This is a genomic window from Virgibacillus sp. MG-45 (assembly GCF_036409425.1).
In the GTDB taxonomy this organism is placed as follows: Bacteria; Bacillota; Bacilli; order Bacillales; family Amphibacillaceae; genus LDC-1.
The window spans coordinates 57672-115342 of the sequence record NZ_JAXOFU010000005.1; the positions used below are offsets into that span (position 1 = coordinate 57672).

The 57671-nt window shown below is 37.0% G+C and carries 55 protein-coding genes (2 of these 55 cut by a window edge); 5 read left to right on the forward strand and 50 right to left on the reverse strand.

All coding sequences use genetic code 11. The features are described 5' to 3' along the window. From tlp to SPK86_RS07075, 4 genes are all read right to left on the reverse strand, one after another. A protein-coding gene (gene tlp, locus SPK86_RS07060) for a small acid-soluble spore protein Tlp (protein WP_284140055.1) crosses the window boundary here: on the reverse strand, positions 1-140 show its 5' portion. It extends 94 nt beyond the left edge of the window; the window shows 140 of its 234 coding nt (coding positions 1-140); it begins with the start codon at positions 138-140; the stop codon falls past the left edge of the window. A gap of 135 nt (positions 141-275) precedes the next feature. Next, a complete protein-coding gene (locus SPK86_RS07065; RefSeq protein WP_284140054.1) occupies positions 276-425 on the reverse strand; it encodes an FbpB family small basic protein in 150 nt (49 codons plus the stop codon). Between the two features lie 212 nt (positions 426-637). Continuing rightward, positions 638-3352, reverse strand: coding sequence for an aconitate hydratase AcnA (acnA, locus tag SPK86_RS07070; RefSeq protein WP_284140053.1), 2715 nt, complete (start codon positions 3350-3352; stop codon positions 638-640). Positions 3353-3604: 252 nt separating this feature from the next. Continuing rightward, complete coding sequence (locus tag SPK86_RS07075) at positions 3605-4741, reverse strand: ATP-binding protein (protein ID WP_284140052.1); 1137 nt, start codon at positions 4739-4741, stop codon at positions 3605-3607. Positions 4742-5038: 297 nt separating this feature from the next. On the opposite strand from SPK86_RS07075, the gene SPK86_RS07080 reads away from it, so the two are divergent. Then, positions 5039-5515 carry a DUF2621 family protein gene (locus tag SPK86_RS07080; protein ID WP_284140051.1) on the forward strand — a complete coding sequence of 159 codons (477 nt, stop codon included), beginning with the start codon at positions 5039-5041 and terminating at the stop codon, positions 5513-5515. A gap of 59 nt (positions 5516-5574) precedes the next feature. Here the strand turns inward: SPK86_RS07080 and SPK86_RS07085 are convergent, their stop codons facing one another. The 8 genes from SPK86_RS07085 to SPK86_RS07120 all read right to left on the reverse strand — a co-directional run bounded on the left by SPK86_RS07085 (position 5575) and on the right by SPK86_RS07120 (position 11570). Then, positions 5575-6054, reverse strand: coding sequence for a CcdC family protein (locus SPK86_RS07085; RefSeq protein WP_330948988.1), 480 nt, complete (start codon positions 6052-6054; stop codon positions 5575-5577). A gap of 73 nt (positions 6055-6127) precedes the next feature. Further along, the gene (locus tag SPK86_RS07090) at positions 6128-6553 is read right to left on the reverse strand and encodes a Na(+)/H(+) antiporter subunit B (RefSeq protein ID WP_330948989.1); all 426 of its coding nucleotides are present in this window, start codon (positions 6551-6553) and stop codon (positions 6128-6130) included. 65 nt (positions 6554-6618) lie between these two features. Beyond that, on the reverse strand, positions 6619-7323 hold the full coding sequence (locus tag SPK86_RS07095; RefSeq protein ID WP_330948990.1) for a cytochrome c biogenesis CcdA family protein: 705 nt from the start codon (positions 7321-7323) through the stop codon (positions 6619-6621). Positions 7324-7498: 175 nt separating this feature from the next. Next, positions 7499-7720 carry a YneF family protein gene (locus SPK86_RS07100; protein WP_284140047.1) on the reverse strand — a complete coding sequence of 74 codons (222 nt, stop codon included), beginning with the start codon at positions 7718-7720 and terminating at the stop codon, positions 7499-7501. Between the two features lie 45 nt (positions 7721-7765). Continuing rightward, on the reverse strand, positions 7766-8212 hold the full coding sequence (sirA, locus tag SPK86_RS07105; protein ID WP_284140046.1) for a sporulation inhibitor of replication protein SirA: 447 nt from the start codon (positions 8210-8212) through the stop codon (positions 7766-7768). A 201-nt stretch (positions 8213-8413) separates the two neighbouring features. Beyond that, entirely contained in the window at positions 8414-10417 is a 2004-nt protein-coding gene (gene tkt / locus SPK86_RS07110) for a transketolase (RefSeq protein WP_330948991.1), read from the reverse strand. A 154-nt stretch (positions 10418-10571) separates the two neighbouring features. After that, positions 10572-10805 carry a DUF896 domain-containing protein gene (locus SPK86_RS07115; protein WP_284140044.1) on the reverse strand — a complete coding sequence of 78 codons (234 nt, stop codon included), beginning with the start codon at positions 10803-10805 and terminating at the stop codon, positions 10572-10574. A 126-nt stretch (positions 10806-10931) separates the two neighbouring features. Next, entirely contained in the window at positions 10932-11570 is a 639-nt protein-coding gene (locus SPK86_RS07120) for a YneB family resolvase-like protein (RefSeq protein WP_284140043.1), read from the reverse strand. Between the two features lie 274 nt (positions 11571-11844). Between SPK86_RS07120 and lexA the strand changes: the two genes are divergently transcribed. The 3 genes from lexA to SPK86_RS07135 all read left to right on the forward strand — a co-directional run bounded on the left by lexA (position 11845) and on the right by SPK86_RS07135 (position 13699). Continuing rightward, positions 11845-12468, forward strand: a complete 624-nt coding sequence (gene lexA / locus SPK86_RS07125) for a transcriptional repressor LexA (protein WP_284140042.1) — start codon at positions 11845-11847, stop codon at positions 12466-12468. 183 nt (positions 12469-12651) lie between these two features. Further along, on the forward strand, positions 12652-13380 hold the full coding sequence (locus SPK86_RS07130; RefSeq protein WP_284140041.1) for a polysaccharide deacetylase family protein: 729 nt from the start codon (positions 12652-12654) through the stop codon (positions 13378-13380). A gap of 28 nt (positions 13381-13408) precedes the next feature. Then, positions 13409-13699, forward strand: coding sequence for a hypothetical protein (locus SPK86_RS07135; protein WP_284140040.1), 291 nt, complete (start codon positions 13409-13411; stop codon positions 13697-13699). A 177-nt stretch (positions 13700-13876) separates the two neighbouring features. Here the strand turns inward: SPK86_RS07135 and SPK86_RS07140 are convergent, their stop codons facing one another. Both SPK86_RS07140 and SPK86_RS07145 read right to left on the reverse strand, forming a co-directional pair. Beyond that, complete coding sequence (locus SPK86_RS07140) at positions 13877-15385, reverse strand: multicopper oxidase family protein (protein WP_330948992.1); 1509 nt, start codon at positions 15383-15385, stop codon at positions 13877-13879. A gap of 545 nt (positions 15386-15930) precedes the next feature. After that, positions 15931-16659, reverse strand: coding sequence for an urease accessory protein UreH domain-containing protein (locus SPK86_RS07145; protein WP_330948993.1), 729 nt, complete (start codon positions 16657-16659; stop codon positions 15931-15933). Positions 16660-17177: 518 nt separating this feature from the next. On the opposite strand from SPK86_RS07145, the gene SPK86_RS07150 reads away from it, so the two are divergent. Further along, complete coding sequence (locus SPK86_RS07150) at positions 17178-17753, forward strand: hypothetical protein (protein WP_330948994.1); 576 nt, start codon at positions 17178-17180, stop codon at positions 17751-17753. Between the two features lie 207 nt (positions 17754-17960). Here the strand turns inward: SPK86_RS07150 and SPK86_RS07155 are convergent, their stop codons facing one another. From SPK86_RS07155 to asd, 36 genes are all read right to left on the reverse strand, one after another. After that, positions 17961-18287: a four-helix bundle copper-binding protein gene (locus tag SPK86_RS07155; protein ID WP_284140036.1), complete on the reverse strand. Its 327-nt coding sequence runs from the start codon at positions 18285-18287 to the stop codon at positions 17961-17963. A gap of 273 nt (positions 18288-18560) precedes the next feature. After that, positions 18561-19898 carry a type I glutamate--ammonia ligase gene (gene glnA, locus SPK86_RS07160; RefSeq protein ID WP_284140035.1) on the reverse strand — a complete coding sequence of 446 codons (1338 nt, stop codon included), beginning with the start codon at positions 19896-19898 and terminating at the stop codon, positions 18561-18563. Between the two features lie 33 nt (positions 19899-19931). After that, positions 19932-21188, reverse strand: coding sequence for a methionine gamma-lyase family protein (locus SPK86_RS07165; protein ID WP_330948995.1), 1257 nt, complete (start codon positions 21186-21188; stop codon positions 19932-19934). A 6-nt stretch (positions 21189-21194) separates the two neighbouring features. After that, entirely contained in the window at positions 21195-22433 is a 1239-nt protein-coding gene (hflX, locus tag SPK86_RS07170; protein ID WP_330948996.1) for a GTPase HflX, read from the reverse strand. Between the two features lie 85 nt (positions 22434-22518). Next, positions 22519-23442: a stage V sporulation protein K gene (gene spoVK / locus SPK86_RS07175; protein ID WP_284140032.1), complete on the reverse strand. Its 924-nt coding sequence runs from the start codon at positions 23440-23442 to the stop codon at positions 22519-22521. A gap of 131 nt (positions 23443-23573) precedes the next feature. Then, positions 23574-23798 carry an RNA chaperone Hfq gene (gene hfq / locus SPK86_RS07180; RefSeq protein WP_284140031.1) on the reverse strand — a complete coding sequence of 75 codons (225 nt, stop codon included), beginning with the start codon at positions 23796-23798 and terminating at the stop codon, positions 23574-23576. Between the two features lie 37 nt (positions 23799-23835). Further along, complete coding sequence (miaA, locus tag SPK86_RS07185) at positions 23836-24771, reverse strand: tRNA (adenosine(37)-N6)-dimethylallyltransferase MiaA (protein WP_330948997.1); 936 nt, start codon at positions 24769-24771, stop codon at positions 23836-23838. Between the two features lie 76 nt (positions 24772-24847). Then, positions 24848-25294 (reverse strand): Dps family protein, encoded by a 447-nt coding sequence (locus SPK86_RS07190; protein ID WP_284140029.1) that lies wholly within the window; start codon positions 25292-25294, stop codon positions 24848-24850. A gap of 60 nt (positions 25295-25354) precedes the next feature. Next, complete coding sequence (mutL, locus tag SPK86_RS07195) at positions 25355-27193, reverse strand: DNA mismatch repair endonuclease MutL (protein WP_330948998.1); 1839 nt, start codon at positions 27191-27193, stop codon at positions 25355-25357. 39 nt (positions 27194-27232) lie between these two features. After that, the gene (mutS, locus tag SPK86_RS07200) at positions 27233-29818 is read right to left on the reverse strand and encodes a DNA mismatch repair protein MutS (protein ID WP_284140027.1); all 2586 of its coding nucleotides are present in this window, start codon (positions 29816-29818) and stop codon (positions 27233-27235) included. Between the two features lie 138 nt (positions 29819-29956). Continuing rightward, a complete protein-coding gene (gene cotE, locus SPK86_RS07205; protein WP_284140026.1) occupies positions 29957-30526 on the reverse strand; it encodes an outer spore coat protein CotE in 570 nt (189 codons plus the stop codon). Between the two features lie 189 nt (positions 30527-30715). Next, positions 30716-31144, reverse strand: a complete 429-nt coding sequence (locus SPK86_RS07210) for a RicAFT regulatory complex protein RicA family protein (RefSeq protein ID WP_284140025.1) — start codon at positions 31142-31144, stop codon at positions 30716-30718. Next, the gene (gene miaB, locus SPK86_RS07215) at positions 31145-32644 is read right to left on the reverse strand and encodes a tRNA (N6-isopentenyl adenosine(37)-C2)-methylthiotransferase MiaB (RefSeq protein WP_443089764.1); all 1500 of its coding nucleotides are present in this window, start codon (positions 32642-32644) and stop codon (positions 31145-31147) included. A 321-nt stretch (positions 32645-32965) separates the two neighbouring features. Next, positions 32966-33226 carry a stage V sporulation protein S gene (locus SPK86_RS07220; protein WP_284140023.1) on the reverse strand — a complete coding sequence of 87 codons (261 nt, stop codon included), beginning with the start codon at positions 33224-33226 and terminating at the stop codon, positions 32966-32968. Positions 33227-33332: 106 nt separating this feature from the next. After that, positions 33333-34127 carry a TIGR00282 family metallophosphoesterase gene (locus tag SPK86_RS07225; RefSeq protein WP_330949001.1) on the reverse strand — a complete coding sequence of 265 codons (795 nt, stop codon included), beginning with the start codon at positions 34125-34127 and terminating at the stop codon, positions 33333-33335. A 146-nt stretch (positions 34128-34273) separates the two neighbouring features. Next, entirely contained in the window at positions 34274-35878 is a 1605-nt protein-coding gene (rny, locus tag SPK86_RS07230; RefSeq protein ID WP_284140118.1) for a ribonuclease Y, read from the reverse strand. Positions 35879-36104: 226 nt separating this feature from the next. After that, positions 36105-37142 (reverse strand): recombinase RecA, encoded by a 1038-nt coding sequence (recA, locus tag SPK86_RS07235; protein ID WP_284140021.1) that lies wholly within the window; start codon positions 37140-37142, stop codon positions 36105-36107. Positions 37143-37333: 191 nt separating this feature from the next. Then, a complete protein-coding gene (locus SPK86_RS07240; protein ID WP_284140020.1) occupies positions 37334-38593 on the reverse strand; it encodes a competence/damage-inducible protein A in 1260 nt (419 codons plus the stop codon). Further along, on the reverse strand, positions 38593-39171 hold the full coding sequence (gene pgsA / locus SPK86_RS07245) for a CDP-diacylglycerol--glycerol-3-phosphate 3-phosphatidyltransferase (protein ID WP_330949002.1): 579 nt from the start codon (positions 39169-39171) through the stop codon (positions 38593-38595). The genes SPK86_RS07240 and pgsA overlap by 1 nt, the downstream gene beginning before the upstream one ends. 72 nt (positions 39172-39243) lie before the next feature. Then, positions 39244-40155, reverse strand: coding sequence for a helix-turn-helix domain-containing protein (locus SPK86_RS07250; RefSeq protein ID WP_284140018.1), 912 nt, complete (start codon positions 40153-40155; stop codon positions 39244-39246). Positions 40156-40172: 17 nt separating this feature from the next. Continuing rightward, the gene (locus tag SPK86_RS07255; RefSeq protein WP_330949003.1) at positions 40173-40967 is read right to left on the reverse strand and encodes a DUF3388 domain-containing protein; all 795 of its coding nucleotides are present in this window, start codon (positions 40965-40967) and stop codon (positions 40173-40175) included. A 177-nt stretch (positions 40968-41144) separates the two neighbouring features. After that, the gene (locus SPK86_RS07260; RefSeq protein WP_284140016.1) at positions 41145-41393 is read right to left on the reverse strand and encodes a DUF3243 domain-containing protein; all 249 of its coding nucleotides are present in this window, start codon (positions 41391-41393) and stop codon (positions 41145-41147) included. A gap of 110 nt (positions 41394-41503) precedes the next feature. Further along, the gene (gene ymfI, locus SPK86_RS07265) at positions 41504-42223 is read right to left on the reverse strand and encodes an elongation factor P 5-aminopentanone reductase (protein WP_330949004.1); all 720 of its coding nucleotides are present in this window, start codon (positions 42221-42223) and stop codon (positions 41504-41506) included. 5 nt (positions 42224-42228) lie between these two features. Then, complete coding sequence (gene yfmH, locus SPK86_RS07270) at positions 42229-43512, reverse strand: EF-P 5-aminopentanol modification-associated protein YfmH (RefSeq protein WP_330949005.1); 1284 nt, start codon at positions 43510-43512, stop codon at positions 42229-42231. After that, entirely contained in the window at positions 43505-44812 is a 1308-nt protein-coding gene (yfmF, locus tag SPK86_RS07275; RefSeq protein ID WP_330949006.1) for an EF-P 5-aminopentanol modification-associated protein YfmF, read from the reverse strand. Before yfmF ends, yfmH begins: the two co-directional genes overlap by 8 nt. A gap of 244 nt (positions 44813-45056) precedes the next feature. Continuing rightward, positions 45057-46010 (reverse strand): ABC transporter permease, encoded by a 954-nt coding sequence (locus SPK86_RS07280; protein WP_284140013.1) that lies wholly within the window; start codon positions 46008-46010, stop codon positions 45057-45059. Beyond that, the gene (locus SPK86_RS07285; protein WP_284140012.1) at positions 46011-47060 is read right to left on the reverse strand and encodes an ABC transporter permease; all 1050 of its coding nucleotides are present in this window, start codon (positions 47058-47060) and stop codon (positions 46011-46013) included. Then, positions 47057-48589 (reverse strand): ABC transporter ATP-binding protein, encoded by a 1533-nt coding sequence (locus SPK86_RS07290; RefSeq protein ID WP_330949007.1) that lies wholly within the window; start codon positions 48587-48589, stop codon positions 47057-47059. Before SPK86_RS07290 ends, SPK86_RS07285 begins: the two co-directional genes overlap by 4 nt. A gap of 144 nt (positions 48590-48733) precedes the next feature. Further along, entirely contained in the window at positions 48734-49840 is a 1107-nt protein-coding gene (locus SPK86_RS07295) for a BMP family lipoprotein (RefSeq protein WP_284140010.1), read from the reverse strand. 102 nt (positions 49841-49942) lie between these two features. Next, a complete protein-coding gene (locus SPK86_RS07300) occupies positions 49943-50668 on the reverse strand; it encodes a GntR family transcriptional regulator (protein ID WP_284140009.1) in 726 nt (241 codons plus the stop codon). 423 nt (positions 50669-51091) lie between these two features. After that, positions 51092-53353, reverse strand: coding sequence for an FtsK/SpoIIIE family DNA translocase (locus SPK86_RS07305; protein WP_330949008.1), 2262 nt, complete (start codon positions 53351-53353; stop codon positions 51092-51094). Positions 53354-53474: 121 nt separating this feature from the next. Continuing rightward, positions 53475-53681, reverse strand: coding sequence for a YlzJ-like family protein (locus tag SPK86_RS07310; protein ID WP_284140007.1), 207 nt, complete (start codon positions 53679-53681; stop codon positions 53475-53477). Continuing rightward, positions 53678-54409 (reverse strand): ClpP family protease, encoded by a 732-nt coding sequence (locus SPK86_RS07315; protein WP_284140006.1) that lies wholly within the window; start codon positions 54407-54409, stop codon positions 53678-53680. Before SPK86_RS07315 ends, SPK86_RS07310 begins: the two co-directional genes overlap by 4 nt. 158 nt (positions 54410-54567) lie before the next feature. After that, a complete protein-coding gene (gene dapA, locus SPK86_RS07320; protein ID WP_284140005.1) occupies positions 54568-55437 on the reverse strand; it encodes a 4-hydroxy-tetrahydrodipicolinate synthase in 870 nt (289 codons plus the stop codon). A gap of 19 nt (positions 55438-55456) precedes the next feature. Then, the gene (dapG, locus tag SPK86_RS07325; protein ID WP_284140004.1) at positions 55457-56680 is read right to left on the reverse strand and encodes an aspartate kinase; all 1224 of its coding nucleotides are present in this window, start codon (positions 56678-56680) and stop codon (positions 55457-55459) included. 28 nt (positions 56681-56708) lie between these two features. Further along, positions 56709-57671 carry the 3' portion of an aspartate-semialdehyde dehydrogenase gene (asd, locus tag SPK86_RS07330; RefSeq protein ID WP_284140003.1) on the reverse strand. 93 nt of this gene lie beyond the right edge of the window, so the window shows 963 of its 1056 coding nt (coding positions 94-1056); the start codon falls outside the window, past its right edge — the gene reads right to left on this strand; the stop codon is at positions 56709-56711.

Below are 57671 nucleotides of genomic sequence, written 5' to 3' on the forward strand. Positions count from 1 at the left end.
TCACGACCTTCTTCTGATGTGAATTCCATCGTTTCTTCTGCTTTCTCCATATTTTGAATCGTATCCTCTACCATTTCTTGAAGCTTTTCTACATTATCACTGCGATCATCAGGTTTAGGCGTATATTTATTATCCGTCATAGTCATTCTCCTTTGTTTATTGTAATCGAGATCAGCTTTAGTTTTTTCGTTTACATACTTTCTATACAAAATAATGGCAAATAAAAATCCCTTATTTCATTCATCGAGATGGAGAATGGCATAAGGGGCAAGTTTTTACGCTTCCTTATCGGTGATATTTAGTGAATCCTGAATTCTTTGTTCGATGTTTTCTTCAATCCGATCCATAATTTCTTTATCTTTTAATATTTGCTGACGATTTGCTTTGACTAAATCATCAAAGCTTAATTTTCTCTTAAGTGACATGACAATACACCCTTTCATTGATTGTTATGAAGAAGTATTGCCATGCTCTCAACAATTTATAATAAATAATGCGAAAATTAATTTTTTTATCCTAGCAGGTTAGTTCGTCCTTTTTTAAAACCACAATTCTTTTGGAAATAATGTCGCATCGCTCAAGTTAAAGTAAAAAAAACTCCTACACCGAAGTGTAAGAGTTTTCAAGTCTATAACTTTTATGCGTTTCGTAGTTTATCACGAAGTACCATTTGCAGGATTCCTCCATGACGGTAATAATCAATTTCAACTTCACTATCAAAGCGTGCAATTGCTTTAAACTTCGTTTCTTTACCAGCTTCATCTACAGCAGTAACAGAAACAAGATCATGTGGCTTCACGCTTTCATCAACCTCTACCGTAAAGCTTTCTTTTCCTGTTAATCCGAGCTTATCGGCATTTTGACCTTTTTCAAACTGAAGTGGAAGCACACCCATCATAACTAAATTGGAACGATGAATACGTTCAAAGCTTTCCGCAATAACTGTCTTAATACCAAGAAGGTTTGTGCCTTTTGCTGCCCAGTCACGCGATGATCCCATTCCATAATCCTTCCCAGCAATGACCATTAAGCCAGTTTGATCTGCTTGATACTTCATTGCAGCATCATAAATCGGCATAATTTCTCCAGTTGGCCAATATGTCGTATAGCCTCCCTCAGTTCCAGGAGCTAAGAGATTACGAATACGAATATTTGCAAACGTTCCGCGCATCATCACTTCATGGTTCCCACGGCGTGAACCATAGGAATTAAAGTTTCGTGGTGAAACCCCTTTTTCCTGCAAGTATTTTCCAGCAGGCATATCTTTTGCAATCGCCCCAGCAGGAGAAATATGGTCAGTTGTTACCGAATCACCAAATTTTCCAATTGCTCGGAGTTGATGCAATGTTTCTACCTTACCTGCATCTTTCGCTAGGCCTTCAAAGAATGGTGGATTCTGAATATACGTAGAGTCTCCATCCCATTCAAATAGTGGCTCGTCTGTTGTTTCAATTTCATTCCACTTTTCATTTGATTGGAATACATTTTCGTACTCTTTACGGAATATTTCAGGATTAACTACCTTTTGAATCTCTGCTTTAATTTCTTCCATTGATGGCCATATATCATTTAAGAAGATCGGCTTGCCATTTTCATCTTTTCCTAGTGCATCTTTTGTTAAATCGATATCAACTGATCCTGCTAATGCATACGCAACTACTAATGGTGGTGAAGCAAGATAGTTTGCTTTAACAAGTGGGTGGATACGTCCTTCAAAGTTTCTATTACCTGAGAGTACTGAAGCAACTGTTAAATCATTTTCAGCAATCGCCTTTTCAATTTCAGGACGTAAAGGACCTGAGTTTCCAATACATGTTGTACATCCATAACCAACTAGATTAAAGCCTAATTTATCTAGATAAGGCATTAATCCTGCATCTTCTAAATAACGTGTAACAACTTTTGAACCTGGAGCCAATGACGTTTTTACATATTCAGGTACTGTCAATCCTTTTTCAATTGCTTTTTTTGCAAGCAATCCAGCTCCAAGCATTACATAAGGGTTTGATGTATTTGTACAGGATGTGATTGCCGCAATAGCTAATGATCCTGTTTTCATCACAGATGTTTTACCATTTGGATGCGCAATCGTTACTTCTTTATTGAACTCTGACTTATCTAAACCAAAGCCTTGGTTTCCTGATGGAGCAGTAATCGCTTTATTAAATTCCTTTTTCATGTTTGATAAAGCAATTAAATCCTGTGGACGTTTTGGTCCAGATAGATTCGGCTCCAATTGAGAAAGATCTATTTCGACAACTTCTGTATATGCTGGATCTGGTTGATCTGGTGCGTACCATAAATTATTTTCCTTACAATACGTCTCAACCAACTTAATTTGTGCTTCATCTCTTCCTGTTAGACGAAGATAGTTTAGAGACTCTTCATCTACAGGGAAAAAGCCACAAGTTGCCCCATATTCAGGAGCCATATTCGAAATTGTAGCACGGTCTGCGAGCGGCATATCCTGTAACCCTGGTCCAAAATATTCCACAAATTTACCTACTACATTTTTTTCACGCAATACTTGTGTTACTTTTAATGCAAGGTCCGTTGCCGTTGTTCCTTGTGGAAAGCTACCAGTAAATTTCACACCAATTACTTCTGGTGCTGGGAAGTATGAAGGCTGCCCTAGCATACCTGCTTCTGCTTCAATTCCACCGACTCCCCAACCAAGCACTCCTAATCCGTTAATCATTGTGGTATGCGAGTCCGTTCCGACAAGTGTATCAGGAAATGCATCATATTCGCCATTGTCATTTTCGATTCCATGAACAACGTTCGCAATATACTCTAAGTTCACTTGGTGTACAATTCCAGTCGCAGGCGGTACAGCGCGATAATTTTCAAACGCTTTTTGCGCCCAATGTAAAAACTCATATCTTTCTCCATTGCGCTCAAACTCTAGATCCATATTTGCTTTTAATGCGGTTGGTGTTCCATATTGATCCACTTGTACAGAATGATCAATAACCAAATCAACCGGAACCTCTGGATTAATCTTGTTTGGCTCACCACCTAAATCAACCATCGCCTTACGTAGTGATGCAAGGTCGACAACAGCTGGCACTCCAGTAAAGTCCTGTAAAATAACACGAGAAGGTTTAAATGGTACATCGACACCTTTTCCTTCAGCAGTTCCCCATTTTGCTAATCCTTTTACATGCTCATCCTTAATCACTTTTCCGTCATACTGACGGAGAATAGATTCAAGCAGCACACGTACCGAAAAAGGCAGACGTGTAATTTCCCCAAAGCCAGCACTCTCTAACGCTTTTAGTTGATAGTAGTTGTAAGTTCTACCATCTAATGTGAATTGTTTTTTTGCATGAAACTTATTTTGTTCTCCCATATAGGTTTCCCCTTTCCATCTTGCTTTTTCATAGCTCGAGATAGAATGTAGCTCAACCATCTGCTACTGATAAACATTTATTATCTCCCGAGTGTGAGAATTAAAAATATAATGGCGCTAAACCCTTTCGTTCTCTATATTAAATGAAAAACAAGCATAAAACAAATGTTTCATGCTTGTTACTATATAGTAAAATCTTATGAAGAATGATAATAATTACTTATACAATTGTTTGCTTTATTAAACTTAAATTTATATTCCTTGTAATTCAGTAAATGTAATTCGAAATGTACTACCTTTATCCTCGTTTTGCATAATATTTAATGTAGCATCATGTCGTTCTAATATTTGCTTCGTAATCATTAAACCTAATCCTGTTCCGGTTTTCTTTGTCGTGAAAAACGGCTCACCAAGCTTGTGAATAATCTTCTCATCTATTCCTGGACCTTCATCAATGACATCGATTTGAAGATAGGATCCGTTGCGACGCATGATCACATTGATTTTTCCGCTTTCTTCCATTGCTTCAATCGCATTTTTGACGATATTAATTAATACTTGCTTTATTTGCGAACGATCACAATAAACCGAGCAATCTTCTTCTTTATCGAATATAATCATTATATTTTTTAATTTTGCTTGTGGTTTCAATAATTCAATTACATCCTCAATCATTTGCTCAACCGATTCTTGCTGCTTATAATCCGTCAAAGGCTTGGAAATAAACAGCAATTCGGAAGTGATTGTTTCCATCTTTTCTATTTCATCAATCATAATCTTATAATAAACGTCCTTCCGCTTTACACCTGCCTCAAGAAGCTGTAAAAATCCTTTTAGAGATGTTAGCGGATTACGGATTTCATGTGCGATTCCTGCTGCTAACTGCCCAGCAATTGACATCTTCTCAGACCGAATCATCATTTCCTCTGCTTCTTTTTTATCGGTAATGTCACGTATAATCGAGATAAAATAGCCTGCTTCATTGTTGTTATCCAAAAGCTTTGCAATTTTACATTCACACCATATATAGCGTTCATCATAATTTTTAACTTGAATATTAAAAATGTTTTCTTTATCCACGGTTTGATCTAGATTGTTTTTAATATATGTAATATCTTCGGGTGCGACAAAATCTAACCATTGAACTCCTTTTAGCTCGGAAAGCTTGTAGCCTAACGCATGTTCAATTGAATTCGAAATATAAAGCAGGTTCCCTTCTAAATCCCAAAGTGAAACAACATCATTGCTTTTTTGTTCAATCCAATTCAACATAAACGATGGAAGTGAAGCCAAGCTTTTTATCGGGCTATTGTCGTGGGTTGTTTCCATAATGGCGGGATTAGCAAGATATTCGCCATTTTTGTCATATTTGTTCGAATTATTCACCATCACATTCGCCCCTTTTATACAAAATCCAACAATCAAGATCGCTCGCTTAATCTATTATATGTCCTACCCTAAGTAAATATGAAACTTGTTTCTATGTAGCAATCCACTTATAATAATACTAGCATATAATGTAAATTGATGTTACATCATTTACCAATTTAAATATACCATTAGAAGTGATTTTATGATATAAAAGTTACCATATTTTTTATTTTTTTCTATGGTATGCTTAATAAGCTAGATTCATTTTTTCTCTATTGGCAAGGTATTGATAGTATATAATATGAAGGTGATAAAATGTCAATATTTGTAGATTATTTCATTATTTTGTGGGGATTTTTCCTTATAGGTTCGATGGCAATCGGCGGCTATTTTATGTTTCGAAAATTTCTTAAACAGCTACCAAAAGATGATGGCAAAAGTGTAATGGATTGGGAAAATTACTATTTCGATAAAACAAAGCATATGTGGCAAGAAAAAGAAAAAGCACTCTTAGAAGAATTAGTTGCGCCAGTACCAGAATTGTTTAGAGATGTAGCACGTCATAAAATTGCAAGTAAAATCGGAGAAATTGCCTTGCAACGAAACAACATACATATAACCGAAGATATTGTGATTGAAGGCTATATTATTGCTACCCCAAAACGTGATCACAAATTCCTTCGTAAAAAGCTAAAGGAAAAAAACATTAATATTGCTGATTACGAGCATCTCTTTCAATTATCAAAATCAAACTACCGTGATAACTGGCAAAAGCAATACAATCGAAAATAGTTATAAAGCTAGTTGCTTGAAACGTACTAATAGTAAAAAAAAATGCGCCGACTTTATTTTTACAGCGCATTTTTTGTATGTAATTGATTTTCTAGCTTTTTAAATTTATAAAGCATCGCAATACGCCAAGACAGAATCATACCAAAAGCAAGCAAGAAAAACATACCGCTCGTCTCTCCTAGAGAAATCGTCTTGCCAAGATAAAGCTTTAATACGATACGAACTACTAATAATCCAAATAAGATAAAGATAAATGATTTAGATGGAATTAAATAAATCGCATTTCCCCTTATCTCGAATTTAGACGATTTTATCAAGAAAAAAGAAAAAACAACGCCTACAGACATCGCTTCTATCACTTGTAGTAGACTAACCTGAAACGGTGGAAATACAAACATGAGAGCCCCTGTACTCATGAATAACGGAGGAAGTAATATTTTTTTTACCGATGCTGGTTTTTTGGCAGCTTTTAAACGAACAAAAATCATCGTCACAGCCATAAATGCTGCCGCAATTGTACTAGCTATGAGCCAAAACATAGATTATCACTTCTTTCTAAAAGTCCAGGAATGCACCCATTTTCGGATTCATTCCTGGACCTCCCCCTATTAATTATTGATCGTTGGCGATATTTAATATAATCGTAATTGTTACGCCAAGAACTGTGAGATAAACCCCTATATCAAAAAGCATCGCGGTCGCAAGCTCAATTTTCCCGAATATCGGTACATTAAAGTAACCAAATGTATGAGAGAGAAATGGCACATCAAATACAAAAGAACCTAAGCCCGTACCCACAGCTATTAACAGGCCTATTGGAATTACTGTTCGAAAATTAACAGGTATTATTTTCGCGATTGTTTCCATCCCATACGCCATATACATCAGGATTACTGCTGCAGAAGTAACTAGCCCACCAACAAATCCACCACCAGGAGAATTATGTCCAGCTAATAATAAATACACAGCAAATCCAAGTAATATAAACGCAATAAGGGATGTGGTTGTACGTAAAATTAAATCATTCGGTTTGTACATAAGTAAGTTCCCCTTTTACCAATTCAATTATTTAATATGATAATACAAAGCGATTGGAGATTCTACTAAAAACCACTCCAACCAAACCAGCTTGCCAAAAATGAAGTTAGCTTTGTCGTCCAATTAAAAAAGAGTGCAATTCCCATAAAGATCATGAAATATCCACCAATTTTGACTAGCAGTGCACTATGGCGTTTAATCCACGACAGCTTGCCAACGAAAAAGGAAAGCACGAAAAACGGAATCGAAAAACCTAACACATAACTGATCATCATTACCATTCCGACTTGTGGATCTGACGCGGCAAGCGAAAATACAACCATCAAGATCGGTCCTGTGCATGGCTGCCAGCCTAATGAAAATGCTAACCCAATAATATACGATCCAATGTATCCAGATGGACGATTTCGAAAGGTAACTCGTTTATCCTTCATCAAAAAATTAAAATTAAAGATCCCCACAATCACTAAGCCAAAGAAGATAATTAAAATACCGCCGATTTGGCGAATCAATTCATTATATGTAGTTAAAAAAGTCGCAAAAAAAGTGGAAGAATATCCAATGATGATAAAAATACTTGAAAATCCAAGTAAAAAGAAGATGGTATGTAGCATACTCTTTTTATTAAATCCTTTTTGATCCTGCTGCAGCTCATTCACACTCATACCTGTTATGTAGGATAAAAAAGCAGGGAACAATGGTAATACACAAGGTGAGATAAATGATAGAAAACCTGCTCCAAACGCAATAAAAATATTAATTTCTGACATGCTAACCCCTCCCAATCCATTAACCTTCATTCTAACAAAAATGTGTGAGATAAAAAGAATTAGATTTTGACAATATTGCAACAATTAAAGCACAGAAATCAAAAAACCCTATACTTCTATTTTGTACAGGGCATTTGCAAATGGAAATTACCTCATAATAGAGATGATTGCATGATTATTTATCCATTTGAGTATTCATTGCACGCATCATTTGATTGATTTTTTTCTGGGATGGTTTTTGTCCCATTTGCATCATTAATGTGCGAAGCATTTGCTCATTAATTGGTGGATTCTTTTTCATATAGCTCATCATATATTTTCTCGCAATAAAAAAACCCAGAGCAACACCAGCAATTAATGCTCCAATTGCTATTAATACTACCCATATAGTTCCCATGTAAAGCTTTCCTCCTTCGTGTTGTCTCTTATACAGTATAGTAAATCAGAGATAGGAATACAATACTTCTTCCGCAATATGTTTTGAATTAAGTAATGATGGAGAAATCCATCCATAACGAACCGGATTGTTCCCTATTACAAATAAATAGGGATGTACTTGTCGTAAAAACGGAAACAACATATTTTCAGCTTCATGTATTGTTTGACATTGAAATTTTATCTGTTTTTTGCGCATATGTAAAGTAAGACATCGTGAATCGGTGGAAAGCTGATGTGCGTTGCTTCGCTTTTGCACTTCTATATTATCTCTTAAATGAGAAAGAATAAGATCTGCATCGAATTCATTCGTTATAAATTCATATTGAAGCGCATAATCCTCTCTCTCCTTATCTTGTTCATAAGCTTTAAGAAAGCGATATAACAAGTCACTTTTATAAAAATAGTGAACAGCAAATTCTTCTTTAATCCAATAAATTGAATAGCTTTGCATCCAGCATTTCCTCCTATATGCGTATTTATGTCTATTATAAGCATGTCTAACAGGAAAAAATGTCATACTGTGTTAAAAAACAACACTAGTTTTGTCAAAAGCTTGATTAAATAGAGCATTTATACGTTATAAAGGAACGAATAATACGAAGAAAGCACCCCTATCGTATTCAATACAATAGAGATGCTTTTGCTATCTATGTTATTTCAATAAACGTTCTACATTTTGCACAACATTTTCTACAGAGAATCCATATTCCTTCATTACTTTATCGCCATTTGCAGAGGCACCAAACGTATCAATGCCTAGTACGATTCCTTCATCACCGGTATAACGCTCCCAACCGAAAGAAGCACCCATTTCAATGGCAACACGTTTTTTAACACTTTTCGGTAGAACTGAATGCTTATACGTTTCATCTTGCTCATTGAAACGATCCCATGATGGCATGCTCACGACGCGAACATCAATTTCCTTCGCTGCTAATTGCTCCTGCGCTTTAATTGCAAGCTGCACTTCGGATCCTGTTGCGAGTAATAACGCATCTGGCGTTTCTTTCTTACTATCAGAAACGATATAAGCGCCTTTTTTAACGCCTTCATATGCATGCTCTTTAGTTCCTGCTAACGTTGGCAAATCTTGTCTTGTTAACACAAGGGCAGTTGGCTTGTTTTTAGACTCTAATGCTAAACGCCAAGCTGCTTGTGTTTCATTTGCATCTGCTGGACGAATAAGCGACACATTCGGCATTGCTCTTAGAGCTGCTAAATGCTCAACCGGTTCGTGTGTAGGACCGTCCTCTCCAACCGCGATGGAGTCGTGTGTGAACACGTACGTAACAGGTGTATTCATAATGGCAGACAAACGAACTGCTGGTCGTAAGTAATCACTAAATACGAAGAATGTACCACCGTAGACCTTTAAGCCTCCATGAAGTGCCATTCCATTTAAAGCAGCTCCCATTGCATGCTCACGAACACCAAACCAAATGTTTCTACCAGCATAATTGTTGCGTGAAAAATCAGCTTCATCGTTCATCATTGTTTTGTTAGAGCCCGCTAAATCTGCACTTCCTCCAAAGAAGAACGGTACATGCTTCGCAATGGCATTTAACACTTTTCCTGACGATGCCCTTGTAGCCAATGTATCTTTTCCTGATTCAAAGGATGGCAGCTCTTTTTCCCAACCTGCTGGAAGTTCACCTTTAATGGCTAACTCCAATTCCTTTGCTTCTGTCGGATATTTTTCTTTATATGCATCAAAAAGAGAATTCCAAGCGTTTTCTGCTTCTGCTCCTGGGTTCACAATTTTATCGCGAAAATCATGATAAACTTCTTCTGGAACATGAAATTCTTCATGTGCCCAATTATAATATTCTTTTGTTAGTTTTACTTCATCTCCCCCTAATGGAGAACCATGAGAAGCAGCTGAAGCAGATTTATTTGGTGAACCGTATCCAATTACTGTTTTAATTTCAATCAATGTTGGCTGCGCTGTATTTTCCTTTGCAGCTTTTATTGCTTTTCTCAGCTGGGCGATATCATTTCCATCCTCTACACGTAATACCTGCCAGCCGTATGCTTTAAAACGTTCCTCTGTATTATCAGAGAATGATTGATTTAAATCACCATCAAGGGAAATGTCATTTGAATCATACAATGCAATTAATTTTCCTAAACGTAAATGACCTGCTAAAGAAGCGGCTTCATGTGAAATACCTTCCATTAAATCGCCGTCACTTACAAGTGCATATGTAAAGTGATCGATAATGGAAATATCCGTTTTATTATATTTTGCAGCAAGATGTGCCTCAGCCATCGCCATTCCAACAGACATCGCAATCCCTTGTCCTAATGGTCCAGTAGTAGCTTCAACTCCATCTGTATGATGTACTTCGGGATGACCTGGTGTTCTAGACTCCCATTGGCGGAAATTCTTCAAGTCCTCCATTGTCACATCATAGCCTGCTAAGTGTAACAAGCTATACAACAGCATGGAACCATGACCTGCAGACAAAACAAACCGATCTCGGTTAAACCATTTTGAGTTTTTAGGGTTATGCTTCATAAAGTCTGTCCACAACGTATAAGCCATTGGCGCGGCTCCCATTGGAAGACCAGGATGACCGGAATTTGCTTTTTCAATAGCGTCAATTGATAGTGTTCGAATTGTATTAATAGATAGTTGTTCAACATTATTTCCCAAGGTATATACCCCTTTCCGTGTAAAAGCTTCTAGTATCTACTTCATCTTATAACGAAACATAGGACATAACAAGCGAAAACACGATGCAAAAGAATTTGCAGCTCCAAATCGTGTCTTTTTCTTGATAAATTATAAAGAATAAAAAAAGCTTACATCAATTCTTTTTATTTCTCTCCTGTAAATCTCGAACCTTTTGAGGTGTAACATCATTTCCAGCAGGATCAATTACAGTCATTGTTTTAAATTGGTTTTTAAAGGATTTTCGAACATTTTTTAGGTACTCTTGCCTTAATTCCGCTTGTTCCTCTTTTTCGGCATTTGTGAGTCCCTCATTCTTTGCCTTCTTAGCAAGAAAATTGATGCGTTCTAACTTTTGTTTACTTATCATGTGGTCTATCCTCCTGTTAAGGCAGATTGACTCCAACGTTAACATGGGTGGAGTCGTCAAATTTAAAAAAGCACGAACGATAAATATGTTCCTGCTTTTTTATCATAACTTCCTACTTATTTATATTCAAGTTTTTTGAAACTCTTGATATCGGCGATGTACCGTTGCCTTGGAAACATCAAAGCCCATCCCCTGTAATATAGTAGTAATTTCCTCGAAGGTCATCTTTTGTGCTCGTAAACGCACAACTTCTTGAATCGGAAAATCCTTTCTCTCCCGTCCTGGAGCTTGATTCCGATTCGTAAGATTTTTTGCAGGATTAAATCCTTTGTCCATCGCCCTTTTTATGCCACGTTTAATTTTTTCGTTATGAAGCTTTCGTTGATATTCCTCTACAATACCGACGATTTTGAGCACCATAGAATCCGACTCGGAAATTTCCAATTGTCCATCGTGATAAATAGAAAATATTGGTATGTTCAGCTTTTGTAACTGATGAAAAAGTGCAATTTTAGTATTTCCTCTTCCAAGCCTTGTCTCGTCCTGAATCAATAAACAATCTGCTTCTCCATCTGCAAAATCATCAAGCATATCAAAGATGCCATCTCTCCCAATTTCATATCCACTTGCTCGTTCTTCAATAATTCGAACGATTTTAAAGCCTTGCCTTAAAGCAAGCTGCATTAATTCTTCTTTTTGCCTAATTAAAGAACTTTCCTGTGTTTGTTTATCTGTGCTTACTCTACAATATATGATTGCTCGCAATTTAATAATCTCCTAGTTGCATTATGCTGTGATGAGTGAAAAATACAAAAATCCTAACGTTAATCCAAACGTTACGAAATATAGCAAATCAGTTCTTGTCCATTTTCCAAACATATTATCAGCCCTTTCATCAAAATAGAACCTTTGTTCTGTTACTTGTAATTATAAACAGAACATATGGTCTTGTCAATAGATTTTTAGAACGAATGTTTGCATTTTGAGATGTGAAATGGTAAACTATCAATAGTAAATATATGTGCGAGGTGTTCCTTACATGATAAAATTATCAAAAAGACAGCAAGCCATTCTCGACTTTATTAAAAGTGAAGTTCATCTAAAGGGATATCCACCTTCTGTTCGAGAAATTGCCGAAGCTGTTGGCTTAGCATCTAGCTCTACAGTTCATGGGCATTTATCCAGATTAGAAAGTAAAGGATTTATTCGACGAGATCCTACAAAACCAAGAGCAATTGAAATTCTTGATTTTTCTTCAGAACCGAGTATTCCAAAAGAAGATACATTATATGCCCCATTAATTGGAAAAGTAACAGCAGGGATTCCTATTACTGCAGTCGAAAACATTGAAGAGTATATTCCGATTCCACGATCTAGCGCTAGCCCAGAAGATAATATATACGTGCTAGTCATTGATGGTGAAAGTATGATAGAGGCTGGTATTCTTGATGGTGATATGGTAATCGTAAAACAACAAAACACGGCTCAAAATGGAGAAATTGTAGTTGCGATGACAGAGGATGATGAAGCAACGGTGAAACGTTTCTTTAAAGAGAAAAATCACATCCGCCTTCAACCGGAAAACGCAACAATGGAACCACTCATTTATCAAAATGTTTCTATTTTAGGGAAGGTTATTGGACTATATCGAAATATCCATTAATAAAAACGAGTTAGGTATTTTATATACCAGCTCGTTTTTATGTTTGGCTCATTTTAACACTTTATATGATTCTTCACTTACATACTTACCATTTTTATATCCATTTAATTCCTAACATGAAACATTCCTAATTAGCACAATTTAATTGTATGTTCTTATTAAAATGGGCTTAGGAGTGGACAGATGAAAACGTTTATTTACTTCCTTTGTGTTTTAATTATATATATTACCTTTCCTTTTATATCATATGCTGACACAAAGGATCGTTTCGATTATGAAAAAACAGGAAAGGTTTTTTGGGAGGTGGATACCGATGATAAAATTGTGGCGATTACCTTTGATGACGGACCCCACCCTGTATACACACCTCAGATTTTAGATTTACTTAACGAATACAATGCGAAAGCCACATTTTTTGTTACAGGTGAACAAGCAAAGACACACCCGCAACTTATTTATCGTGAGCATATAGAAGGACATGAGGTTGCAAATCATACCTATCATCATCTTTCAATTCCTAAGGATAGCAAAAAATTACAAGACGAATTATATAATACTTCATATACCATACGAGAAATTACTGGTAAAGAACCAGCGCTCTATCGGCCTGTTGGGGGCAATTATAATGACTTAATTATTAACACAGCTATTGATAGTGGTTACTTAGTTGTTTTCTGGTCATGGCACCAGGATCCAGAAGATTGGAAGAAACCCGGTACAGATAAAATTGTAAACCATATTAAGAAAAATATTACTCCTGGTGACATCATTTTATTACATGATTCAGGAGGAGATCGTCGGCAAACGGTCGCAGCATTAGAAAAAGTATTAGCATTTTTTAAAGAAGAGGGGTACGAATGCTTAACTGTGTCTGAAATGCTAAAAAGAACAAATGCGATTCCCTTTGAATAATCAATTAATGAAAAAAGGATGTGGCTTTATGGAGTTTCCTGTTATTCATACAAATATATGGGATGGCCTTATCGCTGTCCCTCTCATCGTGATTATTACACAGCTATTTAAATTTTTCTCTATCCCCCGGCAGTACTTCCCAACTATTGCCGGCGCGCTAGGGTTTATCATTTCCATATTTTTTAGCCACCGACACAACTTATGGGCAGGAATTTTTATGGGCGCGTTTTATGGGGCTGCTGCTGTTGGAACGTATGCTTCATTAAAAACAACATGGCAAGCATTTAAAAGAAAACGAAAGGATAAACATTCATATTAGTATTATTGATATGGATGTAGTTAACAATAAATTGCTACTACGCATAGCGAGATTTGTAAGATACACAAAAAACCCCCAAAGGAAAACAGATTTTGAGTTATCATCTGTCTACCTTCAGAGGAATTTAACTAATACTGAACAGTTCATTTTTCATTTTTTATTCCGTGAAACAAAATATTAGTATACTTCTACCTGCCCCATCATACCATTATCTTCGTGTTCGAGAATATGACAATGATACATATATTTCCCCTCTTCTGGGAAAGTGACGAGCAATTTTACTCGTTCGCCTGGCTCTATAAGAACACTGTCTTTCAAGCCTCTTTCATTTGGATTCACTTCTCTTCCATCACGCGATATAATTTTAAACTGGGTACCATGAATATGGAATGGATGGATCATTCCTCCCATATTGTCAGGCTTATTATAGACTTCCCAAACTTCCGAGACGCCTTTCTTCTGTCGCAGATCAATTCGATTAGGATCAAATTTCTTTCCATTAATAGTAACCCTATCCATCATTCCAAACAATTCGATCTCCTTGGTGACTGGTAAGGATTTTTCTTCTTCTGAAAGGACAGAAGTATCATCAGTCCAAGATATAGATTCTTTCTCTCCTTTTCCTTTATCAATATCCAAATTAAAAGGCAACAGAGCATTATCTTTTTCATCAGTAATGGCGATTGGCTTATCTGTGTCCATTGCTGAAAAATCAATTAAAATTTCAGCGCGCTCGGATGGAGCCAGTGTAATCTCCTCTGTTTTTACTGGCTCATACAATAATCCACCATCTGAAGCTATTTGAGTAAATGCGGCATTATTACTTAAACGAAACGTGTAATTTCGTGCATTCGAACCATTAAGAATTCGAAAACGCATCAGTGGTTGTGTTACAGTTAATCTTGGATTGTATGTACCGTTTACGAGCGATACATCCCCAATCGTACCATCACTGTTCATGAGCTTCTCAAAGTCAAGTTGTTGATGCTCATCAAAGAGACGATCCTGAAATATGAGCGGAATATCATCTACTCCATAATTATGAGGCAATCCAGTAGCTACACGATCTTTCTCTTCCACGTAGAGCATTCCCGCAAGCCCTTTGAAAACTTGTTCTGCGGTTGATTTATGTGGATGTGGATGATACCACAGCGTCGCTGCTGATTGATCGGCTTTTAAGGTGACGATTTTACTTTCACCTGGCTGGATTAGATCGCTCGGACCACCATCTTCAGTTCCTGGTACTTCAAGACCATGCCAGTGAAATGTTGTTGGTTCATTTAACGCATTCCTGACTTTCACTTTAACAGTTTCTCCCTCTTTAAGCTGTAAAGTCTTCCCCAAAAAATTTCCATTATATCCGTAAGTTTTAGTTTGTGAACCATCAAAAAATTGCATCGCTCCCTCTTGAGCGACCACCTCATAATCGAATTCTGCGTCCTTCTGTTTTTCTAACAGAGGTGGTATTACTAACTCCTTAGTTCCTTCTGATGCTTGAAGAGAAGGGACATTGTTATGATCCATGTGACCTTCCATACCTTCCACGTCTCCATTATCCATTCTTTCTTCATGTTGCATTTCTCCGCGCTCCGTGCCTTGTTCATCTAATTGCTGGTTTGTTGGAGTGTTTGTGCAGCCCACTAATACTAACAAAAGTGCTGCAAATGACATTACCAATTTTTTCATTTTCTTGCTCCTTTACGTATACGCTCTGGATAAACTATTTTTTTACAATCAAGTATTAGGTAATATGATCGCCAATAGGCGAATTCTCTCAGTTTACTGATGATAGTTCCAAAGCTTTTTGCCAGTTGATGCTATACTCTTACATATACGAAATTTCGTACTACAACAATTTAATAAAGTAATACAATGTTTTCTCCATCCCTTCCCATTTGTTCCTTCGCCATCATCATATCGAATAATTATCAAGAAATAGTGCAAAATAACAACATCGTACATAATTCTCTAGAAACTAACAATCAATTCTTATTCTTACTGAAAGGAATCCGAGTTCCATTTCTTTCCTGATGAATCTGAATAAATGATGGTTATATTTCCTGTTGTGTCCAGATTGAAATCAGAGAAGGATTTCATAACGTAAACATGCTATCAGACGAATTAGTGAAATAATCCTATAAAACGTCTCAATGCCTATTTGAACGTACTTTAACGAAAATTGAAATATATCCATTTTTATAGACAGCTTATAATTCAAAGTATTTTCCTCTTTAAAACCAATACATTAATGTATCGAAAATACCAATAATAAGTAGTATACTCCCAGCAATTTTATTAGTAATAGCCCCTATTTTTCTGCTTTTCTTCATGACTATCCCGCTCATACCGAAATACGAAATCAGATAGATTACCACCAAAAGCGGGAAAGTAGTTCCAATTCCAAATACGGATGGCAATAGCAAACCATATGACGTGGTCAATACAACAGGCATTAATGTCATGAAAAATAGTACAAACATCGTTGGACAAAATGCCAATGTAAAACTTACTCCTAATAAAAAACTTCCTAAATAGCTGTCTTTTATCTTCTCAGGTAACCTAAATGTACCAATAGATTTATTTAATTTTAATATCCCAATCATTAATAACCCAATTATAATAAGTAACGGACCTATTACTTTTCTTAACATCGGAAAGAATTCCACTAAAGTACTGTTCACTTCATTTCCCACTAACCAAATAATGAATCCTAGGATAGCGAAAACTAGAATCTTTCCAGATATAAATAAATATATATGTAACCAAGGAACTCGACCGATTAACGATTTATTCCCATAAATTGTAATTGCGCTGACATTACTTGTTAGTTGACATGGGGCAACAGCTCCCACTAATCCCAAAAAGAAAGCAAATAATAGTGGTATATGCTCAAAACCATAGGCCAGCCCATGTATTGGCCCACTTAGCATTCGGCTCATTTGATTAAACAAATCAAACATATGTATACCTCCGTGACTACTCTACCTTCTTGATATATATAGTATTATCTCAAAATAAATTTAAGTGGTTCTTAATGACTTTATTAATAGAAGTTATAAGAACCAGTAACTATTAATCCTTCTCAAATAATATCAAACTGATTATGGTGTAGGTTGATCTATTTCCATACATAACGAGCATTAACTCTTTAGAGTAACTTGCTTTACAATTATACATTTAAAATATCCAGAAAATATGGACGACTTAGGTAAATAAAATATAAAGTAGATTTAAAGTCTAGTTCCTCTATATTCTAATGGAAGAATAAAATATTACTTTAAATGATTAAAAAAACATATAAATAATGTTGGTCCAACTTATTCAAGATATATAATAAAAAATTGAACATGACATCGAACCAAAACCGAAGTTTCTCAACCCTCTTACTAGCCAACAAGAAGAAAGCGTTTATGAATATTTATACTCCACATACTCATATAGTTATTTATATTGGACAAGCAAAAGAAAGGGGATAAAAATGAGTGTATTACTACTGCTAATTATTTTAACGATTTTTTTATTTACAGTTTTCATTATTTATAAATTAGCTTTTCACCGAAACAGCTTAACTGAGATGACTGGTATGGTAATAGCTATGTCAATCGGTATGAGTGTTGGCTTAACTTTTGGTGTTATTATTGGAATATTACTGTCGGATAACTTTTTTTTCGCTACAGTTTTTGGAATTGTTATTGGTTTGTCATCTGGTTTTTTGGCAGGCATGCCAATAAGTATTGGTGCAGTACTTGACGGGATGCTTTCTGGTATCATGGGGGGCATGATGGGGACTATGCTTGGGGTAATGATAACGGTAGAATATCAAAGTGCTATTGTTAAAATAATGTTTTTTCTATTCCTTTGCATTTTATTACTCCTTCTCTATTTCGTTCAAAAAGAAGTCAGCAAACGTGAACCTGCATATTTATCTAATCCTCTGTTTACAATTATACTTTTTGGTTTTATTTTTATTATATTTAACCATTTTGGACCGGTTTTTCCAGATGATAAGACCCCGAATGATCATATTCATATGGAGCACCATTCAAACAAATGAACATTTCGAATACACAATCCAATAATGAAGTTACAAAGAATCTATGGTACTCTGTAATATATCTTATGAACAGGGGCTTGACATCGGCATTAATCGTACAATAATAAAGTAAAGTTAAAGCGTTTGAATAAAATCTATGGTCTGGTCTGCAACGTTAATAATTCTCGGAAATGAGAGATTTCATTCCCGAGAATTATTTTGGTATTACTATGCTACACTTTTGCAAGCCTCTGCGCATTTAAAACAAGCATCAGCACATTTCTTACAATGGTCATGATCATGTTTTTGGCACTCATTTCCACATGCTTCACAAATTTTTGCACAGACGCTGGCCAATTCTGAAACAAATGGTGTATTTCTTGAAAGGGCTTGTTCAAAATAGCTACAAATATCCGCACACTCTCTGTCCAGACGAATACATTCAGCCATCATCTGGATATTGTCTTCCTTTAAACATGCATCATAACAGTGATTACATGCAGTCATACACTCATGTAATGCTTGAATTAATTCTAAATGTTGCTCATGTGCCATCTTTTATTCCTCCCACCATAATGATTAAATACATTTTTACTGTTACCTAAACGGTTTAATATTAAACGGAAAATCACAATCTCCATAAAAACTGCACAAATTTTTATAGTATGATAAAGTCGTTATATTTAAAATCATCATCCCTCTGTTCATTTGAGGTGGAGGGGGGGATAGGATAGCACGGAAAATTTTTATCGAAAAAAGTGATAAATAGCGTGGATTTTTCACTTTCTCCTGCTATTTACCACTTCATAAAACATTAATATATCAACCTTAATAGCTCGTCAAATATTGCTCTCGTTCCCATGGATGAACTGTCGTTCTGAACATATTCCATTCAATTTCTTTCGCTTCTATGAAATGCTCATATAAATGGTTTCCCATTGCTTCTACAATAACTGCATCCTTTTCAAGCTCGACTAATGCATCCTTTAATGTTGCAGGTAAGCTATGAACCCCTTTTTCTTCTCGTTCTTCCTTACTCATATCATAAATATTCTCATTCACTGGTGCTGGTGGGGTTAGTTTATTTTTTATTCCGTCTAACCCTGCGCTCAAGAGTACTGCCATTGCTAAATATGGATTTGCTGTTGGATCCACACTTCTAAGCTCTAAACGTGTACTTAATCCGCGAGAATATGGGATACGCACAAGTGGGCTGCGATTTTGTGCAGACCATGCAACATAGCTTGGGGCCTCATAACCAGGTACGAGTCGTTTATACGAATTAACTGTTGGATTCGTCACAGCAGTATAGTTAACCGCATGCTTAATTAAGCCAGCCGTAAACTGGTATGCTTTTTCACTTAATTGCATGTCACCTTCAGGATCAAAGAATACGTTTTTCCCGTCTTTAAACAATGACATATTCACATGCATACCAGATCCAAACACACCAAATAGTGGCTTCGGCATAAATGTTGCATGTAAGTTATGCTTTCTGGCAATCGTCTTTACAACTAGCTTAAACGTTTGGATATCGTCACAATGACTAACAGCATCTGAATACTTAAAATCGATCTCATGCTGACCAGGTGCCCCTTCATGGTGTGAAGCTTCAATTTCAAAGCCCATTTCCTCGAGTTCCAAGACAATGTCACGACGGCAATTTTCACCTAAATCTGTTGGTGCTAAATCAAAATAACCACCATGATCGTTTAATTCTAAGGAAGGTTCGCCATTCTCATCAAGTTTAAACAAGAAAAATTCCGGCTCTGTGCCAATATTAAATGCAGAAAAACCAGCTTCCTCCATTTTTTTTAGGTTACGTTTTAAATTATAGCGTGGACACCCTTCAAAAGGAGTGCCATCTGGATTATAAATATCACAAATAAAACGTGCAACCTTTCCTTTTTCAGAGGTCCAAGGAAAGACAACAAACGAATCAAGATCTGGATACAAATACATATCAGATTCTTCAATTCTAACAAAACCTTCTATTGAAGACCCATCAAACATCATCTTATTATCTAATGCTTTATCAAGCTGGCTTAAAGGAATTTCTACATTTTTAATTGTTCCAAGCATATCCGTAAACTGTAGTCGAATAAATCGTACATTTTCTTCTTTAATTTTGACCATAATATCTTCTTTCGTATACCTTGAATCCATTTCATTAATCCTCCTAAAAATAATTCCTATTTTTTAACTACCCTTTTTCAAATTTAAAAAACCTTTGTCGATCATTGATTGAACCGAATTTTCGATTGCAATCTTTACATGTGCATACGTTAACCCTCCTTGAACAAAGGCTGTATACGGTTCACGGATTGGTCCGTCTGCTGACAGTTCAATACTTGCTCCTTGAATAAAGGTTCCAGCAGCCATAATAACCTCATCCTCGTATCCAGGCATCTCACTTGGATATGGTGTTACATAAGAGTTAACAGGTGAGTTGTGTTGAATTGCCTGACAAAAAGTAATCATTTGCTCGCTATTCTCAAAATTAACAGATTGAATTAAATCTGTTCGTTTAGCCGTATAGGATGGAGACGTTTCTAATCCAAGCAGCTCCAAAAAACGAGCCGTAAATACAGCTCCCTTTAATGCTTCACCAACGATTAAAGGAGCTAAAAAGAAGCCTTGGAACATCTCTTGTAGCAAATGAAACGTAGCTCCCATCTCCTTGCCTAAACCAGGAGCTGATAAACGATGCGCACATTGTTCTACAAGCGCATCATTTCCAACAATATATCCACCAGCTCGTACAATTCCACCACCTGGATTTTTAATAAGTGATCCAGCGATAATATCCGCACCAACATGTAACGGCTCTTTTTCCTCAACAAATTCACCATAACAATTATCCACAAAAATAATGATGTTCGGATTGATTGTTTTAACAAAAGAAACCATTGCTTCTATTTCAGCAATTGTAAAGGATGGTCGATTATCATAGCCCTTTGAACGTTGAATACCAATAACCTTCGTCCGTGAAGTAATCGATTCCTTCACACCACGATAATCTATTGCTCCATTCGCTAACAGATCCACTTGCTTGTAAGTCACTTGATAGTCTTTTAATGAACCGGGATATGGATTTGCATCCATACCAATGACGCCTGATAATGTATCGTATGGCTTTCCCGTTATGTAAATCAGCTCATCCTCTGGGCGAAGTAAACCGAATAAAACGGTTGATATCGCGTGTGTACCAGAAATAAGCTGTGGTCTAACTAATGCCGCTTCACCGCCGAATACTTGTGCATACACTGCTTCTAACGTATCTCTCCCCAGATCATCATAGCCATATCCAGTAGTAGAGTTAAAATGCGTATCACTTACACGATGGTTTTTAAACGCCTCTAGAACTCGTCTTTGGTTATTTTCAACAATCGTATTAATATGTTGATGAATACTGCTGCAGTCTTTTTCGGCTTGTTGAATTAAATCTTTCATCATTGTCGTTTATTTCTCCTTTAAAATCCGTTGCAATGGATGATCTGTTCTAATAAAGCCACTAACATGATATTTATTCGACAGTTCATCATAATATTTCTTCTCTATCATTGTTTCTTTACCTAGTCGATGTAATAAATCTGCCTCATTTGGCTCTAATTCAATAATATAATTATCCCATATAACCTTTAACTGTTGCTCAATTGCTAAAACTAGTTTTTCAATATCGCTTTCATCCAACGCACTCATCATAACATATGGATGGTTCATCGGAATCATCTCATCTGTAAGCCGATCCTTTTTATTATAAACAGTGAGCATTGGTATAGAGGTAGCTTGTAGATCTTCTAACAGTTTTAACACTGTTTGTTGGTGCTGCTCCTTATCGGGATGTGACCCATCAACAACATGAAGTATAAAGTCTGCTTCCGCCACTTCCTCTAATGTTGACCGAAAGGATGCGATTAACGTTGTTGGCAGCTCTTGTAAAAATCCAACCGTATCCGTAATCAGCGCTGAAAATCCCGATGGGAATGTGATTTTTCTCGTTAAGGGATCTAATGTTGCAAACAACTTGTCCTCTTCTAATGAATCACTATTCGTCAGCCGATTAAACATCGTAGACTTGCCTGCGTTTGTGTATCCAACAATAGCAATTTGAAACACATCGTTCGTTTTTCTTCTTTTTCGATATTGTTCACGCTGTTGAACGACGAGAGCCAATCGTCTTTTGATATCATGAATTCTTCGACGAATATGACGTTGATCTGTTTCTAGCTTTGTTTCACCAGGGCCTCTTGTCCCAATTCCTCCACCTAAACGTGATAACTGAGCACCTTGACCATGAAGCCGTGGTAGCATATATTGTAGCTGAGCTAGTTCTACTTGAAGCTTTCCTTCTTTCGTCTGCGCTCGTTGTGCGAATATATCCAATATCAGTTGGCTTCGGTCAATAATGCGAACACCGAGCTGTTCACCTAGATTTCGAAGCTGTCCTGGTGAAAGCTCATCATTGGCAATAACTAAATCAATATCTAACGCTTCCATCTGCTCTTTTATTTCTGCTACCTTTCCCTCACCCATATAAAAAGCGGGATGGATTCTTGTGCGATTTTGTGTAATCACTTGCATAACCATCCCACCGGCTGTCTTTGTCAAAGAAATAAGCTCTTCTAAGGAGGAGTGAAATCCTTCCTCAGTTTGTTCTGGCTTTTTCACTGCGATGATGATCACTTGTTCTAGAGTCATGTAATTGACCTCTCTTTACATATAATAAAAGTAATTTTTACATGTTTTCATCATAGCAAAAAAATGCCAGCATCACAAAATTTCATCAATGGTCCTCTAAGGATAGATCTTTTTCAGATAGCTCTATTAAATCATCCAGTAACACATTGTCCTTATACATCAATCGAACCGCATGTCGGCGAATAGAATGCTCAATAATATTTCGAACGCAGCGCGCATTGGAGAAATTACGTTCCCTTTCTTGTTGCTTTTTGTATAAGTAAGCTCGCAACTTCCATTCCGCTTCTTTTGTTAATTTATACTCTCGCTCTGATATCATTTTACGGGCAATCTCCATCAATTGATCAACATCATAGTCATGAAAATCTAATATAAATGGAAATCGCGACTTTAAGCCTGGGTTTAACTCAAGAAAACGATTCATTTCATAAGGATATCCTGCTAAAATTAATACAAAATCGTTATGGTGATCCTCCATATGTTTCACAAGCGTATCAATTGCTTCTTTCCCAAAATCTTTTTCACCACCACGAGCAAGTGAATAAGCTTCATCAATAAACAAAATTCCACCATACGCTTTTTGTATCATACTCCGCGTTTTTTGCGCAGTCTGGCCAATATATTCGCCAACTAAATCAGCCCGCTCTGCTTCCACAAAATGACCTTTCGATAACACGTTCATATCATAATATATCTTTGCGAGCTTGCGAGCAACGGTTGTTTTTCCTGTGCCTGGATTCCCCCTAAACAGCATATGTAGCACCTGTTTATTACTCGTTAATCCAAGCTGCTCACGTTTCTCATTTATCATGATACTCGCATAGATTTCTTTTACCTTTTGTTTAAGTGACTGCAGGCCAACAAATGAGCGAAAAGCATCGTCAATATGCATAAATGGTCCATTCGTTTCATAGTGCAAGTGACGGTTACTTTGTAATTTTACACCTTTTTTATTCCCTAATACAATATTTATTTGCCCATTTTTATTTTGAAATTTTTGTGTTTCCACCACATTCACTCCTTCGTTGCTTTAGTATACGTAGGAGGAAAATAAGTTGTGACAAATGCCTATATTAATCTATATACGAATAAAAATTTGCCTCCTGCAAACACTGCAGTGAGGCAAATTTAACATTCTATTTATTCCTTGTCTAAAGCGACATTTTTTACCGGGGCAAAGGTTGATATTGCATGTTTAAAAATCAATTGTTGCTTTCCTTCTGTTTCCAACAGAACAGTGAAATTATCAAAGGCTTTTACAATTCCTCTCAATTGAAATCCGTTCGTTAAAAAAACAGTAACCGAGATGTGATCTTTTCTTAATTGATTTAAATAATGATCTTGAATGTTTACACCCTGTGCCATTGTACTTCCTCCTCTTTTCTGTCTATACTAACTTATTCTACTTATCTTTTAAGAATCCTGCTAGATCCTCTAAAATCATTCGAAATTTTTCATCAATTGATTCAGGTTCGACTTGATACCAATCCACATCCATTTTATTTTTAAACCATGTATATTGGCGCTTTGCATAGCGACGCGAATTTCGCTTAATTAAATCGATTGCTTCAACTAAGCTGTATTCCTGATTAAAATATGCAACAAGCTCTTTATAGCCAATTCCTTGCATGGATTGACAAGAAGCTAGCCCTCCATCATAGAGTGATTTCACCTCATGAACAAGTCCTTGATTCATCATCATATCAACGCGTTGATTAATACGTTCATATAGAAGAGGACGTTCCATTTCCAAACCAATTAATTTGAAATCATAGGGTGACTCTGACCGCTGTTCTTCCATATGGCTCGACATTGTCGTTCCTGTTGTTTCATATAGCTCCAACGCACGAATAACACGTCGATGATTGTTTGGATGAATTTTTTCAGCTTGCTGCGGATCAATCTTATTTAGTCTTTCATACAAGGTGTCAATACCCTTGTCTTCCAACTCCTGCTCCAGTCGGTTCGTAACTTCCTCATTTCGCTTCTGTGGTGAAAAATTATATTGAAAAAGAGCTGCTTGAATATAAAGTCCACTTCCCCCAGCAATGATGGGGAGCTTTCCTTTTGCAGTAATATAATCGATAAGCGTTTGTACATGTTGCTGAAAATCTGCTACTGAAAAGGATGCATCTGGAGCGTGCGTATCAATCATATAATGCGGAATTCCTTCACGTTCTTCCGGTTTTATTTTTGCTGTACCGATATCCATCTTTTGATAAACTTGCATGGAATCTCCACTAATAATTTCACCATTGAATCTTTTCGCAATTTCAATACTTAAACGTGTTTTACCTACAGCGGTAGGACCAACAATTGCAATTACTTTTTTCTTCATTCTTATTCCCCTAGTATTTCATTTAGAAGCCTTAACCGTAAAAGTATCTTTCTAATTACAGACTTGGCCCCTTTTATCAACTTTCTTGATACGCTTTTAGCATCCAAACATACTTTTCATAGATAGCTTGCATGCCGATAAGCATATCCGAAGTTGGCTCATCTTTCATCTCGTTCGCCAAGTTTAAGCCTTCACTGCTTATTTCAGAGATGAGCTGCTTATAATCAAGTATAAGCTGTGTAATAATCTCTTCTTCCTGATCATCTGCATTTGCTTCAATTAAGGTAGCTTCTTTCATATATTTTGTCATTGTTGCTAGTGGCTTCCCGTGAATCATTAAAATACGTTCTGCCGTTTCATCCATTTGACTAGCAAAAACTTGATACATCTCTTCAAATAACGCATGTAGCTGAAAAAAGTTTTTCCCTTTAATAAACCAATGATACCGATGAAGTTTTACATACATCACAGCATGATTTGCTAGCAACTGATTTAAGAAATTTATAAGTCTTTGATTATCCATTTAATACACTCCACATTTTTATGACTCATCATTACCATGTAGTATATGTTTTATACGTGCTTACATCACTCGTTTAAACATTTTTTCCAATTCATATGTTGAAAAATGAATGATAATTGGTCTTCCATGTGGACAAGTAAATGGATCTGTCGTTTGTCTTAAATCCTCTAATAATCGAGACATATCCTCATGATTTAGATAATGATTTGCTTTAATTGATCGCTTACAGGACATTAAAATCGCTGCATCTTCACGAATTTTCTCTACATTTATCTGCGCTTCTTGCATCACTTGTTCGAGCATCTCTCGGATAATTTCTTCTTCAAACCCAGTTGGAAACCAAATAGGACAGGAACGAACAATATATGTTTGATTCCCGAAGTTCTCAAAAAACAAACCAACTTTTTCTAGCGCGTTTCGATAATGCTCAATGAAAATCGCCTCTTGCTTAGAAAAATCGAACGTTAATGGAAGAAGCAGCTCTTGAACTTCATTTGTTGGTTGACCAAGCTTTGCTTTAAAAAACTCATATTTAATTCGTTCTTGTGCTGCATGCTGATCAATCATATAAAATCCATCTTCATTTTGCGCTAAAATATAAGTGCCATGTAACTGCCCAATTGGTAGCATGATTGGAACACGTTTCCCAGGCTCTATTCTTTCAGGCCTTGCGCTTGGAATTTCAAGATTTTCTGTCTCCACTACTGTTCGCTCTTGAAGCGAATCATCTGTTTGCAGTGGGACTTTCTCAGAATCTTTTCGCTCCTGACTCGTTTGATCATAATGCGTAAGCAAAGGATTAGATTCTCGAAGCTCATGCTTCGCTTCTTCTCTATTCATTGGCTGTTCAAATGATAATGTGTGTTGAAACGACTTGTCCTCTCGACGTTCTTTTTGCCGCATTTCGGGGATTAATGTCGTTGCACGAAACGTCTTCTGAATTAAATCTTCTAGAATCGAAAATAGCTCTTTTTCTTTACTAAATCGGACCTCTAGCTTTGTCGGATGCACATTTACATCGACAAGGATAGGATCCATTTCAATCGCAATGACTGCGATCGGATAACGGCCAATAGGCAATAACGTATGGTATGCTCTAAGAATTGCTTGTGTTAATGGAATGCTTTTAATATACCTTCCATTAATAATGGTAGAAATATAAGAACGTGAGGCACGTGTTACCTCTGGTTTTGCGACATATCCTTTTATCGAGAAGTCCAATGTTTCTTGCTCGATTGGAAGCATCTTTTTGGCAATCCCCAATCCATATATTTGTCCAACAACTTGAAGCACATCTCCTGTACCTGCAGTTTTAAATAAGCCCTTTCCATTATGAGTAGCTTCAAAACGAATCTCTGGATGAGACAGTGCTAATCGATTTAACAAATCCGTTATATGACCAAGCTCCGTATGAATTGTTTTCATATACTTTAAACGAGCCGGCGTATTGAAAAACAAGTCGGATACCGTTATTTCAGTTCCTTGTCTTGCATCACTTCGTTTCCGCGCTGTAACTTTTCCACCTTCCATTTCAAGGTAGGTCCCAGCAGCATCTCCTTTGGATGTTTTAATCGTTAATCTGCTAACAGATGCAATACTTGCTAATGCCTCTCCTCGAAATCCGAGTGTTCTAACATGGAATAAATCGTTCTCATTACGAATTTTACTCGTTGCATGGCGCAAAAAAGCACGCTCACAATCTGCTTCTGCCATTCCCTTCCCATTATCCGTTATTTTTATTTCTTGTAATCCCGCTTCTTGTAAATCGATTTTAATCCATGTACTGTTTGCATCGATACTGTTCTCAACCAACTCTTTAACGACAGAAGCAGGTCTTTCTACTACTTCACCAGCAGCAATTTTGTTTGCTAATGCATCAGGCATCTGAATAATTTCCATGCAAACATTCCTTTCTAATAGGGAAAGTTAGTTCAAAAGTTACTTCGATTTTAATTGTTTTTGTAATTGATACAACATATTCATGGCATCCATTGGTGTCATATCAAACAAATTCATTTCTTTTAATTCTTTTAATGCAGAGTGATCTTTTGCAGTTACTCTTTCCTGTTTCTTAACATTATCTTCTTCTGCAAAAAAGGACAGCTGATCAGAGGCTACTTGCTCGTCCTGTTTATCTATCTTTTCTCGACCAGAACCCTCTAATTCTTCCAGAATTGTCGTTGCACGTGAAATCAATGGTTCTGGAAGCTCCGCCAATTTCGCAACGTGAATGCCATAGCTTTTATCAGCTGCTCCATCCTTAATTTGATGTAGAAATACGACATTACCTTCATATTCCTCCGCACGAACATGAATGTTTTTTAAATTAGCTAGCGTTTCCTCTAATGCAGTTAATTCATGGTAATGTGTTGAAAATAACGTCTTTGCTTGCAAATGATCATGAATATATTCCACAATAGCTTGTGCTAAAGCCATGCCATCATAAGTGCTTGTACCACGTCCAATTTCATCTAACAAAATTAAACTACGACTTGTTGCATGCTGTAATGCGTGATTTGCTTCTAGCATTTCTACCATAAATGTGCTTTGACCAGATACAAGATCATCTGCAGCTCCAATTCGTGTAAAAATTTGATCAAAAACGATTAGCTCTGCTTCCTCACATGGCACAAAGCACCCAATTTGTCCCATTATGGCAGTTAAGGCCAATTGTCTCATGTACGTGCTTTTCCCAGACATATTCGGTCCGGTTATTAATAGAATTTGTTTATCATCGTCTAGTAAAATATCATTCGGGACAAACATCCCATCATCCATTACTTTTTCGATCACTGGATGGCGACCACGCTTAATTGTTAGACTCTGTTCACCAAAACGTGGGCGCTTGTAATTATTGGCTTCACTTACGGTTGCAAATGCTTGCAGCACATCTATACTACTAATTCGCTCTGCTATTACTTGAAGCTCTGGAATATATGCTTTTATTTGCTCACGAATATCAACAAATAATCCATATTCCAAATCAATACTCTTTTCTTCCGCTTCTAGAATTAATTGTTCTCTTTCTTTGAGTTCTGGTGTAATATACCGCTCTGCGTTTGTTAACGTTTGTTTTCGTTCATATCTCCCTTCAGGAAGAAGATGCAGGTTTGCCTTTGTAATTTCAATATAATACCCAAATACACGGTTATAACCAATTTTTAAGGACTTTATTTTCGTTTCCTGTTTTTCCTTTTGTTCAAGCGCAGCAATCCACTTCTTACCATTCCTAGAGGCGTCTCGATACTGGTCTAGCTTTTCATGGTAACCATCTTTAATGATGGCACCTTCTTTAATTGATATAGGAGGATCATCCACAATGCTTTCTTCTAATAAGGAAACGAGATGCTCCGGAAATGTTAGTCCTTCTGCAAGCGAATGAATTTTGTCATTTGCAAAACTGGATAAGATTTGCTTTATATCTGGTATTCGTTTTAGAGACTGCTTTAATTGGATTAAATCTCGCGCATTCACATTTCCAAAAGCAATTCTACCTGCAAGCCGTTCTAAATCATACACAGATTTCAACGAATCTCGAAGGGAGTCCCGCTCAATAAAACCTTGGAAAAAGCCTTCTACGATATCAAGGCGTTCATTTATTTGTTCAGTGTTTAATAAAGGCCGCTCCAACCACTTTTTAAGTGTTCGAGATCCCATTGCAGTTACGGTTTTGTCAAGCACCCAAAGTAGGCTGCCATGCTTTCCTTTGCGCAAAATTGTTTCCGTCAACTCAAGATTACGTTTCGAATACATATCAAGCGATAAATAATTGTTTAATTCTATAATAGTAGCCTGCTTTAAATGATCTAACGACCGCTTTTGTGTATGCTGTACATAATTAAGCAAACGACTAAACCCTTTTACGAGACGTTCATCATTTAAATTTTCACATAAGCTACGGTATTCTGCATTAAAATTCACTTCATCCTGATAAGACAGCGTTACTTGTAATCGTTCTGATAACTGTTGCTGCATTTGTTCTGGAAGGTTAGATGAAATAACCATTTCTTTAATTGGTTGACTATATAATTCATGAATAACAGCTTCCCAGCCTTGATTAATTAGTGCAATACTATTCTCACCAGTAGAAAGATCATTATAGACGACGACATAAGATCCATCCTTGAAATGGGAAAGACTAGCAATATAATTATTATCTCGCTCATTCAACATATTACTTTCCATTACTGTTCCTGGAGTAATTAATTGAACAACTTCTCGTTTCACAACCCCTTTTGCTTCCTTAGGGTCCTCAACTTGCTCACAAATGGCCACCTTATAGCCTTTTTCGATTAACATTTTTATGTAATTTGCTGCGGAATGATATGGAACACCACACATTGGAATTGGTTCCTTTTGACCTGCATCACGCTTCGTTAACGTAATTTCCAATTCCCTCGCTGCTTCAATCGCATCATCAAAAAACATTTCATAAAAATCACCTAGTCGAAAAAACAAAAAGGCATCCTTATGATCCGCTTTTATTTTTAAATATTGCTCCATCATTGGTGTATATTTTGCCATTATGTATCCCCCAAAAACAAACATTTATTGTGTTATTATAACATAATTCGAACCGAACAAACTGTTTCTCATCTTATTATTGACAAATGCTGATTTTCAAAAAAAACCTTACGAGAGAAGATTCCCTCGTAAGGAGTATTAGTCTTTGCTTTGACTTTCTAGAAAATCTGGATTTACATCGCTAAGCTCTTCATCCGTTACTTCAAAGTCCCAAGATTCGTCATCATCAGCAAACTTGACACCCTCTGGATCTACTTTAACAAAGACCTTTGTTTCTCCGATTATTTGTACAAGAAATTCTCGTTCTACATCTACATTAATTTTATGCCCTTTGTTAGCTATTTCGCATTCAAGGCAATTTGGCTGTTGAATTACTTTACATACCACATCAAATTCATCATTGATACAATGTTCATCTCGGATAGCAAGTGGAATAATATCACAATAGGATACTCGCTCGGTGACAACCTCCGTTTTTGTATTGTCATTATACGAGTACCATATATTTACCTCATAGGTTCCATTTACTTCCACCTTATCTTCTTTCTTTTTCTTGGCATTGTATAAATGATTAATGACCCAGCAACCGAGAATACTAGAGGGTCTATGTGAGGGTGAAATGGAATGCGTTTCTTGAGTGAATTTTTTTCCCTTACCACAAACGGCTTTCGTAATAATTTCACGATAGTCTTTTTCTAAAAAACTCATAATACGCTTACCTCCTCTTTTTTCATAGTCATTTTATGCAAGACAAATACCTAAAGTGCATAGCTTTCTTTTTTAAAAGATGAGAAGAGGAAAAAAAGTTAGTTTATTGCATTATATGTGAAACAATATCTATCCTTTCTTACGCTACATAAAAAAACAGCGACGGAATAAGATTCCATCGCTGTTTTTTTAATGCCCACAAGAAGTTTTATTAGATACTTTAGAGCCTGTTTCTCCTGCAAGCACGTCTCCACCAGTTGACTCTATAACATGATTCGTTACTTCTCTAGCTATTGTTCCTGTTACAAGTTGCAAAATATCATTCACGACAAGCTGTGTTTCTTTAAATTCATGAACAATTGGAATATCATCCAATTCTTGCTGCAAGCGATCAATTTCCTTTTCTACCTTGTTAAGCGCTTCTGTTTTACCATAAGCTTGGAAATTCACTGCTTGTTTTTGTAAGGCTTTGATTCGTTTAATTAACTGTTGCACTTTTTGATTTTCATTTAGCTTTGCTTCGACTTGCTTGAATCGATCAATTTCCTCGATATTTGCTAACATATTTGCCAACTGCTTTGCTTCTTCTAAAACCTGCTTTCTTGTAAATTCAGCCATTTAATTCACCTCGACCTTATTTTTAACCATGATTCCATTTAGGGACCATGTTTTTGCCTCTGTAATTTCTACATCAACGATTTTACCAATTGCACTTTTCGGTCCTTTGAAGTTGACGAGCTTGTTTTTCTCTGTATATCCTGCTAATACATCTGGATCCTTTTTGCTTTCGCCTTCTACTAACACTTTTACTGTCTTACCAGTATAGGAAGCCATCGATTGAGCAGACTGTTTATTAACAAGCTCATTTAAACGATATAAACGTTGTTTTTTTACTTCTTCTGGCACGTCATCTTTTTTCCGTGCTGCTGGTGTTCCTTCTCGAGGTGAATAAATAAATGTATATGCCGCTTCAAAACCAACTTCTTCTACAAGCGTCATTGTTTCTTCAAACTGCTCGTCTGTTTCATTAGGAAATCCGACAATGATATCCGTTGTTAACGTTGCGTTTGGAATAGCTTTTTTAATTTTACGGACAAGCTCTAAATATTCCTCACGTGTGTATTTACGGTTCATTTTCTTTAGAACTTCACTACTTCCAGATTGGACAGGAAGATGAATATGATCAAGTAAATTGCCGCCTTTTGCTAGGACTTCAATTAAGTGATCATCAAAATCACGTGGGTGTGAAGTGGTAAAGCGCACTCTTGGAATATCAACTTTGTGCATATCATCCATCAGATCACCAAAGGTGTATTCGATATCTTCAAAATCCTTTCCATAGGCATTTACATTTTGACCAAGTAGTGTAATTTCTTGATATCCCTGCGCTGCTAAATAACGAACCTCTTGAATAATATCCTCTGGTCTACGACTTCTTTCTTTCCCACGTGTCATTGGTACGATACAGTACGTGCAAAATTTGTCGCATCCATACATAATATTAACCCATGCTTTAATTTTACCTTGTCGTACCTTAGGCAAATTCTCAATAATATCGCCTTCTTTTGACCAAACCTCAACTACTTGAGCTTTACCAAACATAGCTTCCTTAACTAAGTACGGAAGACGATGAATATTATGTGTACCGAAAATTAAATCAACATGTTGATGCTTTTGCATTATTCGATTGACGACCGATTCTTCTTGAGACATACAGCCACACACACCAACAATTAAATCCGGCTTTTCTAACTTTAATGGTTTTAAATGACCAATTTCACCAAACACTTTGTTTTCAGCATTTTCACGGATTGCACATGTATTTAATAAAATAATATCGGCGTCGTTTGTATCCGCAGTTGATTCATACCCCATTGTCGTAAGGATACCTGCCATCACTTCCGTATCATGCTCATTCATTTGACAGCCATAGGTACGAATTAAGAACTTTTTATTTTTCCCAATATTTTTCATTTCTTCAGGAATTTCAAAGTCATAATGTACATTTACTTTTTCTTTCCCGCGCTTACGAGCTTTATTAATGTTTGGCGGTTCATAGGTTGTCTCAAAATATTTCGCAAAATCGGCTGTTGTTTTTTCTGATAAAGGTTTATCCATATCGGATTTTCTGTCCGCTGAATCTACCTGATTAATTTGTGCTTGCGCCTTTCGTTGTTCTTCGTTCATTGCGGAGCTCCTTTCGCTATATTAAATAAATTATTCTCATAGTTATACATTATATCAGTATAAGGCCTCTATCTAAAATTAACAATACATTGTCACTAATTTTAGTGGAAATACAATTCTCGCATATTTCAAACTAAAAAATAACGAGAAGTATTCCATTCAAAATTAACAATGCATTGGAATAGACTTTTAAAACATAAAAAAGTGCTACGCAAACGCGTAACACAATCATGTAAAAAAGTATAATTGCCCTTATCTAGGTTCTACGATGAGTTTAATAGCTGTTCGTTCCTCATTTTCAATCATAATATCGGTAAATGCTGGAACACAAATCAAATCAACTCCACTTGGGGCAACGAATCCTCTCGCAATGGCTACAGCTTTTACGGCTTGGTTTAATGCACCTGCACCGATCGCCTGGATTTCCGCTGAACCGCGTTCACGTAATACGTTCGCAAGTGCGCCTGCTACTGAGTTTGGATTTGATTTAGCTGAAACTTTCAATATGTCCATTACTAGTACCTCCTCATTTACTATTGTAGTTCTACTGCTACTATATTCTTGGAGTTGATACCTTATTACCTTATTATGAAGGAAGATGTCTAAAAATTCAAATACTCTATAAAAATGGATGATCCTCATTTATAAGTATTCGCTTTATATCAACTGCTCTTCCAGTCTTATTATCAATTGTTGCTATGATTCCGTTCAGTTGCGCTCTTCCATTTTCATCAATTTCAAAGCGAACTGGTAGGTTCGTTTGAAATCGCTTTAATACGGCCTCTTTTTTAACACCAAGAATCGCATCGTACGGTCCTGTCATCCCTGCATCTGTAATATAAGCAGTCCCATTTGACAAAATGCGTTCGTCTGCTGTTTGCGTATGGGTATGTGTACCAACTACTGCACTAACTCTTCCGTCAACATACCATCCCATTGCTTGTTTTTCACTTGTTGCTTCCGCATGGAAATCAATAAATATAATGTTTGTTCTTTTTTTAGCTTGCTCAATTAATTGATCGGCCACGATAAACGGATCCTCATTCGGAAGAAGAAATGTTCGACCTTGCAAATTAATAACTGCAACTTCTGTTCCGTTCACATTTATAAACACAATCCCTTTCCCTGGATTGTTCTCTGGAAAATTTGCGGGACGAATCATATACTTTGCATCCTCAATAAATTCAAAGATCTCCTTTTTATCCCACGTATGATTCCCCATCGTAATTACTTGTGCGCCCCATTCTAAAAACTGCTTATAAATTTTTTCAGTAATTCCTTTTCCGCTTGCAGCGTTTTCACCATTAATAATCGTCATATTTGGCTTATATTTTTCTTTTAGTCGAGGCAAGTATTCTTTTACCATTTCGCGACCTGGAGACCCAACCACATCTCCGATAAATAAAATCTTCATACTAAATCCATCCTAACTAATATTAAGTTTATCGTATTATCGTTGCGATAATTAACTTTTAAATAATAGAAGTATCTATACCATAGCTTTACTAAATTATAACAGAAAAAAATAGAAACGGCTTAAACCGTTTCTATTTTAAACGTTTATTTTGCATATTCAACTGCTCGTGTTTCTCTAATCACAGTTACCTTTATATGCCCCGGGTAATCGAGTTCACTTTCAATTCGCTTTCGAATTTCTCTTGCAACTCGCACTGATTCAATGTCATTAATCTCATCAGGTTTTACAATAATTCGAATTTCTCTTCCGGCTTGAATTGCAAATGACTTTTCAACACCACCGAATGATTCAGAAATCTCTTCTAGTTTTTCAAGTCGCTTAATATAATTCTCCAGTGTTTCACTTCTTGCTCCTGGACGTGCTGCGGATAATGCATCCGCTGCTGCAACAAGAATGGAGATAACAGAAGTAGGCTCTTCATCACCATGGTGAGAAGCGATCGAATTAATTACAACCTCATGCTCTTTGTATTTCATTGCCAGTTCTTTCCCGATTTCAACGTGGCTTCCCTCTACTTCATGATCAATTGCTTTTCCAATATCATGAAGTAAACCAGCTCTTCGTGCCAATGTTACATCTTCACCAAGCTCCGCAGCAAGCAAGCCTGCTAGATATGCTACCTCTGTCGAATGCTTTAATACATTTTGACCATAGCTTGTCCGATACTTTAGGCGACCAAGAATTTTAATCAAGTCTGGATGAAGACCATGTACTCCAACTTCAAACGTTGTTTCTTCTCCAACTTCTCGAATAAATTCGTCGACCTCACGTCTTGCTTTGTCGACCATTTCTTCAATTCTCGCAGGGTGAATTCTACCATCTTGAACGAGCTTTTCTAATGCCATTCGAGCTATCTCTCTTCGAATCGGATCAAATCCTGATAAAATAACCGCTTCCGGTGTATCATCAATAATTAGATCAATTCCCGTTAACGTTTCCAGTGTTCGAATGTTTCGCCCTTCACGACCAATAATCCGGCCCTTCATTTCATCATTTGGAAGATTTACAACAGATACAGTTGTTTCGGCAACATGGTCAGCTGCACAGCGCTGAAGCGCAAGAGATAGAATGTTTTTCGCCTTCTTATCCGCTTCTTCTTTCATGCGATTTTCTGTTTCTTTAATCATTAGTGCTGATTCATGTGCTAGCTCTTTCTCAATTCGCTCTAAAATAATCTGTCTAGCTTGGTCTGTAGTATACCCAGAAATGCGCTCTAGCTCCGTTTGCTGCTCTTTTAACATAGCTTCCACTTTGCTTTCCATTTCTTCAATTTGTTGTTGTTTTTCTGTCAGTGATTGTTCTTTTTTCTCCAATAAGAGTTCACGCTTATCAAGCGTCTCACTTCTTCTGTCCAGATTTTCTTCTTTATGCATCAGGCGATTTTCTTGTTTCTGAACTTCCGTGCGTCGTTCACGTAATTCTTGTTCCGTCTGCTGGCGAAGTTTATGATTCTCATCCTTCGCTTCAAGAAGTGCCTCTTTCTTAGCGGCATCTGCATTCCGATGTGCTTCATCAACTATTTGTTTGGCCAACGTTTCAGCACTTGAAATTTTAGCCTCTGCAATAGATTTACGAATCAGATAACCAACAACAATACCGACGATCAGGACTAAGGCAAGCAAAATGGAGATGATTAAGGGATTGTCCACGATTTCACCTCCTCTTGCTATCAAATTGTTTAAATTCATTATTGTCGGCATGTACCATATTCAATGAATAAAAATCGTTACGTATAATAAAAATATAAAATTATACAATTTAATTTTAATTGTACGCCCTGCCATTGTCAAGGAAACGTCACAAATAATGGGAAAAGAAAAATCCTTTACAAGGGAATGGTACGAGCGCTCTTCTTCCGATCACTTTTTTAACATACCATTCTATCCTTATAAAGGACTCTATTTTAAATTCGTATTACACATCTAATGTTTCTTGTCCTAGCTCTTCGGCTTCTTCGCTAACTGTTTCGTCTAGTTTATAATGAGAACGAATCGCCTGGCGAATTGCATCCATTATTTCCTCATTTTCTTTTAAAAACTGCTTTGCGTTTTCTCTTCCTTGCCCAAGTCTTTCACCTTCATAGGAATACCACGCACCACTTTTTTGAACAATATCTAAATCGGATCCGATGTCTAGTACTTCTCCTTCTTTCGAAATCCCTTCTCCATACATAATATCAACCTCTGCTTGCTTAAATGGAGGTGCTACTTTATTTTTTACTACTTTAATACGCGCTTTATTTCCAACCATATCGTTTCCTTGCTTTAATGTTTCCGCACGTCGTACTTCTAATCGAACGGAAGAATAAAACTTAAGCGCACGACCGCCTGGCGTTGTTTCAGGGTTTCCAAACATTACCCCTACTTTTTCACGAATTTGGTTTATAAAGACAGCCGTCGTTTTCGATTTATTAATCGCTCCAGAAAGCTTTCTTAACGCTTGTGACATGAGGCGGGCTTGTAATCCAACGTGTGAATCACCCATTTCTCCTTCAATCTCTGCCTTTGGAACCAGCGCAGCTACTGAGTCGACAACAATAATATCAACAGCTCCACTTCGAACTAAAGCCTCTGCGATTTCTAACGCTTGCTCTCCAGTATCTGGCTGAGATAAAAGTAACTCTTCAATATCTACACCAAGTGCTCTTGCATAGGTAGGGTCTAGTGCATGCTCTGCGTCAATAAATGCCGCTTGCCCACCAGTACGCTGTGCTTCAGCAATTGCATGAAGTGCAACGGTCGTTTTACCAGATGATTCAGGACCATATATTTCAACAACACGACCTTTAGGATATCCACCAATTCCAAGTGCTACATCTAATGCTAAAGATCCACTTGAAATAGTAGCTAGCTTCTGGTTTGCCTGTTCACCCAATTTCATAATCGAACCTTTTCCGAACTGTTTCTCTATTTGTCTTAAAGCCATATCTAACGCTTGTTTTCTATCACTCAACGAGACTACCTCCTTAAATTAGCTATCTATATCATACATGTTTTATTTTCGTTTGCCAAGATAAAAAACGAATAAACGTTCTTATTTTTAAGCCGCTTTACATATTATTTTCTAGTTTCTCTTTGTCAAAAGAATGTTTTTAGATTTGAAAAATGAAGTAAAAATTCATTTTACGTACTGTGAACTAGAAGCTAGTTTTGAGAATGATGCTTTACGAATTCAATTAGTAGCTCAAAGCCTTTTCGAGTCGCGCGACTTCGAACAGCTTCTCGATCGCCAATAAACGTAGCTTTCTCCGTTCGAATTGTTCCATTAATATGAAATAAACTTATGAAAACAGTTCCTACCGGCTTCCCTTCCAAACTGTCTGGTCCAGCGACACCTGTAAAACTTATCCCGATCGAAGCATCAAGCACAATGGCTGCCTGTTTTGCCATTTCTTCTGCACACTGCTGGCTTACCGTTCCATATGCTTCGATAGTTTCATTGGATACCCCAAGTACCTTTTGCTTAATTTCCGAATCATAGCACACAATCCCGCCAGGACAAACTTTGGACGCGCCTTCCACAGAAATTAGCTTTTCTGTAAACATTCCGCCTGTTAAGCTTTCAGCAGCACCAATTCGCATTTGCTTATCTCGAAGCAAGCTAACTGCTCGTTGTTCGATTGTTTCGTGCTCCATTCCTATATAATATGGACCGACTTTTTCTAATACCCGTCTTTTTGCTTCTTCCAAGCGTGCATTTGCCTTTTCAATCGAATTTTCTTTTACCGTAAGACGAATAACAACACCGTCTTTTTGAGCCAACGGCGCAATCGTTGGATTACTTTGATGGTGAATTAATTCGAACAACTCGTGTTCTAGCTTTGCTTCACCTATGCCACTAAATCGTAATATCATAGATTGAATAACTGTATCCGTTCCAGTAAGCTTTACGATGTATGGAATGACCTCATTCGTAAACATCTGTTTCATCTCACTAGGAACACCAGGGAGGAAAACCCATGTTTTCCCCTTATATGGAACAATCATTCCTGGTGCCATTCCAACGCTATTTTTTAAAACATGTGCTGTAGAAAATACGTTTGCTTGTTTACGATTATTTGGAGTCATTTCCGTCTGCTGCTTTTCAAAGTATGCCGATATACGATGCAATGCTTCTGTAGCTTCCTTCATTTCTAAATTACTTACTAATTGGAATGCTTCTCTCGTTAAATCATCCTCTGTAGGACCGAGCCCCCCTGTTACAATCACAATATCGGAGCGTGAAGATGCCTGGCGAAAGGTCGTTTCAACCCGTTGTAGATTATCTCCTACTACTGCATGAAAATGTACAGTAATTCCATACTTAGCAAGCTGTTGAGAGATCCATTGCGCGTTTGTGTTTGCAATTTGTCCTAATAGCAATTCTGTTCCTACCGCGACAATTTCCGCCTTTACATTTTTCATTATTTCGAATCCTTCATTACATGCCAGTTTTTCACAAAATAATCATAGCCTGAAAGAACGGTAAAGAACAATGCAATATAAAGCATGATCTGTGCAAAAGGAAATCCGAGATAAGAAAAAGGGAAATTTTGTAATAATAATGTAGCGATTGCGATCATTTGACTTGCTGTTTTTAGTTTTCCTAGTTTACTTGCAGCTAGTACAATTCCTTCGCCTGCAGCTACTAACCGAAGTCCTGTCACAGCAAATTCTCTACTAATAATTAAAATAACAACCCACGCAGGTGCCATTCCAATTTCAACAAGTAGAATAAATGCCGCTGATACTAAAAGTTTATCTGCTAACGGATCTAAAAATTTACCTAAATTTGTTACAAGTTGATATTTTCTAGCATAATATCCATCTACCCAGTCGGTTAATGAAGCAACGATGAATATTAAAGCAGCTACAAAGTAAGATATCGGTAATTCCGTCGTTCCTATATCCCATTTTCCCCAATCAAATGGAACACTCATTAAAATAATAAAAATAGGGATAAGCATAATTCTTGATATAGTAATTTTATTTGGTATATTCATCTTATTTTCCTCCTGAAGTCATAAGGTACAAAACCCTTCCATCAATTTACCATCAGGAAGGGTTTTGTATACTTATTCATTTTCACTCAAAATATTCACCCATATTTTTTGAAATACATTTTCATTTACATCTACTGGATACGTTAGTTCGACGCCATTAATCTTAATTGTTAAATCGGGCGCACTTCCAACCTTAAAGAAGACCTTTTCTTCTCCGGTTATATCGATCTCAAGCGGGGATTGATCTGAAGCGAAATTATTGCTATAGAATGCTTTTCCATCTCCATTATTTACATCCAGCCATGTATTCCCGCTTGCTTCTAAGGTTACGATGACTTTTTCCCCGGGGTTGCGCAATTCAAACGTTGATTCCGGAACACTTCCTGTCCCTTCTTCCACTAAAGTCAACTCTGAAGTTTCTTCAGATGTGTCCGTAGATTGATCGTTTGACTCAGTTGAATCACTTGATTCGGTTTCGGAATCCGCTTCGTCAGTATTTTCCGTTTGATCATTAGCGGAGGTATCTTCTTGTCTATATACTTCATCATTTCCATTATCCTTTTCTATCGGCTCGCCTCCATCGCTTCCTACGGCCTTCTGAACGAAAAACCAGGCAGCAAAAACAATGCCGATAATTAAAACAACAACGATAATCGTAGGAATAAGGGAAAAGATTGCATTACTTTTTGTTGGACGATGATCCTTGCGAGAACGTTGAATATGTGTGTACTCCGTATCACGATCCTCTTCTGGTGATGGAATATCATCTTTATATTCATCCATTAGCTCTTGTGCGTTTAAACCAACAGCAGCAGCGTATTCCTTTATGAACGCACGTGCATAAAATTTCCCAGGCAAAATACGAAAATTCTCTTCTTCAATTGCCACTAAATATCTTTTTTGAATTTTTGTCGTTTCTTGCAAGCTATCCAGTGAAATGTCTTTTTGTTCCCTGGCTTCCTTTAATCTTGCTCCTATTCCCATAAATAACACCATCCAATTTAAAAATCAAACATTGAAAGCCCATTTCCTTGCTTAAATTGTGTGCCATCTACTTCTTGATACGTAATTTCTTCTTCTAGATGGCTTCGTAATTCAATTATGTAATCAAAATCATCCATCGTATACTCTGTTGCCTGCACAAAAATATCTGGATGTTCCACAACCTTTATCGCAGGAAGCTGCATAATCTCCCTAATCAGTTGCCAATGCTTTTCATTTGCCCGTTGTTTTGATACGATTCCGTCAATAATATAAATATTATCAGGGCTATATTCACCCTTAATCAATTGGTCTCGAATCGTTTGCTTAAGTAGTGTGCTGGATACAAAAATCCATCGTTTATTGGCACAGACACTTGCAGCAACTACTGATTCTGTTTTTCCGACGCGAGGCATCCCTCTTATCCCAATAAGTTTATGTCCTTCTTTTTTATAAAGCTCTGCCATAAAATCTACTAATAACCCTAATTCATCTCGTACAAAACGAACGGTTTTCTGATCATCACTATCCCTATGGATATATCTCCCATGTCGAACAGCGAGCTTGTCTCGAAGCTTTGGCTTACGTAGCTTTGTAATTTGGATTGTATCCATTGTTTGCAGAATCGATTTGAGTCTTTGAATTTGTTCATCTTTCCTACATAGAAGTAGCATCCCTCTTCTTGCATTCTCTACCCCATTAATTGTAATAATGTTAATTGAGAGCATTCCTAATAATGAGGAAATATCCCCTAACAAGCCTGGTCGATTTATTTGAATTTCATATTCAAGATACCATTCGGTACGCTTCTCCATGTATATCCCTCATAATATTTGCTCATTTAATGTTACCTAATCAGCACAGTAATTGCAATTATATCTATATAATAAATGATTTTTACATAAGTTTAAAGCAGATTGTAGGATAAATGTAAAATAATTTAATTTTAAGTAAAAGAAGCCGTATATAAATACAGCTTCTTTGACATCTGCTTATTTGTTTTGGACAAGTTTTACCATAGCGCTCGCAATTGCATGCTGTTCTTCCTCAGAAGCAGCATTCCATAATTCTCTTAAAACAGCTTGCTCTTCATTTTTGGCATCTACACTTTGCGCTAAATAATCACCAATTTCATATGCAACATTGGTTATTGTTTGCTGTGACATGCCTTGATTTTGAGCTTGCTCTAATCGATTAGATAAAAAGTCCTTCCACGTTTCGAAATTTTCCAGAATCGACATATCCATTCCTCCTTCAATTTTTACATGTTTAGTATTTGAATTTTTAACGTGTTTATGCATCGTTACTTGAAGGAGATGTCTTGAAATGTAAAAATAATATTAACACAACACTACCATCCACCATTTAGCCGAATTATTTCTCCATGGATATAACTTGAAGCATCACTAAGCAAAAAACAAGCAACTTCCGCAACATCCTTCGGGGTTCCTGCGCGCGTTAATGGAATTTCGTCGATTATAGTATTCGTTTCTTCGACAGACAGCTGGCTGTTCATTTTTGTAGAAATAAACCCTGGACTAATCGCATTGACCAATATCCCGCTTGGTCCAACCTCTTTTGCTAACGCTTTTACAAAACTATTTTGAGCACCTTTAACAGTTGAATAAAGCACTTCATTACTCGCTCCAACCTCACCCCAAATAGAGGTAATCAGCATGATTTTTCCTGTTTTACGGCGGATCATCTCAGGTAAAAAATGCTGAACAATTAACCAAGGGGCTTTCACGTGAATAGACAACATTTTTTCCATTTCTTTTTCTGTAGTATCTTGAAACAATCCATAATGTGCGATTCCACTAGCGAAAACAATACAGTCTACCGGATACGCTACATTCATAAGCAGTTTTGTGACATCCTTGTCTAAAGATAGATCCGCTTGATATGTTGCAAGGATCGTTTCCTTATCAACCTTATCCATTATTTCATTTATTCTTGTTAAATTATGGTTGTAATGCAATAAGAGCTGATAGCCTTCTTCAACAAGCTTCAACGCAATTGCACTACCTATATCACCACTAGCACCAATTATTAATACATTTTTCCCCACCATTTTAGCTACTCCGATTCAATCGTACAAACAGATAAGCGATCTTTTTCAATCCAATTATTTAAAAAGCGGTTCACTTCTTCTGCTGTGATTTTTTGTATTTCTGGAATAATATCAAACAAATCAACTCCGACCATTTGATAATGCGTATATTTATTTGCAATAAACTCTAATGAATTCATCGCTCGTAGCATTTGACCGATCTTTTTCTTCTTCATTCGTTCGACATCTTCTGTAAGCAATGTAGCTTGCTGTGTACTTAGTAATAATTCTTTGACCCGATTTGCAAATTGCGCAGGCGTTCGTGTATTTCCACCGATTAACGTATAGCCAAAATTTTTGTCTAAATTGGTTTCTACATAAAAGCTCTCGTCAATTAGATTTTCATTATATAATGCTTGATAAAATGGGCCACCCTTTGAAAAATAATGTGTAACGATCATCTCCTGTAACAAATCTCTTTTTAAAAATGGAATTCCATGCAATGTGTCAACGGATTCTTTAATTCCGACTGTACATTTTGGAATTGACACTGGCATGTGAATCGTATAATCTTCCATTGCAACAGTACGGGATTCGCTTGGATAGTCTCGTTTAATCTCCTCTAAGCTAGCAAATTCTTTAGCTGCTTGATTTTCTTTAATAAGTGCAATCATATTATCTGGATTGAAATTACCTGCAACAAACAAATACATGTTTTCTGGATGATAAAAGGTGCGATAACACGTATATAAGTCATCCTTTGTAATCGATTGAATCGACGGAACCGTACCTGCAATATCAATATGAACGGGATGATTTTGGAACATCGCTCGAATTGTCCCCATAAATGATTGCCATTCCGGTTGGTCATCATACATATTAATCTCCTGTGCTATAATTCCTTTTTCTTTTTCCACAGATGCCTCAGAAAAATATGGTTCTTGAACAAAGTCTAGAAGAATCGTTACATTTTCTTCAATATGATTCGTAGCAGAAAATAAATATGCAGTTTTCGTAAATGAAGTAAAAGCATTTGCTGAAGCACCGAGTTTACTGAAATCAGAAAACACATCTCGATCCTCTTTCTCAAAAAGCTTATGCTCGAGAAAATGTGCAACCCCTTCAGGTACTGTTACCTTTTCATCACTCCCTAATGGTGTAAAGGTTTGATCGATGGAGCCATAATCTGTTGTAAATATACTGTATGTTTTTGACATCGTTTCCTTCGGCATGAGCGACACGGTTAGTCCATTTGGCAGTGTTTCAGAATAAATGGTTTCGTTAATATAATCATAATGCTTTTTATGCATTCGTCACGTCCTCCTCACCAGTTAACAAGTAAATCGTATCCTCTTGAATATTAGAAGCAACATGAATCACTTGCTCGATCGTCGTTGCTTTAATTTGTGCAATTAATTCATGTGGTGAAAGTGATCGATTAGCGATAACCTGTTGGTATAGAAGCTCCATCATTCCTTGAGGATGATCCATTGTTTCAAGCAACTGATTCATGATCTGCTCTTTTGCTTCTTCCATATCTTCTTCGGTAAATTTTCCTTCCTTCATTGCTGTCATTTGTTGCTCCATAATTGCTCTTGCTTTCTTATAATCCTTAGAGGCAATTCCGCTAAATACAATTAACAGCCCTTTATGGCTTTCAATTCTTGATGCAGCATAGTAAGCAAGACTATTCTTTTCACGCACATTAATAAATAGCTTCGAGCTTGGAAAGCCACCAAAAATGCCATTAAAAACCTGAAGAGCAGCATATGTTTCATCACGATACGTACAATTTGTACGATAACCTATATGTAACTTTGCCTGCTGAATGGGTTGTTTTTCAATTACTTCTTGTGGTTCCCTGTTCAAATCTCTATTTTGGGACGTATTTGTATTCTCCAACTTCTCATGCTCATTATTTCCTGAATCCGTTCTAACAAAAGATGCACGAAAGAATTCTTGCATTTTGTTCGAATCAAAGTCACCCATAATATAAATATCCATATCATCTTCCATTAATAACTGCTCATAGTAATGATATGTGTTTTCAGGTGTCAACTGCACTAAATCTTCTTTATACCCATGCACATGTAGTCCATACGCTTCATCAACACACATTTCATCCATTAGACGCATATTCGCATATGCAAGCTTATCATCTGTAATTGCTGCTATTTTTTCTTTTAATGTTTCTTTTTCACGTGCAAACACTGTAGGTTCAAAGCCGATGCCTTTCATGTTGGGCTGAAAAATAACTTCATACAACAGATTGATCGCTTTTTCTACAATATCGGTTTCCTGCTGAATAAATTTTTGATTCGCTACTTCAAGACGATAACTAATAATGTGAAAATCGCCCTTTTTTGCACCGTCTAAAGATAATACCGCTCCATATAAATCATCTAATGCGCTTTGCAGCTGTAACCTCGTTGGATATCTACGCGTTCCTTGCTGTAATACGTATGGAAGTAATGCACGTTTCGTTATCGTTTCTCTTTCTAAAGGTGCTTTCATTTTTGCAACGATATTTATTGTTTTAAACTTTTCATTCGGAATTAAATGCAAGGTATATCCATTTTCCTTAATAACTTGCTCTTGAATTTGTAACATATTGCTCCCACCTTCACAAAATGTCTTTAATAACTAATTGCTAACCTTTAGTTTGCTCGAAAAAATAAAACATAATCAATAACCTATATGTTAATAATAACCGCTTGATAATATTAATTCATCCATAGTTTACCATCTACAATAGGACATTGCTATTCGTATACAGAATAAATCTCCCTAGACAAAAAGAAAAAAGCTTGGTTCCTCTTTAAAGGGAAACCAAGCTCTACGATTCATTTTATTATTATCTGCTTCCTTTAATATATGGAAGTCCATTTGCTTTTGGTGCATCTGCACGGCCAATCAAACCTGCCAAAGCTAGAATTGTTAACACATATGGTGCAATTAACAAGAAGATTTGTGGCACATCCTGTAATAATGGAATACCTGAGCTTACAACACTTAAGCTTTGTGCAAAGCCAAAGAATAACGCTGCTCCCATTGCTCCAAGCGGATGCCACTTACCAAAGATGACCGCTGCTAGGGACATAAACCCTTGCCCAACAATGGTTGAATGCGAAAAGTTAGAAGCAATCGTTAAAGCAAATACAGATCCTCCAAGACCGCCTAATGCTCCAGAAAGGATAACGGCTATATAACGCATTTTATAAACATTAATTCCGTTTGTATCCGCAGCCATCGGATGTTCTCCAACTGCACGTAGTCTTAAACCGAATGGCGTCTTATATAAAACATACCAAGCGATTAACGCGACGAAAATCGCTAAATAAGAGGTTAAATAAATCCCCTTGAAGAACATTGGACCGATAATCGGGATTTCTGATAGGAACGGAATATCTGTTGTGAAAAATGGTTGCGAAACCATATCTGTTTGTCCTTTTCCGTACCATTGCTTTGTTAAAAACACACCAATTCCAAGTGCTAAGAAGTTAATAGCAACTCCACTTACAACCTGGTCAGCACGAAATGAAACCGATGCAACAGCATGAATAATCGAGAACAACGCGCCAATAATCGTTGCAACAATTATTGCTATCCACGGTGTCCAAGTACCGAACACATCAGCAAATGTAAGGTTAAATACAATCCCTACAAAAGCTCCCATGACCATTAATCCTTCTAGTCCGATGTTAACAACACCTGATCGTTCACTAAATACGCCACCTAATGCTGTGAATATTAACGGGGCTGAAAAGAATAGCGCTGTCGGGATAATGGATTGTAAAATATCAATCATTTATTTCCCCTCCTTCGTAAAGCGAAGTAAAGCCCATCGAATAATATAGCTTGATGCTACAAAGAAAATGATTAAAGCGATAATAATATCCACCAGCTCCGTCGGAACACCTGCACCTGTCGGCATTTCCAAGGCGCCCTGCTTCAACGTTCCAAACAAGAACGCGGCAAGCACTACTCCTAACGGTGTATTTGCACCTAAAAGCGCAACCGCTATCCCATCAAAACCAACATTGGAAAAGCTAGACATGACGGATATATTTCCAAACGTACCGAGTCCTTCCATCGCTCCAGCTAAGCCTGCAAATCCACCAGCAATTACCATGGCTAAAATAATATTTTTGCTTACATTCATTCCAGCATACTTTGATGCGTGCTTATTATAGCCAACTGCTTTAAGCTCATAGCCTAATGTTGTCCGCTCCATAATAAACCACATAATAACTGCTGCAAATAAGGCAATTAATATCCCGTAATGCACACGTGAAAAATAAGTAATACTTTGGAGCCACTCACTTGCTAACGATGCAGATCCATGAATGGTTTCCGTTGTTGTCTTTTGTTCTGTCAATACATTACGAATAATTTCGTTCGTTGTAAAAAGTGCTATATAGTTCATCATAATCGTTACGATAACTTCATGCACACCAAGCTTTGCTTTTAACAGTCCAGGGATGAACCCCCAAACCGCACCAGCTAAAATCGCTGCAATGATAGCAAGCGGTAAATGAATAATCATTGGTGCATCTATTGCGATACCTACCCAAACAGCAGCTAACCAACCTACAATAACTTGTCCTTCTGCACCAATATTAAATAAATTAGCACGAAATGCGAATGCTACTGCCATCCCTGTTAGGATATATGGTGTACTTCTACGTACTGTTTCACCTAGTGTATAGGCATCACCAAATGCACCATTCCATAATGCAGCATAGCCAGCGATTGGATTATGCCCAGAAATGAGCATAATGATTGCTCCGACTAATAATCCAAGAATTACAGAAATAATGGGAACTAATATCCCGAATAACTTATTGTTAGACGTCATTCTAAATCACCCGCCCTTTTCGCTTGACTTCCAGCCATTAACAACCCTAATTCCTGTTCATTTGTTTCTTCTGGCTTTAAGTTAGCAACGATCTTCCCGTCAAACATAACGGCAATTCGATCACTGACATCTAAGATTTCATCTAATTCAAATGAAATTAGAAGTACAGCTCGTCCTTTATCACGCTCTTCTACAAGCTTTTTATGAATGAATTCGATAGCCCCAACGTCAAGGCCACGTGTTGGCTGTGCGGCAATAAGTAAATCAGGGGACCTGTCGACTTCCCGACCGATAATCGCTTTTTGCTGGTTCCCACCAGATAATGCACGAGCCTTCGTAAATTCACTTGGAGTTCGAACATCATATTCTTCAATAAGTTCTGTAGCTTTTTTATAAATTTCTTTATGATTTAATATACTTCCTTTTGAATATGGTGATTGATAATACGTTTGCAATACCATATTCTCACCAATTGTATAATCAAGAACAAGTCCAAATTTATGTCTATCCTGTGGAATATGACCGACACCACTTTCCGTCACCTTTCTTGGATTAAGGTTCGTAATGTCTTTATTATTTAACTTGATCGTTCCTGAACCTGACTTTCTCAGACCAGTAATTGCTTCAATTAGCTCGGATTGTCCATTCCCATCAATCCCAGCAATGCCGACAATCTCACCAGCTTTTACTTCTAAGTTTAACCCTTTAACTAAATCTACTTTTCTAGCATCCTTTACATGCAAATCCTTGATATCGAGTACAACTTCCTTCGGTTCTGCTGGCTGCTTTTCAATTTCAAAGCTAACATCACGTCCTACCATTAATGATGCAAGCTCATGGACATTAGTTTCTGAGATGTTTACAGTACCAATGCCTTTTCCTTTGCGAATAACAGTACAACGATCACTTACTTCCATAATTTCTTTTAGTTTGTGGGTAATTAAAATGATTGATTTACCTTCTTTAATCAAAGAACGCATGATATCCATTAGCTCATTAATTTCCTGCGGTGTTAATACAGCTGTCGGTTCGTCAAAGATTAATACCTCTGCTCCGCGATAAAGCGTTTTTAAAATTTCCACTCTTTGCTGCATTCCAACCGATATGTCACTTATTTTTGCTGATGGGTCTACCTTTAGTCCATAACGATCAGATAACGCTTGAATTTCTTTTTCCGCTTTTTTAATGTCAATTTTCCCAGTCTTTGATTTTGGTTCACTACCTAAAATGATATTTTGTGTAACTGTAAATGGCTCAACCAGCATAAAGTGCTGATGCACCATACCGATGCCTAATTCATTCGCAATGTTTGGGTTAGTAATATTTACTTTTTCACCTTTTACTTTAATTTCACCTTTTTCAGGCTGGTACAGCCCAAACAAAACATTCATCAAGGTTGACTTTCCGGCACCATTTTCTCCTAATAAGGCATGGATTTCGCCTTTTCTTACTTGGATCGTAATATTATCATTTGCAACAATCCCCGGAAATTCCTTCCGAATATTCAGCATCTCGATCACATATTCCACAAAAATTCACCCCTTTTATATAAATTATTTTTTTGAAAAATCACCAAATGAAAAGGCTAAATAGCTTACTTATCCTCTTCATTTGAAGATTTTGTCTAAACTAATTTGGTAGGAGCGGAGCAATCCGCTCCTACCAATCCAGAATTATAGTGCTTCTAAAAATGCTTTTGTTTCTTCACGAGTTTTAGGAACTTCTACGTCACCGTTAAGAATTTTTTCTTTCCATTCGTTAACAGCGTCGATGATATCTTGTGTCATTGCATCACTGTTCGTTGTTGCTACAGCGATCGCATCATCTTCAAGACCATACTCTAACAATTCTCCACCATGAGATTCACCGTTCATCGTTTTGTTAGAAACGTCTTGAACAGCTACGTCTACACGTTTAACCATAGATGTTAGTGTAATGTTATGGTCACCGATTTGTCCTTCTTCATGCTGGTCACGGTCTACACCGATTACCCAAATATCACGGTCAGGATCATTTTGCTTAATATCTTTTGCTTGGTTGAATACGCCGTTACCAGTACCACCAGATGCATGATAAATTACATCGAAACCTTCATTAAACATATTAGATGCAATGATTTTCCCTTTATCAGGTGCACCGAAAGATTCAGCATACTGTACTTTCACTTCGATATCTGGGTTTACAGATTTAACCCCAGCAATAAAGCCAGATTCAAATTTGTTAATTAAAGGTGAGTCAATTCCACCCACGAAACCAACTTTGTTCGTTGTTGTTTTCTTAGCAGCAGCAACACCTACTAGGAATGAACCTTGATGCTCTTTAAATGTAATGCTTGCTACGTTTGGTTGTTCTACTACATCATCTACAATCGCAAATTGTGTATCTGGATATTGCTCAGCTACTTTAGCGATATCTTCTTTTAGTTCAAAGCCAATACCGAAGATTAACTTATAGTCATCACGGATTAAACGCGTAAGGTTTGGCATATAATCTGACTTGTCATTTGATTGTGCATAATCAAAGCCATTGCCTTTTTCTAGGCCATTTTCTTTACCAAATGCTTGAAGACCTTCCCAAGCAGATTGGTTGAATGATTTATCATCTACGCCACCGATATCAGTAACCATTGCTGCACTGAAATCAGTTTCTTCAGATTTTCCTGCATCTCCTGTTTTACCTTCGTCTTCTTTTTTGTCATCACCAGAGCCACCGCAAGCAGCCAAGAAAAGACCTAAGCTTAACAATACAGCTAGCATGACAAACAGTTTACTTTTCTTCATGTTAATTTCCTCCCTTTTTTTATTGCTTATTTTTAACCTGTATTTCCCATTTATACCTTACTGCTTTGGCAATCACCTCCCAAAAGCGTTTATTGAAACCCCTTACATACGCTTCCGCAGAACATGGAAACTAAACATATCTGATCGAAAGTAATTTGCAGAATATAAAACTGGCTCATCCTCTTCTGTATAATGCATTTGCTTTAATAATAATAAAGATTGCTCAGGATCGCAGTTTAATATTTCAAAAATTCTACTGTTATAGCTTACTGGCTCAATAAATGTAACAGCGTATGTGACGCGTTTATTTGCATGTTCCTCCATAAGTTTAAACAAAGAATCTTTTTTATTCACGAATTCAATCGGGATAAGCTTTTCCGGAATTTTATCTACACAAAAAACAACTGGTTCATTATCCGCTGTTCGAACACGTTCAATTTGGATTAAGTTATGTACATTCTTTGGTGCGAATTTTTTTCGTTCATCTTCTGTTGCTTCAATAATCTCGGTTGATATATACTGTGATCCAGCAACTTTATCAGATTGTTCAATCATATATGTAACACTTGTTAATTGCTCGATACCAGAAGAAAAAATTGGCTTTTGGTTCACAAATGTGCCAACGCCATGCCTTCTTGTAACCACGTTATCTTCCTCAAGTATTCGTAACGCTTCCCTTAATGTAGCACGTGATACACCAAGCTTCTTCGATAGCTGAAACTCAGAAGGCAGCTTTTCTTTTTCTCGATATATACCGCTTTCAATATCTTGTTTAATTTTATCAATCACTTGTAAGTACAAATGACGTGAATCCGCTTTAATCGACATGACATCCCCCCTCCTGACAAACATGTAAGAGATCTGACCTCTGACGTATGACTATCTTTCGTTATTAACTATACCATTTATTAAAAAATAAATAAATAGTATTAGGTAAAAGTTCTTAAAAAATTCACCGATTCTTGTCAATAATTGTCGTCTAAGCATTGCTATACTAGCATTTTAATGGAAAGTAACAATGTTCTCCTAATATTAAAATTTGCAATCATTCCATTCCATGTTTCATGGATGAGCCAATCTCACGTTCAAAACATAAAAAAGACAGTATCTTGAAGCATGAATCCATACTGTCCTTGTTATTCATCTATTACTAGAATTTGATCTATTATTTGCGTATTCTGCAATTGCCTTATAATCACTTGTTTGAGACTCCATACCTCTACTGGATATGGAGTCTCGCTAGATTAGATACTATGACATTTTTTCTTCACTTGTTTGAGAAATTAATACAACTCTCGGTTTACTTCCCTCATATGGGCCTACAATTCCTCGTTCCTCCATTGCATCAATTAATCTAGCTGCTCTTGTATAACCAACACGAAATCTGCGCTGTAGCATGGAAACACTAGCACTTTGCATTTCTAATACAAGTTGAACTGCATCATCATACAATTCATCATCCACTTCATTGACGACTTCATTATTGTCCTCTGGAATCATCTCTTCTTGATAGGTTGCTTTTTGCTGTTCAATACAATGATCCACAACTCGTTCTACTTCTTCATCCGATAAAAACGCGCCTTGAACTCTAGTAGGCTTAGATGCTCCCACAGGTAAGAATAGCATATCGCCTCTTCCTAATAGCTTTTCAGCTCCCCCCATATCTAATATCGTTCGTGAATCCGTTTGGGAAGAAACACTGAAAGCAATTCTAGAAGGAATATTCGCTTTAATTACCCCTGTTATAACATCTACAGACGGTCTTTGTGTTGCAATGATTAAGTGGATACCAGCAGCTCGGGCCATTTGCGCTAAACGTGTAATGGCATCCTCTACATCACTAGACGCAACCATCATTAAATCAGCAAGCTCATCAACGAGAACGACAATATAAGGCAGGTTCGGTTGTTCTTCTTCGTTAATTATATTTTGTTTACGAACATACTCATTGTATCCTTCAATATTTCTAGTACCTGTATCAGAAAAAAGCTCATAACGTCTTTCCATTTCTGCAACTACTTTTTTCAACGCTCGCGATGCTTTCTTCGGATCCGTTACAACCGGTGCGAGTAAATGTGGAATTCCGTTGTAAACATTTAATTCAACTTTTTTCGGATCAATCATCATCATTTTAACCTCATGCGGCTTAGTTCGCATCAAAATGGTCGTAATTATGCCATTCACACAGACACTTTTTCCGCTACCGGTTGCTCCAGCAATTAATAAATGTGGCATTTTATTAAGCTCTGCCATCACTGCTTCACCAGAAATATCCCTACCTAGGGCAAATAATAGCTTAGAAGCAGAATTCCCCATCGTACTGTCAAGCACCTCGCGCAATGATACCATAGCAACTTCTTTATTTGGCACCTCAATCCCTACTGCAGACTTTCCTGGAATTGGTGCTTCTATACGTAAATCCTTTGCAGCAAGTGCTAGTGCAAGGTCATCGTGAAGTCCAACAATTTTACTTACTTTCACACCTGCTTCAGGGTAAATCTCATACTTCGTTACTGCTGGTCCAACATGAACCTTCGTGACTCTTGCTCTAACTCCAAAGCTATGAAAGGTTCGCTCTAGCTTTTTAACGGTTGCTTGAATTTGTGATTTTTCCTGTTGTTGAGAGCTGTGAGCTGGTTCAGCTAACAAATCTAAAGCAGGAAGTTCATAATCGTGATTTTCAGTCTCGGTCATAGGCATCGAATGATCGGTCACCTCTGTCTCCACATCATCTTCTGCCTTCCTTTCTGACTTCGATTGCTTTCTATCGTTTTCCATCGTGTGATAGGCTACATCCGTAAATTCCTGAATAACAGGCTCTGTTTCTGGAAGACTATCTGCCATCGATTCGGACATAACAATATCTGGTTCTTCATGCTCTGTTTTTTCTTTTCTATTATTCTTCCACTTTGCAAACTGTGCTTTCATCTTGCTTGCAAGTTTTTTTAATCCTTTAGAGAAAAAATCCCCAATTGAAAATTCCGTCATAAAAATAATTCCAATTAAAATAGAAAATACGGCAACAATCTTTGCACCGGTAAATGAAAACAAATAATAGCAGAATACTAGAATGACTGCACCAACCATTCCTCCACCTGTTTGCATGGCTACTCCATTTTCATTCACATATAAAATAAAGCTATCCCAAGTCGCTTGAATAATAGAACTGTCCGTTGCAAACACTTGTAGGCGTTCAAGTGTTTGAATATGTGTTAATAACAGGACACCCGCAAACATAATATAAAAACCAATCATTTTTTTATGTGTAAAGTAAGGGTAACGTCGCTTTACTAATAAGAAGACCCCTGTAATTAACAAATAGATAGACGCAATAAAATACCAGATTCCGAAGAAAAAGCGAAAAATATTCTCAAGTCCTCCTGGTATTGCTCCATCACTAATTGCACTAGCTCCACTCCCGAAGATTGCTAGAAAAATAAATAGCAAACCTAACAATTCAAATTTCACTTTTTGTTTTAATTTATTCTTTCTTTTCTTTCTTTTTTTAGCCATTTTTTCACCTCTATTAACTAGGCAATTATACATGAATAATAAACCCTTGCCGACCACCTGGCAAGGGTTACCTATTTAAAATTCTTCTATTAGTATATCATAGTTCGATCATTTGTTCCTGTTATTTTAAAATCGTTCCAGGAGAAAATCCATCATTTAGAAAATCCTGTGGGTCAGAGGAAAGCAATTGCAGTACTTGATATGTTCCATCTTGATTATCTTCGACATATATCATTTTTCCCTGATAAGACACACAGTGACGGTGCTGAAACTTTTCTTCTTCTACCGGGAATATTTCAGAAGCAGAAAGTGGTGTATACAAGATCATTGGATTACCTCCTGATCTGTTTTAGTTGTATTGATTAGCTCATTTACTTTTTGTAAAGCTTCTTTTACTCCACCAACTCCATCAATCAAACCGTATTCTACCGCATCTGTACCAACAACATTTGTACCAATATCTCTTGTTAAGTTTCCTTTTGCAAACATTAAATCTTTAAATTTTTCCTCTTTAATATTAGAATGACTGACCACAAATTGAATGACACGATCCTGCATCTTGTCCAAGTATTCAAAGGTTTGCGGTACCCCAATTACTAATCCGGTTAGCCTTATGGGATGAATCGTCATCGTTGCAGTTGGGGCAATAAATGAATAATCAGCAGCAACTGCGATTGGCACACCAATCGAGTGTCCACCCCCTAAGACGATAGAAACGGTTGGCTTGGATAAAGAAGCGATCATTTCAGAAAGTGCTAAGCCCGCTTCAACATCTCCACCAACTGTATTAAGCAACAGGATAAGTCCTTCTATTTTCGGGTTTTGTTCAATAGCTATTAATTGCGGCAACAAATGCTCATATTTTGTTGTTTTGTTTTGCGGAGGAAGCTGAATATGTCCCTCTACTTGTCCAATTACAGAAAGCACATGAACATTGGAATCTGGTGATTGCGGAATATTTGTTTGACCGAGTTGTTGGATTTTTTGCACTAAGGAAGAGGCTCCTGATTGTTCCTCCTGTGGTTGCTCTTCGTTCTTTCCATTATCTTTATCCATTGTATGAACACTCCTTCTAGATTGACATCACTATAAACTAGTTTGTCCACGATAGAATGTTCCATACAAACTATTCTAGAAAAGAGATTATCACTATTTCACCAATTTGGAGCATAAAGAAGTCACAAGGATATTCCTCATCCCTGTGACTTTTTTGCTTATAATTGTTGAATTATTGCAGATAGTTCTGTAGCTTCTTGATCAGTTAACGGAACTAAAGGTAAGCGCACACTTCCAACATTTATTCCTCTTAGTCTTAGTGCTTCTTTTACGGGGACTGGAGATGGTGCTTGAAATAAGCTATTCATAATAGGTAGTAATCTTCGATGTAGGCTAGCCGCTTCTTGCACATTTCCTGCTTCATAAGCAGCAATCATTGCTTGCATTTCCTTACCAACGATATGAGAGGCAACCGAGACAATTCCATCTGCCCCAATTGCTAGCATTGGTAAGGTAAGTCCATCATCTCCACTGTATACTGTAAAATCATCACTTGTTTGTTCAATGATTTCTGCCGCTTGGTCCAAATCCCCACTAGCCTCTTTTACAGAAACGATATTATCAATATTACTTAACGAAATAATTGTTTCTGCATTCATTTTAACGACAGATCGGCCTGGAATATTATAAAGCATGATTGGTAACGTAGTTTCCTTTGCAATCGCACTAAAATGCGCTTCTAATCCTTTTTGGTTAGGCTTGTTATAATATGGTGCGACAAGCATAATCCCATCTACACCACACGCTTCAGCTTGTTTTGTTAACGCGATGGATGTAGCTGTATTATTACTTCCTGTACCAGCGATGACTGGTACTCTTTTATTTGCAGCAGCAACAACATGCTTAAAAAGTGCGACTTTTTCATCTGTTGATAAGGTTGGTGATTCACCTGTCGTTCCAGCCACGACCAAACCATCTGTACCATTTTCTATTAAATGGTCGACAAGCCGCGTTGTTTGATCAAAATCAATGTCCCCTTTTTCATTAAAAGGAGTTACCATCGCAGTTAATACTTTTCCAAAGTCCATTGAACAACACCTATCCTTATTATAACTTGTTTATTTTTCCTAATTCAAAGGCATCATGTAATGCATTTACTGCTTTCTTTAAATCATCCTCTTGTACAAGCACCCATATCGTTGTATGACTATCTGCTGATTGTAAAATTCGCACGCCTGCACTTGTTAACGCACGGACAATACGCGAAGCAACACCGGGAACACCAGTCATCCCTGCTCCGACCGCAGAAACTTTTGCACATTTTTCCGTCACCTCTGGATCATACCCTAACGTTTTTAAAATATGAACGGCTTTTTGTGTAAAAGCTTCCGGTACCGTATAAATAACTCCTGTTGGAGAGATGTTAATAAAGTCTACAGATATACCAGCATCAGCCATCGCCTTAAAAACATCCGATTGAAATAAATGCTCGCCTTCTTTAAACACCTTTATTTGAGTAACAGATGAAATATGGGCGATTCCAGTTATTAAACGATCCGTAATATCGACTCCAAATTCACTTTCACGAGAAGCGGTAACGAGTGTACCTCCTTCATCAGCATATGTCGATCGTACACGCATCGGAATTTTAGCTTGCATCGCAATTTCAACTGCACGCGGATGAATGACCTTTGCACCTTGATAAGCTAAATTACAAATTTCAGTATATGTCACGACATCAAGCGGACATGCAGATTCAACAACTCGTGGATCTGCTGTCATTATCCCATTTACATCAGTGAATATTTCAATACTTTCTGCTTGCACTGCAGCTCCAAGTGCGGCAGCCGTCGTATCGCTGCCACCACGTCCAATTGTTGTAATTTCGCCATCTTCTGTCTGTCCTTGAAATCCAGCTACGACAACAACATCATGTTCTTCAAAGGCGTGGTAAATTCGTTCTGGATTTACACGTTTAATTTTCGCTTGATTAAAATCATTATTCGTAATAAATCCTGCTTGTGCCCCTGTTAAAGCAATAGCCCGAATATGGTTTCGCTTCAATTCGTTTGTTAATACGACAGAAGCAATTGTTTCTCCACAAGACATGAGTAAATCAAGCTCTCTTTTTGAACTGTGATTTGCAGGAAAGTCGACTAATCCAAGTAAAGAATCTGTTGCATATGGATCTGGTTTTCGTCCTAATGCAGATACAACGACAATCAGCTTATAGTCCTTCATCAGTGCATCTTTTATATGTTTTAATACATGTTTTCTATTTTCTGCGCTTTGAACCGAAGTTCCACCAAATTTTTGAACCAAAATCTGCATGCTTACACCTCTATTTTATGTCCCAATTCTACATTTTCGTTAACCAATTATTTTTTATCGCTCGTTCTGCAATTTGTACGGTGTTCAATGCCGCACCCTTTATTAGATTGTCGGACACTACCCATAAATGAAATCCTTTTGCATTGTCCAAGTCTTTCCTAACCCTTCCTACAAATACTGCTTCTTTATTCGCAGCTGACATAGGTGTTGGATAGGTTTGTGTATTTGGATCATCCTGCAATATTACACCCTCTGCTTTCTCCAATACATTCCATAAATCGCCAACCTGTAAATCTTCTTTTTCTACCTCAATATAAATACTTTCTGCATGAGAAGTGAAAAAAGGAAGTCTAACGCAAGTTGCAGCAACCTCTAAATCATCTGCATGCATTATTTTTTTTGTTTCATTAATCATCTTCATTTCTTCAAAAGTATACCCATTCTCTTCAAATAAATCAATTTGTGGTAATGCGTTAAATGCTATTGGATAATGCTTTTTATCTCCTTTTACAGGTAAAAGCTTGGCATCCATTTCGGAATGATTCAAATATGCTTTCGCTTGCGCTTCTAGCTCGTGACAAGCCTCTGTACCAGCGCCAGATACTGCTTGATAGGTAGAAACGATAATTCGAGTTAGACCAAATGCTTCCTTAATAGGCTGCAGTGCCGCGACCATTTGAATGGTAGAACAGTTTGGATTCGCGATAATCCCTTGGTGAGTCTTAATATCTGCCTCGTTAACCTCTGGTACAACGAGCGGAACATCTTTATTCATGCGAAAAGCACTCGTATTATCTATTACTAATGCTCCGCGCTTTACTGCCTCTGGAGCCAATAGTTTTGAAACCGATCCTCCTGCAGAAAACAGAGCAATATCTATTCCTTCAAAACTACCAGGTTCCGCTTTCTCTACAACTACTTCTTCATTTCGGAATGTTATTTTCGTTCCTGCAGACCTTTCAGAGGACAACAGCTTTAATGTATCAACAGG

Coding starts and splice junctions, on each gene's coding strand:
- SPK86_RS07065 (WP_284140054.1), bottom strand. CDS start 425: ATGTCACTTAAGAGAAAATTAAGCTTTGATGATTTAGTCAAAGCAAAT.
- acnA (WP_284140053.1), bottom strand. CDS start 3,352: ATGGGAGAACAAAATAAGTTTCATGCAAAAAAACAATTCACATTAGAT.
- SPK86_RS07075 (WP_284140052.1), bottom strand. CDS start 4,741: ATGGTGAATAATTCGAACAAATATGACAAAAATGGCGAATATCTTGCT.
- SPK86_RS07080 (WP_284140051.1), top strand. CDS start 5,039: ATGTCAATATTTGTAGATTATTTCATTATTTTGTGGGGATTTTTCCTT.
- SPK86_RS07085 (WP_330948988.1), bottom strand. CDS start 6,054: ATGTTTTGGCTCATAGCTAGTACAATTGCGGCAGCATTTATGGCTGTG.
- SPK86_RS07090 (WP_330948989.1), bottom strand. CDS start 6,553: ATGTACAAACCGAATGATTTAATTTTACGTACAACCACATCCCTTATT.
- SPK86_RS07095 (WP_330948990.1), bottom strand. CDS start 7,323: ATGTCAGAAATTAATATTTTTATTGCGTTTGGAGCAGGTTTTCTATCA.
- SPK86_RS07100 (WP_284140047.1), bottom strand. CDS start 7,720: ATGGGAACTATATGGGTAGTATTAATAGCAATTGGAGCATTAATTGCT.
- sirA (WP_284140046.1), bottom strand. CDS start 8,212: ATGCAAAGCTATTCAATTTATTGGATTAAAGAAGAATTTGCTGTTCAC.
- SPK86_RS07115 (WP_284140044.1), bottom strand. CDS start 10,805: ATGATAAGTAAACAAAAGTTAGAACGCATCAATTTTCTTGCTAAGAAG.
- lexA (WP_284140042.1), top strand. CDS start 11,845: ATGATAAAATTATCAAAAAGACAGCAAGCCATTCTCGACTTTATTAAA.
- SPK86_RS07130 (WP_284140041.1), top strand. CDS start 12,652: ATGAAAACGTTTATTTACTTCCTTTGTGTTTTAATTATATATATTACC.
- SPK86_RS07135 (WP_284140040.1), top strand. CDS start 13,409: ATGGAGTTTCCTGTTATTCATACAAATATATGGGATGGCCTTATCGCT.
- SPK86_RS07140 (WP_330948992.1), bottom strand. CDS start 15,385: ATGAAAAAATTGGTAATGTCATTTGCAGCACTTTTGTTAGTATTAGTG.
- SPK86_RS07145 (WP_330948993.1), bottom strand. CDS start 16,659: ATGTTTGATTTGTTTAATCAAATGAGCCGAATGCTAAGTGGGCCAATA.
- SPK86_RS07150 (WP_330948994.1), top strand. CDS start 17,178: ATGAGTGTATTACTACTGCTAATTATTTTAACGATTTTTTTATTTACA.
- SPK86_RS07155 (WP_284140036.1), bottom strand. CDS start 18,287: ATGGCACATGAGCAACATTTAGAATTAATTCAAGCATTACATGAGTGT.
- glnA (WP_284140035.1), bottom strand. CDS start 19,898: ATGGATTCAAGGTATACGAAAGAAGATATTATGGTCAAAATTAAAGAA.
- SPK86_RS07165 (WP_330948995.1), bottom strand. CDS start 21,188: ATGATGAAAGATTTAATTCAACAAGCCGAAAAAGACTGCAGCAGTATT.
- hflX (WP_330948996.1), bottom strand. CDS start 22,433: ATGACTCTAGAACAAGTGATCATCATCGCAGTGAAAAAGCCAGAACAA.
- hfq (WP_284140031.1), bottom strand. CDS start 23,798: ATGGCACAGGGTGTAAACATTCAAGATCATTATTTAAATCAATTAAGA.
- miaA (WP_330948997.1), bottom strand. CDS start 24,771: ATGAAGAAAAAAGTAATTGCAATTGTTGGTCCTACCGCTGTAGGTAAA.
- SPK86_RS07190 (WP_284140029.1), bottom strand. CDS start 25,294: ATGGATAATCAAAGACTTATAAATTTCTTAAATCAGTTGCTAGCAAAT.
- mutL (WP_330948998.1), bottom strand. CDS start 27,193: ATGGAAATTATTCAGATGCCTGATGCATTAGCAAACAAAATTGCTGCT.
- mutS (WP_284140027.1), bottom strand. CDS start 29,818: ATGGCAAAATATACACCAATGATGGAGCAATATTTAAAAATAAAAGCG.
- cotE (WP_284140026.1), bottom strand. CDS start 30,526: ATGAGTTTTTTAGAAAAAGACTATCGTGAAATTATTACGAAAGCCGTT.
- SPK86_RS07210 (WP_284140025.1), bottom strand. CDS start 31,144: ATGGCTGAATTTACAAGAAAGCAGGTTTTAGAAGAAGCAAAGCAGTTG.
- miaB (WP_443089764.1), bottom strand. CDS start 32,644: ATGGATAAACCTTTATCAGAAAAAACAACAGCCGATTTTGCGAAATAT.
- SPK86_RS07220 (WP_284140023.1), bottom strand. CDS start 33,226: ATGGACATATTGAAAGTTTCAGCTAAATCAAATCCAAACTCAGTAGCA.
- SPK86_RS07225 (WP_330949001.1), bottom strand. CDS start 34,127: ATGAAGATTTTATTTATCGGAGATGTGGTTGGGTCTCCAGGTCGCGAA.
- rny (WP_284140118.1), bottom strand. CDS start 35,878: ATGAATTTAAACAATTTGATAGCAAGAGGAGGTGAAATCGTGGACAAT.
- SPK86_RS07240 (WP_284140020.1), bottom strand. CDS start 38,593: ATGAAAAATGTAAAGGCGGAAATTGTCGCGGTAGGAACAGAATTGCTA.
- pgsA (WP_330949002.1), bottom strand. CDS start 39,171: ATGAATATACCAAATAAAATTACTATATCAAGAATTATGCTTATCCCT.
- SPK86_RS07250 (WP_284140018.1), bottom strand. CDS start 40,155: ATGGGAATAGGAGCAAGATTAAAGGAAGCCAGGGAACAAAAAGACATT.
- SPK86_RS07255 (WP_330949003.1), bottom strand. CDS start 40,967: ATGGAGAAGCGTACCGAATGGTATCTTGAATATGAAATTCAAATAAAT.
- SPK86_RS07260 (WP_284140016.1), bottom strand. CDS start 41,393: ATGTCGATTCTGGAAAATTTCGAAACGTGGAAGGACTTTTTATCTAAT.
- ymfI (WP_330949004.1), bottom strand. CDS start 42,223: ATGGTGGGGAAAAATGTATTAATAATTGGTGCTAGTGGTGATATAGGT.
- yfmH (WP_330949005.1), bottom strand. CDS start 43,512: ATGCATAAAAAGCATTATGATTATATTAACGAAACCATTTATTCTGAA.
- yfmF (WP_330949006.1), bottom strand. CDS start 44,812: ATGTTACAAATTCAAGAGCAAGTTATTAAGGAAAATGGATATACCTTG.
- SPK86_RS07280 (WP_284140013.1), bottom strand. CDS start 46,010: ATGATTGATATTTTACAATCCATTATCCCGACAGCGCTATTCTTTTCA.
- SPK86_RS07285 (WP_284140012.1), bottom strand. CDS start 47,060: ATGACGTCTAACAATAAGTTATTCGGGATATTAGTTCCCATTATTTCT.
- SPK86_RS07295 (WP_284140010.1), bottom strand. CDS start 49,840: ATGAAGAAAAGTAAACTGTTTGTCATGCTAGCTGTATTGTTAAGCTTA.
- SPK86_RS07300 (WP_284140009.1), bottom strand. CDS start 50,668: ATGTCGATTAAAGCGGATTCACGTCATTTGTACTTACAAGTGATTGAT.
- SPK86_RS07305 (WP_330949008.1), bottom strand. CDS start 53,353: ATGGCTAAAAAAAGAAAGAAAAGAAAGAATAAATTAAAACAAAAAGTG.
- SPK86_RS07310 (WP_284140007.1), bottom strand. CDS start 53,681: ATGATCTTGTATACACCACTTTCTGCTTCTGAAATATTCCCGGTAGAA.
- SPK86_RS07315 (WP_284140006.1), bottom strand. CDS start 54,409: ATGGATAAAGATAATGGAAAGAACGAAGAGCAACCACAGGAGGAACAA.
- dapA (WP_284140005.1), bottom strand. CDS start 55,437: ATGGACTTTGGAAAAGTATTAACTGCGATGGTAACTCCTTTTAATGAA.
- dapG (WP_284140004.1), bottom strand. CDS start 56,680: ATGCAGATTTTGGTTCAAAAATTTGGTGGAACTTCGGTTCAAAGCGCA.